At 71.1% G+C, this 53,792-nt stretch carries 63 protein-coding genes and 1 pseudogene (2 of these 64 cut by a window edge); 51 read left to right on the plus strand and 13 right to left on the minus strand.

The window, feature by feature from the left end; genetic code table 11:
• The 24 genes from rpsC to truA form a co-directional block, all read left to right on the plus strand.
• Nucleotides 1-478: the 3' portion of a 30S ribosomal protein S3 gene (gene rpsC / locus ACWCSV_RS02030; protein WP_327176188.1), read on the plus strand. 362 nt of this gene lie to the left of the window's left edge; the window shows 478 of its 840 coding nt (coding positions 363-840); its start codon lies beyond the left edge, outside the window; the stop codon is at nucleotides 476-478.
• A gap of 5 nt (nucleotides 479-483) precedes the next feature.
• On the plus strand, nucleotides 484-903 hold the full coding sequence (rplP, locus tag ACWCSV_RS02035; RefSeq protein WP_014047785.1) for a 50S ribosomal protein L16: 420 nt from the start codon (nucleotides 484-486) through the stop codon (nucleotides 901-903).
• On the plus strand, nucleotides 903-1,127 hold the full coding sequence (rpmC, locus tag ACWCSV_RS02040; protein ID WP_275493826.1) for a 50S ribosomal protein L29: 225 nt from the start codon (nucleotides 903-905) through the stop codon (nucleotides 1,125-1,127). Before rplP ends, rpmC begins: the two co-directional genes overlap by 1 nt.
• Nucleotides 1,127-1,411, plus strand: a complete 285-nt coding sequence (rpsQ, locus tag ACWCSV_RS02045; RefSeq protein ID WP_275493827.1) for a 30S ribosomal protein S17 — start codon at nucleotides 1,127-1,129, stop codon at nucleotides 1,409-1,411. The genes rpmC and rpsQ overlap by 1 nt, the downstream gene beginning before the upstream one ends.
• A 106-nt stretch (nucleotides 1,412-1,517) precedes the next feature.
• Nucleotides 1,518-1,886, plus strand: a complete 369-nt coding sequence (gene rplN, locus ACWCSV_RS02050) for a 50S ribosomal protein L14 (protein ID WP_003966950.1) — start codon at nucleotides 1,518-1,520, stop codon at nucleotides 1,884-1,886.
• 2 nt (nucleotides 1,887-1,888) lie between these two features.
• Nucleotides 1,889-2,212 (plus strand): 50S ribosomal protein L24, encoded by a 324-nt coding sequence (rplX, locus tag ACWCSV_RS02055; protein WP_003966949.1) that lies wholly within the window; start codon nucleotides 1,889-1,891, stop codon nucleotides 2,210-2,212.
• Complete coding sequence (gene rplE, locus ACWCSV_RS02060; protein WP_006126888.1) at nucleotides 2,212-2,769, plus strand: 50S ribosomal protein L5; 558 nt, start codon at nucleotides 2,212-2,214, stop codon at nucleotides 2,767-2,769. Before rplX ends, rplE begins: the two co-directional genes overlap by 1 nt.
• A gap of 2 nt (nucleotides 2,770-2,771) precedes the next feature.
• Nucleotides 2,772-2,957 (plus strand): type Z 30S ribosomal protein S14, encoded by a 186-nt coding sequence (locus ACWCSV_RS02065; protein ID WP_024491590.1) that lies wholly within the window; start codon nucleotides 2,772-2,774, stop codon nucleotides 2,955-2,957.
• 224 nt (nucleotides 2,958-3,181) lie between these two features.
• A complete protein-coding gene (gene rpsH, locus ACWCSV_RS02070; protein ID WP_266705211.1) occupies nucleotides 3,182-3,580 on the plus strand; it encodes a 30S ribosomal protein S8 in 399 nt (132 codons plus the stop codon).
• Nucleotides 3,581-3,602: 22 nt separating this feature from the next.
• Nucleotides 3,603-4,142, plus strand: a complete 540-nt coding sequence (gene rplF, locus ACWCSV_RS02075; RefSeq protein WP_327176185.1) for a 50S ribosomal protein L6 — start codon at nucleotides 3,603-3,605, stop codon at nucleotides 4,140-4,142.
• Nucleotides 4,143-4,144: 2 nt separating this feature from the next.
• Nucleotides 4,145-4,528 (plus strand): 50S ribosomal protein L18, encoded by a 384-nt coding sequence (gene rplR / locus ACWCSV_RS02080; protein ID WP_451137909.1) that lies wholly within the window; start codon nucleotides 4,145-4,147, stop codon nucleotides 4,526-4,528.
• 47 nt (nucleotides 4,529-4,575) lie between these two features.
• Nucleotides 4,576-5,181, plus strand: a complete 606-nt coding sequence (rpsE, locus tag ACWCSV_RS02085; RefSeq protein WP_386888018.1) for a 30S ribosomal protein S5 — start codon at nucleotides 4,576-4,578, stop codon at nucleotides 5,179-5,181.
• Nucleotides 5,181-5,363: a 50S ribosomal protein L30 gene (gene rpmD, locus ACWCSV_RS02090; RefSeq protein ID WP_219611742.1), complete on the plus strand. Its 183-nt coding sequence runs from the start codon at nucleotides 5,181-5,183 to the stop codon at nucleotides 5,361-5,363. Before rpsE ends, rpmD begins: the two co-directional genes overlap by 1 nt.
• A 1-nt stretch (nucleotide 5,364) precedes the next feature.
• Nucleotides 5,365-5,820: a 50S ribosomal protein L15 gene (rplO, locus tag ACWCSV_RS02095; RefSeq protein WP_266705201.1), complete on the plus strand. Its 456-nt coding sequence runs from the start codon at nucleotides 5,365-5,367 to the stop codon at nucleotides 5,818-5,820.
• A gap of 224 nt (nucleotides 5,821-6,044) precedes the next feature.
• Nucleotides 6,045-7,364, plus strand: a complete 1,320-nt coding sequence (secY, locus tag ACWCSV_RS02100; protein ID WP_327176184.1) for a preprotein translocase subunit SecY — start codon at nucleotides 6,045-6,047, stop codon at nucleotides 7,362-7,364.
• A complete protein-coding gene (locus ACWCSV_RS02105; RefSeq protein ID WP_450774608.1) occupies nucleotides 7,364-8,020 on the plus strand; it encodes an adenylate kinase in 657 nt (218 codons plus the stop codon). Before secY ends, ACWCSV_RS02105 begins: the two co-directional genes overlap by 1 nt.
• 149 nt (nucleotides 8,021-8,169) lie before the next feature.
• Nucleotides 8,170-9,006 (plus strand): type I methionyl aminopeptidase, encoded by an 837-nt coding sequence (gene map / locus ACWCSV_RS02110; protein WP_451137910.1) that lies wholly within the window; start codon nucleotides 8,170-8,172, stop codon nucleotides 9,004-9,006.
• Between the two features lie 198 nt (nucleotides 9,007-9,204).
• Nucleotides 9,205-9,426 carry a translation initiation factor IF-1 gene (gene infA / locus ACWCSV_RS02115; RefSeq protein WP_014047798.1) on the plus strand — a complete coding sequence of 74 codons (222 nt, stop codon included), beginning with the start codon at nucleotides 9,205-9,207 and terminating at the stop codon, nucleotides 9,424-9,426.
• 60 nt (nucleotides 9,427-9,486) lie between these two features.
• Nucleotides 9,487-9,600, plus strand: coding sequence for a 50S ribosomal protein L36 (gene rpmJ, locus ACWCSV_RS02120; protein ID WP_003956441.1), 114 nt, complete (start codon nucleotides 9,487-9,489; stop codon nucleotides 9,598-9,600).
• 194 nt (nucleotides 9,601-9,794) lie between these two features.
• On the plus strand, nucleotides 9,795-10,175 hold the full coding sequence (rpsM, locus tag ACWCSV_RS02125) for a 30S ribosomal protein S13 (RefSeq protein ID WP_266705192.1): 381 nt from the start codon (nucleotides 9,795-9,797) through the stop codon (nucleotides 10,173-10,175).
• 101 nt (nucleotides 10,176-10,276) lie between these two features.
• On the plus strand, nucleotides 10,277-10,681 hold the full coding sequence (gene rpsK, locus ACWCSV_RS02130; RefSeq protein WP_003956432.1) for a 30S ribosomal protein S11: 405 nt from the start codon (nucleotides 10,277-10,279) through the stop codon (nucleotides 10,679-10,681).
• 142 nt (nucleotides 10,682-10,823) lie between these two features.
• A complete protein-coding gene (locus ACWCSV_RS02135; protein ID WP_024755423.1) occupies nucleotides 10,824-11,846 on the plus strand; it encodes a DNA-directed RNA polymerase subunit alpha in 1,023 nt (340 codons plus the stop codon).
• Nucleotides 11,847-11,992: 146 nt separating this feature from the next.
• Nucleotides 11,993-12,481 carry a 50S ribosomal protein L17 gene (gene rplQ, locus ACWCSV_RS02140; protein ID WP_327176181.1) on the plus strand — a complete coding sequence of 163 codons (489 nt, stop codon included), beginning with the start codon at nucleotides 11,993-11,995 and terminating at the stop codon, nucleotides 12,479-12,481.
• 139 nt (nucleotides 12,482-12,620) lie between these two features.
• The gene (gene truA / locus ACWCSV_RS02145; protein WP_451137911.1) at nucleotides 12,621-13,496 is read left to right on the plus strand and encodes a tRNA pseudouridine(38-40) synthase TruA; all 876 of its coding nucleotides are present in this window, start codon (nucleotides 12,621-12,623) and stop codon (nucleotides 13,494-13,496) included.
• Between the two features lie 27 nt (nucleotides 13,497-13,523).
• On the opposite strand, the gene ACWCSV_RS02150 is transcribed toward truA, so the two are convergent.
• Complete coding sequence (locus ACWCSV_RS02150; RefSeq protein WP_451137912.1) at nucleotides 13,524-16,619, minus strand: glycosyltransferase family 2 protein; 3,096 nt, start codon at nucleotides 16,617-16,619, stop codon at nucleotides 13,524-13,526.
• 142 nt (nucleotides 16,620-16,761) lie between these two features.
• Nucleotides 16,762-17,619: a hypothetical protein gene (locus tag ACWCSV_RS02155; RefSeq protein ID WP_451137913.1), complete on the minus strand. Its 858-nt coding sequence runs from the start codon at nucleotides 17,617-17,619 to the stop codon at nucleotides 16,762-16,764.
• 102 nt (nucleotides 17,620-17,721) lie between these two features.
• Between ACWCSV_RS02155 and ACWCSV_RS02160 the strand changes: the two genes are divergently transcribed.
• The 4 genes from ACWCSV_RS02160 to glmM all read left to right on the plus strand — a co-directional run bounded on the left by ACWCSV_RS02160 (nucleotide 17,722) and on the right by glmM (nucleotide 22,283).
• Nucleotides 17,722-19,341 (plus strand): ABC-F family ATP-binding cassette domain-containing protein, encoded by a 1,620-nt coding sequence (locus ACWCSV_RS02160; RefSeq protein WP_451137914.1) that lies wholly within the window; start codon nucleotides 17,722-17,724, stop codon nucleotides 19,339-19,341.
• 348 nt (nucleotides 19,342-19,689) lie between these two features.
• A complete protein-coding gene (gene rplM / locus ACWCSV_RS02165) occupies nucleotides 19,690-20,133 on the plus strand; it encodes a 50S ribosomal protein L13 (RefSeq protein ID WP_266705180.1) in 444 nt (147 codons plus the stop codon).
• A 44-nt stretch (nucleotides 20,134-20,177) separates the two neighbouring features.
• Complete coding sequence (gene rpsI, locus ACWCSV_RS02170; RefSeq protein WP_266705178.1) at nucleotides 20,178-20,702, plus strand: 30S ribosomal protein S9; 525 nt, start codon at nucleotides 20,178-20,180, stop codon at nucleotides 20,700-20,702.
• 222 nt (nucleotides 20,703-20,924) lie between these two features.
• Entirely contained in the window at nucleotides 20,925-22,283 is a 1,359-nt protein-coding gene (gene glmM / locus ACWCSV_RS02175) for a phosphoglucosamine mutase (protein WP_451137915.1), read from the plus strand.
• Nucleotides 22,284-22,371: 88 nt separating this feature from the next.
• On the opposite strand, the gene coaA is transcribed toward glmM, so the two are convergent.
• Both coaA and ACWCSV_RS02185 read right to left on the minus strand, forming a co-directional pair.
• On the minus strand, nucleotides 22,372-23,367 hold the full coding sequence (coaA, locus tag ACWCSV_RS02180; RefSeq protein ID WP_451137916.1) for a type I pantothenate kinase: 996 nt from the start codon (nucleotides 23,365-23,367) through the stop codon (nucleotides 22,372-22,374).
• A 374-nt stretch (nucleotides 23,368-23,741) separates the two neighbouring features.
• Entirely contained in the window at nucleotides 23,742-24,113 is a 372-nt protein-coding gene (locus ACWCSV_RS02185; RefSeq protein WP_451137917.1) for a winged helix-turn-helix transcriptional regulator, read from the minus strand.
• Between the two features lie 116 nt (nucleotides 24,114-24,229).
• Between ACWCSV_RS02185 and ACWCSV_RS02190 the strand changes: the two genes are divergently transcribed.
• The 9 genes from ACWCSV_RS02190 to ACWCSV_RS02230 all read left to right on the plus strand — a co-directional run bounded on the left by ACWCSV_RS02190 (nucleotide 24,230) and on the right by ACWCSV_RS02230 (nucleotide 32,558).
• On the plus strand, nucleotides 24,230-24,592 hold the full coding sequence (locus ACWCSV_RS02190; RefSeq protein ID WP_451137918.1) for a DoxX family protein: 363 nt from the start codon (nucleotides 24,230-24,232) through the stop codon (nucleotides 24,590-24,592).
• An 81-nt stretch (nucleotides 24,593-24,673) separates the two neighbouring features.
• Nucleotides 24,674-26,521, plus strand: a complete 1,848-nt coding sequence (gene glmS, locus ACWCSV_RS02195) for a glutamine--fructose-6-phosphate transaminase (isomerizing) (protein ID WP_451137919.1) — start codon at nucleotides 24,674-24,676, stop codon at nucleotides 26,519-26,521.
• Nucleotides 26,522-26,549: 28 nt separating this feature from the next.
• Nucleotides 26,550-26,918 (plus strand): holo-ACP synthase, encoded by a 369-nt coding sequence (locus ACWCSV_RS02200; protein WP_451137920.1) that lies wholly within the window; start codon nucleotides 26,550-26,552, stop codon nucleotides 26,916-26,918.
• Between the two features lie 107 nt (nucleotides 26,919-27,025).
• A complete protein-coding gene (locus tag ACWCSV_RS02205; protein ID WP_451137921.1) occupies nucleotides 27,026-28,477 on the plus strand; it encodes an NAD(P)H-hydrate dehydratase in 1,452 nt (483 codons plus the stop codon).
• 68 nt (nucleotides 28,478-28,545) lie between these two features.
• The gene (locus ACWCSV_RS02210; RefSeq protein WP_451137981.1) at nucleotides 28,546-28,944 is read left to right on the plus strand and encodes a DUF488 domain-containing protein; all 399 of its coding nucleotides are present in this window, start codon (nucleotides 28,546-28,548) and stop codon (nucleotides 28,942-28,944) included.
• A 66-nt stretch (nucleotides 28,945-29,010) separates the two neighbouring features.
• Nucleotides 29,011-30,150: an alanine racemase gene (gene alr / locus ACWCSV_RS02215; RefSeq protein WP_451137922.1), complete on the plus strand. Its 1,140-nt coding sequence runs from the start codon at nucleotides 29,011-29,013 to the stop codon at nucleotides 30,148-30,150.
• Nucleotides 30,151-30,216: 66 nt separating this feature from the next.
• A complete protein-coding gene (locus ACWCSV_RS02220; RefSeq protein ID WP_451137923.1) occupies nucleotides 30,217-31,431 on the plus strand; it encodes an alpha/beta fold hydrolase in 1,215 nt (404 codons plus the stop codon).
• A gap of 1 nt (nucleotide 31,432) precedes the next feature.
• Nucleotides 31,433-31,975, plus strand: a complete 543-nt coding sequence (tsaE, locus tag ACWCSV_RS02225) for a tRNA (adenosine(37)-N6)-threonylcarbamoyltransferase complex ATPase subunit type 1 TsaE (RefSeq protein WP_451137924.1) — start codon at nucleotides 31,433-31,435, stop codon at nucleotides 31,973-31,975.
• 364 nt (nucleotides 31,976-32,339) lie between these two features.
• A complete protein-coding gene (locus ACWCSV_RS02230; protein WP_451137925.1) occupies nucleotides 32,340-32,558 on the plus strand; it encodes a hypothetical protein in 219 nt (72 codons plus the stop codon).
• 29 nt (nucleotides 32,559-32,587) lie between these two features.
• Here the strand turns inward: ACWCSV_RS02230 and ACWCSV_RS02235 are convergent, their stop codons facing one another.
• Complete coding sequence (locus tag ACWCSV_RS02235) at nucleotides 32,588-33,124, minus strand: hypothetical protein (protein ID WP_451137982.1); 537 nt, start codon at nucleotides 33,122-33,124, stop codon at nucleotides 32,588-32,590.
• A 206-nt stretch (nucleotides 33,125-33,330) separates the two neighbouring features.
• Between ACWCSV_RS02235 and tsaB the strand changes: the two genes are divergently transcribed.
• From tsaB to ACWCSV_RS02265, 6 genes are all read left to right on the plus strand, one after another.
• The gene (gene tsaB / locus ACWCSV_RS02240; RefSeq protein ID WP_451137983.1) at nucleotides 33,331-33,978 is read left to right on the plus strand and encodes a tRNA (adenosine(37)-N6)-threonylcarbamoyltransferase complex dimerization subunit type 1 TsaB; all 648 of its coding nucleotides are present in this window, start codon (nucleotides 33,331-33,333) and stop codon (nucleotides 33,976-33,978) included.
• On the plus strand, nucleotides 33,975-34,466 hold the full coding sequence (gene rimI / locus ACWCSV_RS02245; protein WP_327176165.1) for a ribosomal protein S18-alanine N-acetyltransferase: 492 nt from the start codon (nucleotides 33,975-33,977) through the stop codon (nucleotides 34,464-34,466). Before tsaB ends, rimI begins: the two co-directional genes overlap by 4 nt.
• Nucleotides 34,467-34,471: 5 nt before the next feature.
• Nucleotides 34,472-35,581: a tRNA (adenosine(37)-N6)-threonylcarbamoyltransferase complex transferase subunit TsaD gene (gene tsaD / locus ACWCSV_RS02250; protein ID WP_451137984.1), complete on the plus strand. Its 1,110-nt coding sequence runs from the start codon at nucleotides 34,472-34,474 to the stop codon at nucleotides 35,579-35,581.
• Nucleotides 35,578-35,847, plus strand: a complete 270-nt coding sequence (locus tag ACWCSV_RS02255) for a hypothetical protein (RefSeq protein WP_451137926.1) — start codon at nucleotides 35,578-35,580, stop codon at nucleotides 35,845-35,847. Before tsaD ends, ACWCSV_RS02255 begins: the two co-directional genes overlap by 4 nt.
• A 166-nt stretch (nucleotides 35,848-36,013) precedes the next feature.
• Nucleotides 36,014-36,478 carry a VOC family protein gene (locus ACWCSV_RS02260; RefSeq protein WP_451137927.1) on the plus strand — a complete coding sequence of 155 codons (465 nt, stop codon included), beginning with the start codon at nucleotides 36,014-36,016 and terminating at the stop codon, nucleotides 36,476-36,478.
• Nucleotides 36,479-36,611: 133 nt separating this feature from the next.
• Nucleotides 36,612-37,232 (plus strand): hypothetical protein, encoded by a 621-nt coding sequence (locus tag ACWCSV_RS02265; protein ID WP_451137928.1) that lies wholly within the window; start codon nucleotides 36,612-36,614, stop codon nucleotides 37,230-37,232.
• A 22-nt stretch (nucleotides 37,233-37,254) separates the two neighbouring features.
• Here the strand turns inward: ACWCSV_RS02265 and ACWCSV_RS02270 are convergent, their stop codons facing one another.
• Entirely contained in the window at nucleotides 37,255-38,490 is a 1,236-nt protein-coding gene (locus tag ACWCSV_RS02270; protein WP_451137929.1) for a THUMP-like domain-containing protein, read from the minus strand.
• A gap of 154 nt (nucleotides 38,491-38,644) precedes the next feature.
• Here ACWCSV_RS02270 and ACWCSV_RS02275 point away from each other — a divergent pair, with 154 nt between their 5' ends.
• The 3 genes from ACWCSV_RS02275 to groL all read left to right on the plus strand — a co-directional run bounded on the left by ACWCSV_RS02275 (nucleotide 38,645) and on the right by groL (nucleotide 41,943).
• Nucleotides 38,645-39,568, plus strand: coding sequence for a polysaccharide deacetylase family protein (locus ACWCSV_RS02275; RefSeq protein ID WP_451137930.1), 924 nt, complete (start codon nucleotides 38,645-38,647; stop codon nucleotides 39,566-39,568).
• A 345-nt stretch (nucleotides 39,569-39,913) separates the two neighbouring features.
• Entirely contained in the window at nucleotides 39,914-40,222 is a 309-nt protein-coding gene (gene groES, locus ACWCSV_RS02280; RefSeq protein WP_028439209.1) for a co-chaperone GroES, read from the plus strand.
• 98 nt (nucleotides 40,223-40,320) lie between these two features.
• Entirely contained in the window at nucleotides 40,321-41,943 is a 1,623-nt protein-coding gene (gene groL, locus ACWCSV_RS02285; protein WP_266705118.1) for a chaperonin GroEL, read from the plus strand.
• Nucleotides 41,944-42,070: 127 nt separating this feature from the next.
• Here groL and ACWCSV_RS02290 read toward each other — a convergent pair whose 3' ends face one another.
• Nucleotides 42,071-42,844, minus strand: a complete 774-nt coding sequence (locus ACWCSV_RS02290) for an SDR family NAD(P)-dependent oxidoreductase (RefSeq protein WP_451137931.1) — start codon at nucleotides 42,842-42,844, stop codon at nucleotides 42,071-42,073.
• Nucleotides 42,845-43,200: 356 nt separating this feature from the next.
• Here ACWCSV_RS02290 and ACWCSV_RS02295 point away from each other — a divergent pair, with 356 nt between their 5' ends.
• On the plus strand, nucleotides 43,201-44,064 hold the full coding sequence (locus ACWCSV_RS02295) for a Bax inhibitor-1/YccA family protein (RefSeq protein ID WP_451137932.1): 864 nt from the start codon (nucleotides 43,201-43,203) through the stop codon (nucleotides 44,062-44,064).
• 122 nt (nucleotides 44,065-44,186) lie between these two features.
• A complete protein-coding gene (locus tag ACWCSV_RS02300) occupies nucleotides 44,187-44,504 on the plus strand; it encodes a hypothetical protein (protein WP_451137933.1) in 318 nt (105 codons plus the stop codon).
• A 25-nt stretch (nucleotides 44,505-44,529) separates the two neighbouring features.
• On the opposite strand, the gene ACWCSV_RS02305 is transcribed toward ACWCSV_RS02300, so the two are convergent.
• The 3 genes and pseudogenes from ACWCSV_RS02305 to ACWCSV_RS02315 all read right to left on the minus strand — a co-directional run.
• Nucleotides 44,530-45,447, minus strand: coding sequence for a hypothetical protein (locus ACWCSV_RS02305; RefSeq protein ID WP_451137934.1), 918 nt, complete (start codon nucleotides 45,445-45,447; stop codon nucleotides 44,530-44,532).
• 335 nt (nucleotides 45,448-45,782) lie between these two features.
• Nucleotides 45,783-47,003 carry an acetyl-CoA C-acetyltransferase gene (locus ACWCSV_RS02310; protein ID WP_451137935.1) on the minus strand — a complete coding sequence of 407 codons (1,221 nt, stop codon included), beginning with the start codon at nucleotides 47,001-47,003 and terminating at the stop codon, nucleotides 45,783-45,785.
• A 560-nt stretch (nucleotides 47,004-47,563) separates the two neighbouring features.
• A pseudogene (locus ACWCSV_RS02315) lies at nucleotides 47,564-48,532 on the minus strand (SGNH/GDSL hydrolase family protein); the annotation flags it as partial.
• 156 nt (nucleotides 48,533-48,688) lie between these two features.
• On the opposite strand from ACWCSV_RS02315, the gene ACWCSV_RS02320 reads away from it, so the two are divergent.
• The 3 genes from ACWCSV_RS02320 to ACWCSV_RS02330 all read left to right on the plus strand — a co-directional run bounded on the left by ACWCSV_RS02320 (nucleotide 48,689) and on the right by ACWCSV_RS02330 (nucleotide 52,352).
• Nucleotides 48,689-50,092, plus strand: a complete 1,404-nt coding sequence (locus ACWCSV_RS02320; RefSeq protein WP_451137936.1) for a cystathionine beta-synthase — start codon at nucleotides 48,689-48,691, stop codon at nucleotides 50,090-50,092.
• 624 nt (nucleotides 50,093-50,716) lie between these two features.
• Nucleotides 50,717-51,565, plus strand: a complete 849-nt coding sequence (locus ACWCSV_RS02325) for a MurR/RpiR family transcriptional regulator (RefSeq protein WP_451137937.1) — start codon at nucleotides 50,717-50,719, stop codon at nucleotides 51,563-51,565.
• Between the two features lie 217 nt (nucleotides 51,566-51,782).
• A complete protein-coding gene (locus ACWCSV_RS02330) occupies nucleotides 51,783-52,352 on the plus strand; it encodes a hypothetical protein (RefSeq protein WP_451137938.1) in 570 nt (189 codons plus the stop codon).
• Nucleotides 52,353-52,437: 85 nt separating this feature from the next.
• On the opposite strand, the gene ACWCSV_RS02335 is transcribed toward ACWCSV_RS02330, so the two are convergent.
• The 3 genes from ACWCSV_RS02335 to ACWCSV_RS02345 form a co-directional block, all read right to left on the minus strand.
• On the minus strand, nucleotides 52,438-52,812 hold the full coding sequence (locus tag ACWCSV_RS02335; RefSeq protein ID WP_390966129.1) for a roadblock/LC7 domain-containing protein: 375 nt from the start codon (nucleotides 52,810-52,812) through the stop codon (nucleotides 52,438-52,440).
• A 109-nt stretch (nucleotides 52,813-52,921) separates the two neighbouring features.
• On the minus strand, nucleotides 52,922-53,380 hold the full coding sequence (locus ACWCSV_RS02340; RefSeq protein WP_451137939.1) for a roadblock/LC7 domain-containing protein: 459 nt from the start codon (nucleotides 53,378-53,380) through the stop codon (nucleotides 52,922-52,924).
• A 38-nt stretch (nucleotides 53,381-53,418) separates the two neighbouring features.
• Nucleotides 53,419-53,792, minus strand: the final stretch of a protein-coding gene (locus ACWCSV_RS02345; protein ID WP_451137940.1) for a transcriptional regulator. 424 nt of this gene lie beyond the right edge of the window; the window shows 374 of its 798 coding nt (coding positions 425-798); its start codon lies off the right edge, out of view; the stop codon is at nucleotides 53,419-53,421.

Raw genomic sequence — 53,792 nt, forward strand, 5'->3', positions numbered from 1 at the left:
GCAGCTCTCCTCCCGCGTCTCCTTCCGTCGCGCCATGCGTAAGAGCATGCAGAGCTCGATGAAGGCCGGCGCCAAGGGCATCAAGATCCAGTGCGGTGGCCGCCTCGGCGGCGCCGAGATGTCCCGCTCGGAGTTCTACCGCGAGGGCCGCGTGCCCCTGCACACGCTCCGCGCGAACGTCGACTACGGCTTCTTCGAGGCCAAGACGACCTTCGGCCGCATCGGCGTGAAGGTCTGGATCTACAAGGGCGACGTCAAGAACATCGCCGAGGTCCGCGCCGAGAACGCTGCTGCCCGCGCCGGCAACCGCCCGGCCCGTGGCGGCGCTGACCGCCCGGCCGGCCGTGGTGGCCGCGGTGGCGAGCGTGGCGGTCGTGGACGCAAGCCGCAGCAGACCGGCTCGGCAGCGGAGGCCCCCAAGGCCGACGCTCCCGCCGCCGCTGCTCCGGCTGCTGAGAGCACCGGAACGGAGGCCTGACCGAAATGCTGATCCCCCGTAGGGTCAAGCACCGCAAGCAGCACCACCCGAAGCGCAGCGGCATGTCCAAGGGTGGCACGCAGGTTGCGTTCGGCGAGTACGGCATCCAGGCGCTGACCCCGGCGTACGTGACGAACCGCCAGATCGAGGCAGCTCGTATCGCGATGACCCGCCACATCAAGCGTGGCGGCAAGGTCTGGATCAACATCTACCCGGACCGTCCCCTGACGAAGAAGCCTGCCGAGACCCGCATGGGTTCCGGTAAGGGTTCTCCCGAGTGGTGGATCGCGAACGTCAAGCCCGGACGGGTGATGTTCGAGCTGTCCTACCCGAACGAGAAGATTGCTCGTGAGGCGCTTACCCGCGCTGCTCACAAGCTTCCGATGAAGTGCCGGATTGTTCGGCGCGAGGCAGGTGAGTCGTGATGTCGGTCGGTACCAAGGCGTCCGAGCTGCGCGAACTGGGCGACGAGGAGCTCCTCAACAAGCTCCGCGAGGCCAAGGAAGAGCTGTTCAACCTCCGCTTCCAGGCGGCAACTGGTCAGCTCGAGAACCACGGTCGGCTCAAGTCCGTCCGTAAGGACATCGCGCGGATCTACACCCTGATGCGTGAGCGCGAGCTGGGCATCGAAACGGTGGAGAGCGCCTGATGAGCGAGAAGACTGTGACTGAGACGAACACCGACCGCGGTTTCCGCAAGACCCGTGAGGGTCTGGTCGTCAGCGACAAGATGGACAAGACCGTCGTCGTCGCTGTCGAGGACCGCGTGAAGCACGCTCTGTACGGCAAGGTCATCCGCCGTACGAACAAGCTCAAGGCTCACGACGAGCAGAACACTGCCGGCGTCGGCGACCGCGTCATCATCATGGAGACGCGTCCGCTGTCCGCCTCGAAGCGGTGGCGCATCGTCGAGATCCTCGAGAAGGCCAAGTAATTCCTGAGGGGGATTCCCCTCAGGCAGGTTCCGCCAGGCTCGGTGGGGTCCGTTCCGGAGACGGAGCGGCCCCCGCCGGGAACCGGCAGACGATCAGGAGATAGACGTGATCCAGCAGGAGTCGCGACTTCGCGTCGCCGACAACACGGGTGCGAAGGAAATCCTCACCATCCGTGTTCTCGGTGGTTCGGGTCGCCGCTACGCGGGCATCGGTGACGTCATCGTCGCCACCGTCAAGGACGCGATCCCCGGTGGCAACGTGAAGAAGGGTGACGTCGTCAAGGCCGTCATCGTTCGCACCGTCAAGGAGCGTCGTCGTCAGGATGGCTCGTACATCCGCTTCGACGAGAACGCCGCCGTCATTCTGAAGAACGACGGCGACCCCCGCGGCACCCGCATCTTCGGCCCGGTGGGCCGGGAGCTGCGCGAGAAGAAGTTCATGAAGATCATCTCGCTCGCGCCGGAGGTGCTGTAAGCATGAAGATCAAGAAGGGCGACCTGGTTCAGGTCATCACCGGTAAGGACAAGGGCAAGCAGGGCAAGGTCATCGTGGCCTACCCCGCTCAGGACCGCGTCCTCGTCGAGGGTGTCAACCGGGTCAAGAAGCACACCAAGGCCGGTCAGACGGCTCGCGGTTCGCAGACCGGCGGCATCGTCACCACCGAGGCCCCGATTCACGTCAGCAACGTTCAGCTGGTTGTGGAGAAGGACGGCAACAAGGTCGTCACCCGCGTCGGCTACCGCTTTGACGACGAGGGCAACAAGATCCGCGTTGCCAAGCGGACTGGTGAGGACATCTGATGACTGCCACCACTGCGCCGCGTCTCAAGACGCGCTACCGCGAGGAAATCGCCGGCAAGCTGCGTGAGGAGTTCTCGTACGAGAACGTCATGCAGGTTCCCGGCCTGGTCAAGATCGTGGTCAACATGGGTGTGGGCGACGCCGCCCGCGACTCCAAGCTGATCGACGGCGCCGTGCGCGACCTCACCACGATCACCGGCCAGAAGCCTGCCGTTACCAAGGCCCGCAAGTCCATCGCGCAGTTCAAGCTGCGCGAGGGCCAGCCGATCGGCTGCCACGTCACCCTCCGTGGTGACCGGATGTGGGAGTTCCTGGACCGTACGCTGTCGCTCGCGCTGCCGCGTATCCGTGACTTCCGTGGCCTGTCGCCGAAGCAGTTCGACGGCCGTGGTAACTACACCTTCGGTCTCACGGAGCAGGTCATGTTCCACGAGATCGACCAGGACAAGATCGACCGGGTCCGGGGCATGGACATCACCGTGGTCACCACGGCGACCAACGACGACGAGGGTCGTGCCCTCCTTCGTCACCTCGGCTTCCCGTTCAAGGAGAACTGACCGTGGCGAAGAAGTCCCTGATCGCTAAGGCCGCCCGTAAGCCGAAGTTCGGCGTCCGCGGGTACACCCGCTGCCAGCGCTGCGGCCGGCCCCACTCCGTCTACCGCAAGTTCGGCCTGTGCCGCGTGTGCCTTCGTGAGATGGCTCACCGTGGCGAGCTGCCGGGCGTGACCAAGAGCTCCTGGTAACTTCCCCTCGCCCTCCGGGCGTTGGGAACACCTTGAGACTCTCGGTAAGCATCTGGTCGGCAGGAGCCCCTCCTTTCATGCCGTAGGCTTGAAGGGTTGGGCGCCTGCCGCCCAAGACCGACTTACTACGCCGTAGGTCCCCGCACCGCACCCGTCCCGCCACTGAGTGGGGAGAGGGATGGCGCATACAGGAAACCCCGGCGAGAGAGGCCGAAGGCCAACTCATGACCATGACTGATCCGATCGCAGACATGCTCACGCGTCTGCGTAACGCGAACTCGGCGTACCACGACTCCGTCGTGATGCCGCACAGCAAGATCAAGTCGCACATCGCGGAGATCCTCCAGCAGGAGGGCTTCATCACCGGCTGGAAGGTCGAGGACGCCGAGGTTGGCAAGAACCTCGTTCTCGACCTGAAGTTCGGTCCGAACCGCGAGCGCTCGATCGCCGGCATCAAGCGAATCTCGAAGCCGGGTCTGCGTGTATACGCAAAGTCCACCAACCTGCCGAAGGTCCTCGGCGGCCTGGGCGTGGCGATCATCTCCACGTCCCACGGTCTCCTGACCGGCCAGCAGGCCAGCAAGAAGGGCGTAGGTGGGGAAGTCCTCGCCTACGTCTGGTAGTCGGGAATCGGAGGAATAGCTCATGTCGCGAATCGGCAAGCTCCCCATCCAGGTTCCCGCCGGTGTGGACGTCACCATCGATGGCCGCACGGTCGCGGTGAAGGGCCCCAAGGGTTCCCTCACGCACACCGTTGCCGCGCCGATCGAGGTCACCAAGGGTGAGGACGGCGTTCTGAACGTCGTCCGCCCGAACGACGAGCGTCAGAACAAGGCCCTTCACGGCCTGTCCCGCACGCTGGTGGCGAACATGATCACCGGCGTGACCCAGGGATACAGCAAGGCGCTCGAAATCAGCGGTGTCGGTTACCGCGTCCAGGCGAAGGGCTCCAACCTGGAGTTCGCCCTGGGCTACAGCCACCCGATCCTCATCGAGGCTCCGGAAGGCATCACCTTCAAGGTCGAGTCGCCCACGAAGCTCAGCGTCGAGGGCATCGACAAGCAGAAGGTCGGCGAGGTAGCCGCCAACATCCGCAAGCTGCGGAAGCCCGACCCGTACAAGGCCAAGGGCGTCAAGTACGCGGGCGAGGTCATCCGCCGCAAGGTCGGAAAGGCTGGTAAGTAGCCATGGCATACGGCGTGAAGATCGCCAAGGGCGACGCGTACAAGCGCGCTGCCCGCAAGCGGCGCCACATCCGCGTCCGCAAGCACGTCTCCGGTTCGCCGGAGCGTCCCCGCCTCGTCGTGACGCGTTCCAACCGTCACATCGTGGCCCAGGTCATCGACGACATCGCGGGCCACACGCTCGCGTCGGCGTCGACCCTGGACGTCTCCATCCGTGGTGGCGAGGCTGACAAGAGCGCTCAGGCCCAGCAGGTCGGCGCCCTGGTCGCCGAGCGCGCCAAGGCCGCAGGCGTCGAGGCCGTCGTGTTTGACCGCGGTGGTAACCAGTACGCCGGGCGGATTGCCGCTCTGGCTGACGCCGCCCGTGAAGCCGGGCTGAAGTTCTAAGCCCCGGTTCCTACGCACAGCGGACGTAACAGAGAGAGGTAATTCCAATGGCTGGACCCCAGCGCCGCGGAAGCGGTGCCGGTGGCGGCGAGCGGCGGGACCGGAAGGGCCGTGACGGTGGCCCCAGCGCCGCCGAGAAGACCGCGTACGTTGAGCGCGTTGTCGCGATCAACCGCGTCGCCAAGGTTGTGAAGGGTGGTCGTCGCTTCAGCTTCACCGCGCTGGTCGTGGTGGGCGATGGTGACGGCACCGTCGGTGTCGGTTACGGCAAGGCCAAGGAAGTTCCCGCGGCCATCGCCAAGGGCGTTGAAGAGGCCAAGAAGAGCTTCTTCAAGGTTCCGCGTATCCAGGGCACCATCCCTCACCCGATCACGGGTGAGCGTGCCGCGGGCGTCGTGCTGCTGAAGCCGGCTTCCCCCGGTACCGGCGTTATCGCCGGTGGCCCGGTGCGCGCCGTGCTCGAGTGCGCCGGCGTCCACGACATCCTGTCGAAGTCGCTCGGTTCTTCGAACGCGATCAACATCGTGCACGCGACCGTGGCGGCCCTCAAGGGCCTGCAGCGTCCCGAGGAGATCGCGGCCCGCCGCGGTCTGCCCCTCGAGGACGTCGCTCCTGCGGCTCTGCTTCGTGCGCGTGCCGGGGCTGGTGCGTAATGGCCAGCCTCAAGATCACGCAGACGAAGTCGTACATCGGCAGCAAGCAGAACCACCGCGACACCCTGCGTTCGCTCGGGCTCAAGCGCCTGCACGACGTGGTTGTCAAGGAGGACCGCCCCGAGTTCCGCGGAATGGTTCACACCGTCCGCCACCTCGTGACGGTTGAGGAGGTTGACTGACATGGCGGAGAACAGCCCGCTGAAGGCCCACAACCTCCGGCCTGCCCCGGGCGCCAAGACCGCCAAGACCCGTGTGGGTCGTGGTGAGGCGTCCAAGGGTAAGACCGCAGGTCGTGGTACCAAGGGAACGAAGGCTCGTTACCAGGTTCCGCAGCGTTTCGAGGGTGGCCAGATGCCCCTCCACATGCGCCTGCCGAAGCTCAAGGGCTTCAAGAACCCGTTCCGCACGGAGTACCAGGTCGTGAACCTGGACAAGCTCGCGACGCTCTACCCCGAGGGTGGAGAGGTCACGGTGGCCGACCTGGTCGCCAAGGGTGCCGTGCGCAACAACCACCTCGTCAAGGTCCTCGGACAGGGCGAGATCTCCGTGGCGCTGCAGGTTTCGGTTGACGCCGTCTCCGGCTCCGCCAAGGAGAAGATTGCCGCCGCCGGCGGCACCGTCACCGAGCTCGTCTGAGACAACTCGGACAACTCGATGTACTGAACACCCGACCGGGGATGCCTCTTCAAGAGGCATCCCCGTTCGGTCGTTCCTAGGGGGGCATGGTCGCCGGTAAGGTGGCGTGCGTTGTTGTGTGCTAACCCCTCGGGCGCCCGCCCTGGGACACTTTGACTTCTTGTATCCGTAGATCCCTCAAGACCGTCACCTCTACGCATAGCGCGGGGGTCGCAGGAGGCACCGTGCTCACCGCGTTCGCCCGGGCGTTCAAGACGCCCGACCTGCGCAAGAAGCTGCTCTTCACGCTCGGCATCATCGTTCTCTATCGGCTCGGGGCACACATTCCCGTACCGGGAGTGAGTTACGAGAACGTCCAGACCTGTATCGACCAGGCCAGCAAGGGCAACAACAGCCTCTTCGGTCTGGTCAACATGTTCAGCGGTGGTGCACTGCTGCAGATCACGATCTTCGCGCTCGGCATCATGCCGTACATCACGGCCAGCATCATTCTTCAGCTGCTGACCGTGGTCATCCCCCGACTGGAGGCCCTCAAGAAGGAGGGACAGTCCGGGCAGACCAAGATCACCCAGTACACGCGCTACCTCACGGTCGCGCTGGCCATCCTCCAGGGCACCGGCCTGGTGGCCACCGCCCGCAGCGGCGCGCTCTTCAGCAGCTGCTCGGTGGGCGACCAGATCGTCCCCAACCAGTCGATCTTCACCACGATCGTCATGGTCGTCACGATGACCGCCGGCACCGCCTGCGTCATGTGGCTCGGTGAGCTCATCACCGACCGCGGCATCGGCAACGGCATGTCGATCCTGATGTTCATCTCGATCGCCGCCAGCTTCCCGAGTGCCCTGTGGGCCATCAAGGAGAGCGGCAAGCTCGCCGACGGCTGGATCGAGTTCGGCACGGTCATCCTCATCGGCATGGTGATGGTCGGCCTCGTCGTCTTCGTCGAGCAGGCCCAGCGCCGTATCCCGGTGCAGTACGCGAAGCGCATGATCGGGCGCCGTTCCTACGGCGGTACGTCCACGTACATCCCGCTCAAGGTGAACCAGGCGGGTGTCATCCCCGTCATCTTCGCCTCGTCGCTGCTCTACATCCCGGCCCTGATCGTCCAGTTCTCCAACTCCAACGCGGGCTGGGCGAACTGGATCAAGGACCACTTCGTCAAGGGCGACCACCCGTACTACATCGCGTCCTACTTCCTCCTGATCGTCTTCTTCGCGTTCTTCTACGTGGCGATCTCGTTCAACCCCGAAGAAGTAGCCGACAACATGAAGAAGTATGGTGGGTTCATCCCGGGTATCCGGGCAGGTCGACCTACAGCCGAGTACCTGAGCTACGTGCTCAACAGGATCACTTGGCCGGGCTCGCTGTACCTGGGCCTGATCGCTCTGGTGCCGACGATGGCGTTGGCAGGCTTCGGTGGTGCGAACCAGAACTTCCCGTTCGGCGGGACGAGCATCCTCATCATCGTGGGTGTGGGTCTGGAAACCGTGAAGCAGATCGAGAGTCAGCTCCAGCAGCGCAATTACGAAGGGTTCCTCCGCTGATGCGAATCGTCCTCGTCGGGCCTCCTGGTGCCGGCAAGGGAACGCAGGCCGCGTACCTTGCCAAGAACCTGTCGATTCCGCACATCTCCACGGGCGACCTCTTCCGCGCCAACATCAGCCAGGGCACCGACCTTGGCAAGCAGGCCCGGTCCTACATGGACAAGGGCCAGCTGGTGCCGGACGAGGTGACCATCGCGATGGCCAAGGACCGCATGTCCCAGCCGGACGCGGTGGGCGGCTTCCTCCTCGATGGCTTCCCGCGCAACGTCGGCCAGGCCGAGGCGCTGGACGAGATGCTCAAGAGCGAGGGTCTCTCCCTCGACGCGGTACTCGATCTCGAGGTCCCCGAGGACGAGGTCGTGAAGCGGATCGCGGGTCGCCGCATCTGCCGCAACGACAGCTCGCACGTCTTCCACGTCGTGTACAACCAGCCGAAGACCGAGGGCGTCTGCGACGCCTGCGGCGGCGAGCTGTACCAGCGGGACGACGACACCGAGGAGACGGTCCGCACGCGTCTCGAGGTCTACCACTCGCAGACCGAGCCGATCATCGACTACTACCGCGAGCAGGGACTGGTCGTGACCGTCCCCGCGCTCGGCAAGGTCGCAGAGGTGACCGAGCGGGCCATGGCGGCGCTCAAGTCCGACGAGGGCTGAGCACCACCCACGCAGTAACTTCCACAGCCGGCCGCGGTGCCCCAGGGCGCCGCGGCCGGCTGTTTGTCGCCGTATCGTGGATGACGGTTCAGCCCCGTCCCGCGGGACGGCCCCGTCCCCCAGACGCAGATGCAGAGAGGCGCCCAGCAATGGTGCAGATCAAGACCCCGGAGCAGATCGCCAAGATGCGTGAGGCGGGCCTCGTGGTCGCCGCCATTCACGCCGCCACCCGAGAGGCCGCAGTGCCCGGCGCCTCCACCCACGACCTGGACCAGGTCGCACGGAAGGTGATCGCCGACCACGGGGCGAAGTCGAACTTCCTGGGGTACGGCGGGTTCCCCGCGACCATCTGCACCTCGGTCAACGACGTCGTCGTCCACGGCATCCCGGACGAGAAGACCGTCCTCAAGGACGGCGACATCATCTCCATCGACTGCGGCGCGATCGTGGACGGCTGGCACGGCGACGCCGCTTACACCGCCTTCGTGGGTACCGGACACGCTCCGGAGCTGATCGAGCTCTCCCGGGTCACCGAGGAGTCGATGTGGGCCGGGATCGCCGCGATGAAGGTGAACAACCGGCTCATCGACATCTCCAAGGCCATCGAGGGCTACATCCGCCGCCAGCCCCGCCCGGCCACCGGCAAGTACGGGATCATCGAGGACTACGGCGGCCACGGCATCGGCACCGAGATGCACATGGACCCGCACCTGCTGAACTACGTCTCCCGCAAGCGGGGCAAGGGCATCAAGCTGGTCCCCGGCGTCTGCCTGGCGATCGAGCCGATGGTCTCGCTCGGCACGGCCGAGACGAAGGTGCTCAGCGACGACTGGACCGTGCTCACCACCGACGGCAGCTGGTCCTCCCACTGGGAGCACTCCATCGCGCTGACCGAGCAGGGCCCGCTGGTGCTGACGGCCCCGGACGGCGGCCGGGAGAAGCTCGCCCAGTACGGCGTCGAGGCCGCGCCCGACCCGCTGGCCTGAGCGCGTACGACGGTGCCGGCCGATCCCCTCGCCCGTTCTGGCATAAGGATCACGGCCGGTGGGCAAACTTGACGGATTCGTCTTTTGGGGTCCGCTGACGTAGACTGACTCGTCGGCTCTCGTGCATCCGTGTGTCCACTTGGTGGTCGCAGGGACAGAGCGGGAGTCGATCAAGGTAGCCGATTCGAAAGGCGAAGCGTGGCCAAGAAGCAAGGTGCCATCGAAATCGAGGGCACCGTGATCGAGTCCCTCCCGAACGCTATGTTCCGGGTGGAGCTCCAGAACGGTCACAAGGTCCTCGCGCACATCAGCGGCAAGATGCGGATGCACTACATCCGTATCCTCCCCGATGACCGGGTCGTGGTGGAGCTCTCTCCGTACGACCTGACGCGTGGCCGGATCGTCTACCGGTACAAGTAGATCTTGCCCCCGCCCCGCTTCGGCGTGGTGATGGCACTGACCCGGAGAACCTGACATCCCATGAAGGTCAAGCCGAGCGTCAAGAAGATCTGCGACAAGTGCAAGGTGATCCGCCGTCACGGTCGGGTCATGGTCATCTGCGACAACCTGCGCCACAAGCAGCGCCAGGGCTGACGCACGACCCCCTGCATCTCGCAGTTCTTCGCGCGACGCACGTAATTCGTACATACGCAGTGCCCGTCCAAGCCACGGCTGACGACACCTCCGGCGGGGGCCGGGGACCCGGGCGTACCACCGTCTCTTTCGGGCGGTCGGCGGTCGGGAGCGGCACTGTGGAAGACCCCCGATATGACAACTGGAGCCATTGAATGGCACGCGTTTCAGGTGTTGACATCCCGCGCGAAAAGCGCGTGGAGGTTGCCCTCACCTACGTCTTCGGCATCGGGCGCACCCGGTCCAAGGAGATCCTCGCCGCGACCGGCGTGAACCCGAACACCCGCGTTCGTGACCTGGCCGAAGAGGACCTCGTCAAGATCCGCGAGTTCGTCGACGCCAACCTGCGCACCGAGGGTGACCTCCGCCGCGAGATCCAGGGCGACATCCGCCGCAAGATCGAGATCGGCTGCTACCAGGGCATTCGCCACCGTCGTGGCCTGCCGGTGCACGGTCAGCGCACCAGCACGAACGCGCGTACCCGCAAGGGCCCGCGTCGCGCCATCGCCGGTAAGAAGAAGCCGGGCAAGAAGTAGTCCTCAGCGGACGCACTGCGCGGTCCGGACATCCGGCCGAGCAGCAACCAGCGGTCTTCGCTGTAGGACCGATCACCTCCCCTCTCCATCTGGAGTAAGACATGCCCCCCAAGGGTCGTCAGGGCGCAGCCAAGAAGGTGCGTCGCAAGGAAAAGAAGAACGTCGCTCACGGCCACGCGCACATCAAGAGCACGTTCAACAACACCATCGTCTCGATCACGGACCCCTCGGGCAACGTGATCTCCTGGGCCTCCGCCGGCCACGTCGGCTTCAAGGGCTCGCGCAAGTCCACCCCCTTCGCCGCGCAGATGGCCGCCGAGTCGGCCGCCCGCCGCGCGCAGGAGCACGGCATGCGCAAGGTCGACGTCTTCGTCAAGGGTCCGGGCTCCGGCCGCGAGACCGCGATCCGCTCCCTCCAGGCCACGGGCCTCGAGGTCGGTTCGATCCAGGACGTCACCCCGACGCCGCACAACGGCTGCCGTCCGCCGAAGCGTCGCCGCGTCTGACGCATGACGGCCGGTGACGGCCGTCTGTGTTCACGCACACCTGTGGGACCGGGCGGTACCTCCCTTCGGGGGTGTACCGCCCGTACCCTTGTTGTATCTGTCGGGCATCAAATAGTGGGTGCCCACGACTGAAGGAATCAGCATGCTGATCGCTCAGCGTCCGTCGTTGACCGAAGAGGTCGTCGACGAGTTCCGCTCCCGGTTCGTCATCGAGCCGCTCGAGCCCGGTTTCGGTTACACCCTCGGCAACTCCCTGCGCCGTACCCTCCTCTCCTCGATCCCCGGTGCCGCTGTCACCAGCATCCGGATCGACGGTGTCCTGCACGAGTTCACCACCGTGCCGGGCGTCAAGGAGGACGTGACCGACCTCATCCTCAACATCAAGCAGCTGGTCGTCTCCTCGGAGCACGACGAGCCGGTCGTGATGTACCTGCGCAAGCAGGGTCCCGGCCTGGTCACCGCTGCCGACATCGCGCCGCCGGCCGGCGTCGAGGTCCACAACCCGGACCTCGTCCTCGCCACGCTGAACGGCAAGGGCAAGCTGGAGATGGAGCTGACCGTCGAGCGCGGTCGCGGCTACGTCTCCGCCGTCCAGAACAAGCAGGCGGGCCAGGAGATCGGCCGTATCCCGGTCGACTCCATCTACTCGCCGGTGCTCAAGGTCACGTACAAGGTCGAGGCGACCCGTGTCGAGCAGCGCACCGACTTCGACAAGCTGATCGTCGACGTCGAGACCAAGCAGGCCATGCGTCCCCGTGACGCCATGGCGTCGGCCGGTAAGACCCTGGTCGAGCTGTTCGGTCTGGCGCGCGAGCTCAACATCGACGCCGAGGGCATCGACATGGGCCCGTCGCCCACGGACGCCGCGCTCGCCGCCGATCTGGCGCTGCCGATCGAGGAGCTCGAGCTCACGGTCCGCTCGTACAACTGCCTCAAGCGCGAGGGCATCCACTCCGTGGGTGAGCTCGTGGCGCGTTCCGAGGCCGACCTGCTCGACATCCGCAACTTCGGTGCGAAGTCGATCGACGAGGTCAAGGCGAAGCTGGCCGGCATGGGCCTGGCCCTCAAGGACAGCCCGCCCGGATTCGACCCGACCGCCGCCGCCGACGCCTTCGGCGCCGACGACGACGCGGACGCCGGTTTCGTCGAGACCGAGCAGTACTAGAACACCCCCGGACGGGCCGGCGCGTCAGTGTCGGCCCGTCCGTGAGGACCCCGGTCCTCGATCCATGGACTTCCGCGGAGCGACCGCTTCACGGGAACTGACACCGGTACCTGATACGGCCGGTGCAGCACACAAGGAGAAACACCATGCCGCGTCCCGCCAAGGGTGCACGTCTGGGCGGCAGCGCCGCGCACGAGCGTCTGCTGCTCGCGAACCTCGCGAAGTCGCTGTTCGAGCACGGCCGCATCACGACGACCGAGGCCAAGGCCCGTCGTCTGCGCCCCGTCGCCGAGCGTCTCGTCACGAAGGCGAAGAAGGGCGACATCCACAACCGTCGCCTGGTGCTCCAGACGATCACGGACAAGAGCATCGTCCACACGCTCTTCACCGAGATCGCTCCCCGGTACGAGAACCGCCCCGGTGGTTACACCCGTATCACCAAGATCGGCAACCGTCGTGGCGACAACGCCCCGATGGCCGTCATCGAGCTCGTCGAGGCCCTGACCGTGGCCCAGCAGGCCACCGGTGAGGCCGAGGCCGCCACCAAGCGTGCGGTCAAGGAGGACGCGGCCAAGGCCGAGTCCACCGAGGACGCCAAGCCGGCCGAGGCCGACGCGGAGTCCAAGGACGCCTGAGCGTTCTGACACCACTGTCCGGGCCCGCATCACCCTTCGGGGCGGTGCGGGCCCGTTCCGTTTCTGCGGCCCCGCGGTTTTCCGCGGGCGCCGCGATTTCTGGGACTTCCCGGATTTCTGGGATTGAGAGGATGCGCGGGTGAGCGACGAGCCAGAGCCCGGTTCGGTACGCGTACGGCTGGACCTGTCCTACGACGGCAAGGACTTCTCCGGCTGGGCGAAGCAGACGTCCCGGCGGACGGTGCAGGGGGAGATCGAGGACGCCCTGCGCACGGTGACCCGCTCCTCGCGCACGTACGACCTGACGGTGGCGGGACGTACGGACGCCGGGGTGCACGCCCGGGGGCAGGTCGCGCACGTCGACCTGCCGGCCGAGGTGTGGGAGGAGCACCGGGAGAAGCTGCTGCGCCGCATGGCGGGGCGGCTGCCGCTGGACGTACGGATCTGGCGGGCGGCGGAGGCCCCGGCGGGGTTCAACGCCCGCTTCTCCGCGATGCACCGGCGGTACGCCTACCGGGTGGCCGACCGCCCAGGCGGGGTCGACCCGCTGACGCGCGGTCATGTGCTGTGGCACGACCGGCCGTTGGACATCGACGTGATGAACGAGGCTGCCGCGCCGATGGTCGGCGAGCACGACTTCGCGGCGTACTGCAAGAAGCGTGAGGGGGCGACGACCATCCGCACGCTGCAGAAGCTGAGTTGGGTGCGGGACGAGGAGTCCGGCGTCCTCACCGCGACCGTGCAGGCCGACGCCTTCTGCCACAACATGGTGCGCGCGCTGATCGGCGCCGCCCTGTTCGTGGGCGACGGGCGGCGCCCCGCGCCCTGGCCCGCCGAGGTGCTGGCGGCCAGGGTGCGGGACCCCGGCGTCCACGTGGTGAAGCCGCACGGCCTCACCCTGGAGGAAGTGGCCTACCCGGCCGACGAGTTGCTGGCCGCCCGGGCCCAGGAGGCCCGTAACGTACGGTCGTTGCCCGACGGCAGCGTGGACCCGGACGGCTTCGGCTGCTGCTGATGCGGCCCGACGCCCGGGTCCCGGGGGCTACTTGCCCTTGAGGGCCTTGGCGACCCGGCGCAGCAGCCCCTGCTTGGGCGGGGCCGGCGCGGGCTCCGGTGTCTCCACCCGGAGCGAGAGGTCGCGGTGCGGCCTGGTCCAGTACGGGGTGATGGTCCGGGCCGGGTCGGCCGGGTGCGGGGCCGCGGTGAGCTCCTCGGAGACCTCGGCGGTCCGGTCCCGGCCGAGCCGGGCCGTCTTCGTCCAGCCGAGCGCGGTGAGCCGGACGTAGAGGTCCCAGGGGCCGTCGTCGAGCGCGGAGCCGCCGGCCGCGGAGGACGGGTCCAGCTCCGCCGTCCCGGCGACCGTCAGGCCGCCGTCCAGGGTGCGTCGCACCTCGGACGTGGTGTCCAGGCGGTACTCGGCACCGGTCTCGCGCTCCCGCAGCACCAGCACGGCGGTGGCCTTGTCCGGCACCGCGCCGCCCGTCAGCGACTCCCCGGCGAACCGGTCCAGCACGGTCTGCGGCAGTCCGGCCGGGGCCAGGGTGTGGCGCCCCTCTTCGTCGGTGACCACGCCCACCGGGCCCTCGGCCGCACGCGGGGTGCCGGTGAACGACAGCCGGAAGACCCCGTCCTCCCGCCGCTCGAAACCGGTCAGCGAGGGCTCGCAGGCGAGGGAGCGGTCCCAGCGGGCGAGCCGGACCACGTCCTCGGGCCGGTCGTCCTCGATCAGGCCGACGGTGACCCGCCGGGCCAGGGGGAGCCCGGCGACGGCGCCGGCCGACGCGACTCCCGCGAGGGCGGCCCGGACGTCGCGCACCAGGGAGATCCGGTCCTCCTCCTCCATCTCCAGGAACGCCTTGCCGCTGATCCGGTCCAGCACCTCGACGCGCAGCCAGCGCCGGTGCAGCCGGTCGCGGGCCGGGCCCGGCTCGGAGACGCTGTCGGTGGTCTTCATCAGCCGGGCGACCGCCGCGTAGAAGTCGGCGGGCGACGGCGCCGGGGTGTTCCGCTTCGGGCCGTAGTGGTAGCAGACGTAGGAGCCCAGCACCGAGGCGTGCACGGCCCGCAGATACGCCTCCGCTGCGAAGGCCTGGTCCGCCAGTGGCAGGTCCTCGGCGGAGAACCGCAGGGCGTGCCGGAGCAGGAACGCGCGGTCGTACAGCTTGTTGACCGTGAGGCTGTCGGCCAGCGGGTCCTTGGCGAGACTGGCGCGCGGCCGGTCGCGGACGAACAGCTCCTTGGGCAGGGAGCGGTCCTTGCCCGCGAGCTTCCCGACCACGATGTCGGTGTCGTTGGCCATGCCGTATGCGTACATCCGCTCCAGCGCCTCCGGGGCGAGGCGGTCGCCCGGCTCCACGAAGAGGATGTAGTCGCCGCGCGCGGCGTCGATCCCGGCGTTGCGGGGCTCGGTACCGGCCTCCGGGCGTACCTCGCCCTCGCCGTCCCCGACGCGGACGGTCTCGAACTCCTCCTGCGGGAGGCTCTGCGCGTCCAGCGAGGCGAGCGTCTCGCGCAGCGCCTCCGCGGTGGCCCCGGCGGTCGGCACGACGACGCTGACCTTCGGCCCGCGGGGGCGCGGGGCATCCGCGGTGGGGACGACCGTGAGAGCGAGCCCGGTACCGGTGCCCATGGCGTCGGCGACGACCGCGGGCCCGGTGCGGTGCCCGGCCAGGACCTCCCCGGCGGGCAGCGCGGACGCCTCGGCACCGGCGTTGCCGAGCGGCACCGTACGGTCGAACCCGGCTCCCATCACCCGGATCCGCACGTCCCACGTCCCGGCGGCCAGCGGGCTGCCGCCCGCACCGCGCACCGGGTCGAGCGAGGCGGTCCCCGTCAGCACCGGCCGTACCAGCACGGTGCCGTCCGCATCCGTCTCCTCCTCCAGGGTGAGCCGGACGGTGGCGAGGGCGGGCCACAGGTGCGCGGTCTCCGAGTGCCGGAGCAGGACGTCCACCCGGAACGACTTCAGCTCGTCGGTCACGTCGACCGGCTTGTCGAGGACGCCGTCGGTGAGCGCCGGAGCGAGGACGTACCGGTCGCCCCGGCGGGCCAGCAGCAGCCCCGGGCCGTCCTCCCGCTCGGCGAAGCGGGCGGTGAAGGAGACCTTCAGCCGGTCGCGGTCCCAGCGCGCCTCCCCGACCGTGGTGAGCGCGGTCAGATCGGTCTGCCGGCGGGTGTACTCGGTCAGCTCGGCGGGCCTGTTCGCCCGCAGCAGGTCCGAACGCACCCGCTGGTTCGCGGCGAGCGAGGCGTGCACCCCGTCGGTGACGAAGGTGTCGGCCAGCTCCCGTACCGCCTCGAAGGGGTCGGCGTCGAAGTGCGGGTCGATGACCGCTCCGCGCGCCGGAACGCCCAGCCGGCCGAGCATCTCGCCCCGGTAGAAGCGCCGCAGCAGCCGGTCGCGGTCCGGGCCGGGCTCGGTGCCGTCGGCCACCGTGGCCATGATCTCGCGGAGGTTGGCGTAGTACCGGCGCGGGTCCATCGCCCGGGTACCGGCGTTCGCCGCGTCGTCGCGCGCCCAGTACGTGTAGCAGACGTAGTCGCCCAGCACCGAGACGACCTCGGCCTTGAGGTACGAACGGACCAGGAAGAGCTGGTCCTCCAGGATCCACGGGCCCTCGGGGTGCACGATGCCGTGCTCGCGCAGGAACGCGGTGCGGAACATCTTGTGCGGGGTGAGGCTGTCGATCAGCGAGGCCGTGCGCACGGTGCACTTCTCGCGGGTGGTGCTCATCAGGCCGTACGGCACGCCCCGGCTGGTGAAGTTGCTGGCCACCTTGCCGATGACGATGTCCGAGCCGTTGCGGACCGCCATCGCGTGCAGACGCTCCAGCGCCTCGGGGGCCATCAGGTCGTCGTGGTCCACGAACTGGACGTACTCACCGCGCGCCTGCTCGACCCCGATGTTCCGCGGCCTGCCCGGCCACCCCGAGTTGGGGATGGAGGTGGTACGGAAATGGGCGTGCTCGGCGGCGAGTTCCGCCAGCCGGGCCGGGGTGTCGTCGGTCGAGCCGTCGTCGACGAACAGCACCTCGAACTCGCCGGCCGACAGCGTCTGGTCCAGCATCGACCGGACCAGCGGCTCGATGTGGCTTCCCGAGTTGTACGTCGGGACAACCACCGTCACCTTGACTGCCACAGCCCACTCCAGAATCGTCGCCGCCCCGGGTCCCGGGCGGATGAACCGAACCTTATACAGCCGTGACTTGGAGGTGTCCTCGGTACGGCTCAACCGCGTGGGGCGGGAGCCGGCGAACCGCCGGGCCGACGGTCCGGGCGGATCAGACGGTGGGTGCCGCGGACGCGGAGGCCGCCGCCGACGCCTGGACCTCGCCCCGGTGCCGGATCTGGTGGAAGGTGAAGTTGGTCAGGTCGTCGCCCGCGGTGAACACGGCGTTGTCGTCCTTGGTGACGTTCGTGCCATTGGTGAAGCCGCCCACCGAGAAGTACGCGTACCGGCCGTAGGAGTTGGCCGTACGGCGGCAGATCACACCGGCCCGGCAGAAGACCGGCACCCCGCCGCCGCTGAGCGAGGCGACCCCGCCGGCGGACTCCTCGACGGCCTTCTTCGCCTGCGCCTCCGTACCGAACACCGCGACACCGACCGTGACCGCGACGCCGTCCCTGGTGTAGGTGGCGCGGATCAGCTGGTCGCAGCCGTTCCTGGTGAGCACCGCGCCCAGCGCGCCCTGGGTGCCCGCGGCGCACTTCGTGGTGCGGGCCGTCGGGCCCTTGAGGTGGACGCGGTCGCCGGAGGTGAGCTTCTTGCCGGGGAAGAAGCCGTCCACCGTGATCGGCTGCTTGTCCTTCTTCTCGTCCGTGATGAAGTCCATCGGGTCCGGCGGGGGAGCCGGGGCCACCGAGGAGAAGGACGGAGCGGGCTCCGCGGACTCCGGCGGCAGATCGGCCGGACCCGGCAGCGGACTCGCGCTCGCACCCGCCTCCGGATCACCCTTGCCGGCCGACACCACCGCGGTCGCCACGATCGCCGCGACGGCCGCCGTCGCCAGCACCCCGCCCCCGATCAGCAGCCACTTCCGGCGCCTGCTCTTCGCCGCGGACTCCTCGGCCAGCGCCGCCCAGTCCGGAGTCCGACTGCCCCCGGGCCCCCAGGAGGGCCCCCCATGCCCAAAGCTCATGGGGCGCATCCTAGAGGTTCTCGGACAGTGAGCGTCGGTCGTCGCACGAGCGCTCCGGGAATCCGTTTGGGTCGCAGCGCCCGTGCACCCGACAATGCGGGTATGGGACATCTCGAAGCGGGCCACCTGGAGTACTACCTACCGGACGGGCGGGTGCTGCTCGGCGACGCTTCCTTCCGGGTCGCCGACGGTGCCGTGGTGGCCCTCGTCGGCGCCAACGGCGCGGGCAAGACGACACTGCTGCGCCTCCTCTCCGGCGAGCTCCAGCCGCACGGCGGCACGGTCTCGGTGAGCGGCGGGCTCGGCGTGATGGGCCAGTTCGTCGGCTCCGTACGCGACGGACAGACCGTCCGCGACCTGCTGGTCTCCGTGGCACAGCCGCAGATCAAGGTCGCCGCCCAGGCCGTGGACGCGGCCGAGGAGCTGATCCTCACCGTCGACGACGAGGCCGCGCAGATGAAGTACGCGCAGGCCCTCAGCGACTGGGCGGAGGTGCGCGGCTACGAGGCGGAGACCCTCTGGGACATGTGCACCATGGCCGCGCTCGGCGTCCCGTACGAGAAGGCGCAGTACCGCGAGGCGCGCACCCTCAGCGGCGGCGAGCAGAAGCGCCTGGTCCTCGAAGCGCTGCTGCGCGGACCCGACGAGGTGCTGCTCCTCGACGAGCCGGACAACTACCTCGACGTCCCCGGCAAGCGCTGGCTGGAGGAGAAGCTCAAGGAGACCCGTAAGACGGTCCTCTTCGTCTCCCACGACCGCGAGCTGCTCTCCCGGGCCGCCGAGAAGATCGTCAGCGTCGAGCCCGGCGCGAGCGGCAGCGACGTCTGGGTGCACGGCGGCGGCTTCGACACCTACCACCAGGCCCGCAAGGACCGGTTCGCCCGCTTCGAGGAGCTGCTGCGCCGCTGGCAGGAGGAGCACGCCCGGCTGCGCGCCCTCACCCTGCGGCTGCGGCAGCAGGCGGCCATCAGCCCCGACATGGCCAACCGCTACCACGCCATGCAGACCCGCTTCAAGAAGTTCGAGGACGCCGGACCGCCCCCCGAGCCGCCCCGCGAGCAGGACATCCGGATGCGGCTGCGCGGCGGACGCACCGGAGTGCGCGCGGTGACCTGCACCGGGCTGGAGCTCACCGGCCTGATGAAGCCGTTCGACCTGGAGATCTTCTACGGCGAGCGGGTCGCCGTCCTCGGCTCCAACGGCTCAGGTAAGTCCCACTTCCTGCGGCTGCTCGCCGGGGAGCCGGTCGCGCACACCGGAGAGTTCAAGCTCGGCGCACGGGTCGTCGCCGGCCACTTCGCGCAGACCCATGCCCACCCGGAACTGCTCGGCAAGACGCTGGTGGAGATCCTCTGGAGCGAGCAGGCCAAGGACCGGGGCGCCGCCATGGGCGTACTGCGCCGGTACGAGCTGGAGCGCCAGGGCGACCAGCCCTTCGAGAAGCTCTCCGGCGGACAGCAGGCCCGCTTCCAGATCCTGCTGCTCGAACTCTCCGGCACCACCGCCCTGCTGCTGGACGAGCCCACGGACAACCTGGACCTGGAGTCGGCGGAGGCCCTCCAGGACGGTCTGGAGGCGTACGACGGGACCGTGATGGCCGTCACGCACGACCGCTGGTTCGCGAAGTCCTTCGACCGCTACCTCGTCTTCGGTTCGGACGGCGTGGTGCGCGAGACGACCGAACCGGTGTGGGACGAGCGACGGGTCGAGCGGGCGCGGTAGGCGGTCCGGGCTCCCGGGGGCCGCCGCCGGGCCCGGTCCCGGCCGCGTCGATCTTCGTCCGGCCCACTGCCGATCTTCCGCCGGAGCCCCGTCCGCCCCGTAATCAGGGGGTTCGACGGGGCCGGTCGGGGGCCATTTTGACCCGTGCGGGGGCCCCCGGGTATTCTTCTGGTTTGTTATGCGTATTGGCTTGGTCGTTCTCACGCGAGGGGCCCTTACGCCGGTCCACCGGGCCGATGACCAGCGGCAGGCACTCGGGTTGCGTCCCCGCAGCGCCGCCAAGGCTGGTGGAATCGTCCGGGTGGCCTTGTCAGGACTCCACTCACTGAAGAAGCGAAGGCTACGACCGTGCGTACGTACAGCCCCAAGCCCGGAGATGTGACGCGCCAGTGGCACGTCATCGACGCTCAGGACATCGTCCTGGGTCGTCTGGCCACCACGGCCGCGAACCTCCTCCGAGGCAAGCACAAGGCGATCTATGCCCCCCACATGGACATGGGCGACTTCGTCATCATCATCAACGCCGACAAGGTTCACCTGTCCGGCAACAAGAAGACCCAGAAGATGGCGTACCGCCACTCCGGCTTCCCGGGTGGTCTCCGCTCGGTCCGCTACGACGAGCTGCTCTCCAAGAACCCGGAGAAGGCCGTCGAGAAGGCCATCAAGGGCATGATCCCCAAGAACACCCTGGGTCGGCAGATGCTGTCGAAGCTCAAGGTCTACGCGGGCGACCAGCACCCGCACGCTGCGCAGCAGCCGGTCCCGTTCGAGATCACCCAGGTCGCGCAGTAGTTCCGGCCTCCCCCTAAGACCATAAGAAAGATCTGAGGAGAATCGTGGCCGAGACCACTGTTGAGACCGTCGAGGGCACCGAGGGCGAGGAGACCTTCGCCGAGGTGACCACCTTCGAGTCCGAGGTCCCCGTCGAGGGTGAGTACACCTCCGAGTCGCTCGCCGGCCGCTTCGGCGACCCGCAGCCCGCCGCCGGCCTTGGCCGTCGCAAGAACGCCATCGCCCGCGTCCGGATCGTTCCGGGCACCGGCAAGTGGAAGATCAACGGTCGCACCCTTGAGGACTACTTCCCCAACAAGGTGCACCAGCAGGAAGTCAACGAGCCCTTCAAGGTGCTCGAGCTCGACAACCGCTACGACGTCATCGCCCGCATCTCGGGTGGCGGCGTCTCGGGTCAGGCCGGCGCCCTGCGCCTCGGCGTCGCCCGTGCGCTGAACGAGGCTGACGTGGACAACAACCGCGCCACGCTGAAGAAGGCCGGCTTCCTCTCCCGCGACGACCGTGCGGTCGAGCGCAAGAAGGCCGGTCTCAAGAAGGCCCGCAAGGCCCCCCAGTACAGCAAGCGCTAAATCCCGCCTGCTCGTCTGCTTCACACGTTCGCCCCGGCGGCACACACCGTGCTGTCGGGGCGTTCGTTTATCGCCTCTCACGGGCGTATAACGGCATAAGACGTTCATCGGCACATCCGGGGCCATCGCACCCTCAGGGCGCGAAGTGTGACGGTTGGCGCTCTTCTGTCTGCTGTTAATTGTTGTGCTTTTGCGGTTGTCGGAGCATTTCGGAGGACACCAGTGGGACGACTCTTCGGTACGGACGGCGTGCGCGGGGTCGCCAACGCGGATCTCACGGCCGAGCTGGCGCTCGGTCTGTCGGTCGCGGCGGCGCACGTACTCGCCGAAGCGGGCACCTTCGAGGGGCACCGTCCCACGGCCGTGGTCGGCCGCGACCCCCGGGCCTCCGGAGAGTTCCTCGAAGCCGCCGTGGTGGCGGGGCTCGCCAGCGCGGGCGTCGACGTCCTGCGGGTCGGTGTGCTGCCCACGCCTGCCGTGGCGTACCTCACCGGCGTGCTCGGCGCCGACATCGGCGTGATGCTCTCCGCCAGCCACAACGCCATGCCCGACAACGGCATCAAGTTCTTCGCGCGCGGCGGCCACAAGCTCGCCGACGAGCTGGAGGACCGCATCGAGACCGTCTACGACCAGCACCGCACCGGCGCGCCCTGGGCCCGCCCCACCGGCGCCGGCGTGGGCCGCGTCACCGACTACACCGAGGGCTTCGAGCGGTACGTCGCCCACCTCATCGGCGTCCTGCCGAACCGGCTCGACGGCCTCAAGGTGGTGCTCGACGAGGCGCACGGCGCCGCCGCCTACGTCTCCCCGGAGGCGTTCGCCCGGGCCGGTGCGGAGGTCGTCACCATCGGCGCCGACCCCGACGGCCTCAACATCAACGACGGCTGCGGCTCCACCCACCTCTCCCTCCTCCAGGCCGCCGTCGTCGAGAACGGCGCCGACTTCGGCATCGCGCACGACGGCGACGCCGACCGCTGCCTCGCCGTCGACGCCCAGGGCAACGAGATCGACGGCGACCAGATCCTCGCCGTCCTCGCCCTCGCGATGCGCGACGCCGGACAGCTGCGCGGCAACACCGTCGTCGGCACCGTCATGTCGAACCTCGGCTTCAAGATGGCCATGGAGCGCGAGGGCATCGAGCTCGTCCAGACCGCGGTCGGCGACCGGTACGTCCTGGAGTCCATGAAGGCCGAGGGGTACGCGCTCGGCGGCGAGCAGTCCGGCCACGTCATCGTGCTGGACCACGCCACGACCGGCGACGGCACCCTGACCGGCCTGATGCTGGCGGCCCGCGTCGCCGCCACCGGCCGTACCCTCGCCGAGCTGGCGGGCGTCATGCAGCGCCTGCCGCAGGTCCTCGTCAACGTCCCCGACGTCGACAAGTCCCGCGTCTCGACCTCCGCCGAACTGGCCTCCGCCGTCGCCGAGGCCGAGCGCGAACTCGGCGCCACGGGACGGGTGCTGCTCCGCAAGTCCGGCACCGAGCCGCTGGTGCGCGTCATGGTGGAGGCCGCCGACTTCGGCCAGGCCCAGGCCATCGCGGGGCGGCTGGCCGACGTGGTGAAGTCGGCGCTGGGCTGAGGCTCCTGACGGCGGGTCACGACGTCCGGCGTCACGGCGGGGCGGTTCCTTGCGGAGCCGCCCCGCCGTCGTTCTGCCGCGGTGCTCGCTACAGCTTCCGCAGGGAGAGCCGCTGCACCTTGTGGTCCGGGCCCTTGCGCAGCACCAGGGTGGCGCGGCTGCGGGTGGGCGCCACGTTCTCCAGCAGGTTCGGCTTGTTGATGGTCCGCCAGGTGGTGCGGGCGTACTCCATGGCCTCCTCCTCGGAGACCTGGGTGTACTTCGTGAAGTACGAGGACGGGTCCTGGAACGCCGTCTCGCGGAGCTTGCGGAACCGGTTGAGGTACCAGCTCTCGATGTCCTCCGCGCGCGCGTCCACGTACACGCTGAAGTCGAAGTAGTCCGCGAGCCCCACCCTGGTCCGGCCGTCGCTGCCGGGCAGTGCCGGCTGGAGGACGTTCAGCCCCTCCACGATCAGGATGTCCGGGCGGCGCACCGTGAGCCGCTCGCCCGGCACGATGTCGTAGATCAGGTGCGAGTAGACGGGGGCGGTGACCTCCTCCTTCCCCGACTTGATGTCCGCGACGAACCGGGTCAGCGCCCGCCGGTCGTACGACTCCGGGAACCCCTTCCGCGAGGTCAGCCCGCGCGCCCGCAGCTCCTTCATCGGCAGCAGGAACCCGTCCGTCGTCACCAGCTCCACCCGGGGGTGCTCCGGCCACCGCGCCAGCAGCGCCTGGAGCAGCCGGGCGCTGGTCGACTTGCCGACCGCCACGCTCCCCGCGACCCCTATGACGAACGGGGTACCGCGCTGCGCCCCGTGGCCGTTGCCCGCGTCGCCCAGGAAGGTGTTCAGGGCGCCGCGCAGGCCCGAGGTGGCCTGGACGTACAGGTTGAGCAGCCGGGAGAGCGGGAGGTAGACCTCGCGCACCTCGTCGAGGTCGATGACGTCACCGAGCCCGCGCAGCCGCTCCACCTCCTCGGCGGTCAGCGGCAGCGGGGTCTTGTCCCGGAGGGCACTCCACTCGGCGCGCGAGAGGTCGACGTAGGGCGTCGGCCCGTGCTCGGTGCGACGCTGGCTGCCACGGGGCGGCGTTGTGATCACGTATTCATTGTTACGGGAGTTTGAACGGAGCGGGGGGTGGGGTCCCTCACGCGGGCGTGGGGGTTGCGCGGGGCGCGGTTCGGGAATCGACCGCGGGCCCGCACCCGGGGTGGCGTACGGGCCCGCAGGGCGGGCCGACGGCGGCCGGCCCGCGGGTCGGGGCAGCGCCACTGCCTGTGTCCCGACGACCGCGGGCGGTACGGCGAGGCTCCCCGGGGGCCTCCGTCCCCACGGCGGCCGTGATGGCGAAGAGGGCGATGGTGGTGCCCGGCGCGTGACGGCGAACTCCTCGGGCGTGTCCGTACCGCCCGCGTCGCCGACGCGCTGCGTGATGCTTGAAGCCCATCGCCCGGTCGGCGCCCTGCCGCGCGAGCTCACGCGCCGTCGTACTCCGCCCGACTCGCCTCCACCGCAGCCCCGTGGTCCACCGCCCACTCCGCCAGCACCACCGCCGGCCCGATCAGGGTCCGCCCCCGCGCCGTGAGCTCGTACTCGACCCGGGGCGGCACCTCCGGGTAGGACGTCCGGCGCACCAGGCCGTCCCGCTCCAGGTTCCGCAGGGTGCGGGTGAGCATGCGCTGGGAGATGCCGGGGACGCGGTGCTGGAGTTCGCCGAAGCGCAGGCGCTCGCCGTCGAGGGTGGCCACGACCAGCAGGGACCAGCGGTCGCCGATGCGGTCCAGGAGGCCCCGGATCGTCCGGCCGCCGTCGCCCCGGATGAGGCAGGAACCGCGGTTCTTCGACATGGACAGCCGTCCCCTTCTCCGCTCACGCACACCGGTGTGCCTTTTGTGGGCGCTTCCGTCCGCGCCCATCATGTGGGTCCGCACCGGTCTGCTCACCATCATGACGGAGGACGAGGATGGACATCGCGTACTGGATCGTCGCAGGGCTGCTGGCGTTCTTCTACCTCTACGCCGGAGGCAAGAAGGCCGCGCAGAGCAAGGAGCAACTCGCGCCCATGATGGGCTGGGTGGACACCGTGCCGATGTGGGCGGTCCGGGGGATCGGGGCCGTCGAGATACTCGGCGCCGCCGGGCTGATCCTGCCGCCGCTCACCGGGATCGCCCCCGCCCTCGCGCTGGTCGCCGCGCTCGGCCTCGTCGTGCTCCAACTCCTCGCGGGCGGGCTGCACCTGTCCCGGGGCGAGGTCAAGGAGACAGGACTCAACGCCGCGCTGATCGTGCTCGCCGCCGTGGCCGCCTGGCTCGCCGCCACCCGCTGAGGCCGGTGTGGCCGGACCGGCCCACGCCCACCCCTTCCGTAACCCCCGCCCTGACCGCCTCTCTCGCCTTATCGTGCCGATATGTGTGGAATCGTGGGTTACGTCGGGGCGCAGTCGGCGCAGGAAGTCGTGGTCGCGGGGCTGAAGCGGCTGGAGTACCGGGGGTACGACTCCGCCGGGGTCGCCGTATTGGCGGACCAGGGGCTCGCCAGCGCCCGTAAGGCGGGCAAGCTCGTCAACCTGGAGAAGGAGCTCAAGGACCACCCGCTGCCCGCCGGTCTCACCGGTATCGGGCACACCCGGTGGGCGACGCACGGGGCGCCGACGGACGCCAACGCGCATCCGCACCTGGACAACGCGGGCAAGGTCGCCGTCGTGCACAACGGGATCATCGAGAACTTCGCCACGCTGCGCACCGAGCTGACCCGGCGCGGGCACGACCTCACCTCGGACACCGACACCGAGGTGGTGGCGCACCTGCTGGCCGAGGAGTTCGAGGCGGGCAGCGGGCTCGCCGAGTCGATGCGGCGGGTCTGCCGACGGCTGGAGGGGGCCTTCACCCTGGTCGCCGTACACGCGGACGAGCCGGACACCGTCGTCGGCGCGCGGCGCAACTCGCCGCTGGTGGTGGGGGTCGGGGACGGTGAGGCGTTCCTCGCCTCGGACGTCTCCGCGTTCATCGCGCACACCCGGGACGCCGTCGAGCTGGGCCAGGACCAGGTGGTGGAGGTGCGCCGGGACCGGGTCACCGTCACCGGGTTCGACGGTACGCCCGCCGAGGTGCGCGGGTACCACGTCGACTGGGACGCCTCCGCCGCCGAGAAGGGCGGGTACGACTCCTTCATGCTCAAGGAGATCGCCGAGCAGCCCCGGGCCATCGCCGACACCCTCCTCGGGCGGATCGACGGCGAGGGCGCGCTGACCCTGGACGAGCTACGGCTGCCGCCGAGCGTGCTGCGGGAGATCGACAAGGTGGTCGTGGTGGCCTGCGGTACGGCGTACCACGCGGGTCTGATCGCCAAGTACGCCATCGAGCACTGGACCCGGCTGCCCTGCGAGACCGAGCTGGCCAGCGAGTTCCGCTACCGCGACCCGATCCTCTCGCCGAACACCCTGGTCGTCGCGATCTCGCAGTCCGGCGAGACCATGGACACCCTCATGGCGCTCCGGCACGCCCGGGAGCAGGGCGCGCACGTCCTGGCCATCTGCAACACCAACGGCTCGACCATCCCGCGCGAGTCCGACGCCGTCCTCTACACGCACGCCGGACCCGAGGTGGCGGTCGCCTCCACCAAGGCGTTCCTCACCCAGCTCGTCGCCTGCTACCTGGTCGCGCTCTACCTCGGGCAGGTGCGCGGGACGAAGTTCGGCGACGAGATCCGTACGGTCGTCCGCCAGCTCTCCGAAATCCCCGACGCCGTCGAACGCGTCCTCGCCACCATGGAGCCCGTCCGCGAGCTGGCCCGCTCCCTCGCGCACAAGGACACTGTGCTCTTCCTCGGCCGGCACGTCGGCCACCCGGTGGCGCTGGAAGGGGCGTTGAAGCTGAAGGAACTCGCGTACATGCACGCCGAGGGGTTCGCCGCGGGGGAGTTGAAGCACGGGCCGATCGCGCTCATCGAGGAGGACCTGCCGGTCGTCGTCGTCGCCCCGTCCCCGCGCGGGCGGTCCGTCCTGCACGACAAGATCGTCTCCAACATCCAGGAGATCCGTGCCCGGGGCGCCCGCACCATCGTCGTCGCGGAGGAGGGCGACGAGACCGTCGCCCCCTACGCCGACCACCTCATTACGATTCCTCCGACGCCTACGCTGCTCCAGCCCCTGGTCGCCACGGTCCCGTTGCAGGTCTTCGCCTGCGAACTCGCGACGGCCCGGGGCAACGAGGTGGACCAGCCGCGCAACCTGGCGAAGTCCGTGACCGTGGAATAGGCACCGAGAACAGAACGAGGGTGGGCCCGTGATCATCGGGGTCGGGATCGATGTGGCCGAGATCGCGCGGTTCGACGCCGCGCTGGAACGTACGCCCCAGATGGCCGAGCGGCTCTTCCTCGACCGGGAACTGCTGCTGCCCGGCGGCGAGCGGCGCGGCATCGCCTCGCTCGCCGCCCGGTTCGCCGCCAAGGAGGCCGTCGCCAAGGCCCTCGGGGCGCCCGGCGGCCTCCTCTGGACCGACTGCGAGGTCTGGGTCGAGGAGAGCGGGCAGCCACGCCTCCGGGTCACCGGCACGGTCGCCGCCCGCGCCGAGGCCCTCGGCGTCCGCAACTGGCACCTCTCCCTCAGCCACGACGCGGGGGTGGCGTCGGCCATGGTGGTCGCGGAAGGTTGAGAGGGTGGGCCGGGGCTTGTGCGGGCGGGCGTACGGGTACGTGTGAGCCGACCCGCCGGATGATCATCACCGGACCTGTTGCTCCCCGAAGCGTGAAGGGCTGACCGATGCGTACCGCTTACAGCGTGGAGACCGTACGGGCCGCCGAGCGGGCCCTGATGGCGCGGCTGCCCGAGGGCGCCCTGATGCAGCGCGCCGCCGCCGGGCTCGCCGTCGCCTGCGGGGACCTGCTCCGGCGCAACGGCCGGGTGTACGGGTCCCGGGTGCTGCTCCTCGTCGGCAGCGGCGCCAACGGGGGCGACGCCCTGTACGCGGGCGCCCGCCTCGCCCGGCGCGGGGCGGGTGTCAGCGTCCTGCTCACCGCCCCCGAAAAGGCCCACGCGGGCGGGCTCGCCGCGCTGCGGGCGGCCGGCGGACGGGTGCTGGACCGGCCCGAGGAGGCCGGGATCGTGGACCTCGTGGTGGACGGGATCACCGGCATCGGCGGCCGGGGCGGGCTGCGCCCGGAGGCCGCCGCGCTGGTGAAGGCGGTCACCGAGGGGCACGGGGCGCCGGTCCTCGCGGTGGACCTGCCCAGCGGGGTGGAGGCGGACAGCGGGGAGGTGCACGGCGAGGCGGTACGCGCCGACGCCACCGTCACCTTCGGCACGTACAAGCCCGGCCTGCTCGTCGACCCCGGCGCCGAACGGGCGGGCGGGCTGCGGCTGGTCGACATCGGCCTCGGCCCGGAGCTGCCGGAGACCCCGGACCTGGAGGCGCTCCAGTTCGCGGACGTGGCGGCGCTGCTGCCGCTGCCGGGCGCGGAGAGCGACAAGTACGGCCGGGGCGTCGTCGGCGTGGTCGCCGGCTCGGAGCGGTACCCGGGCGCGGCGGTCCTCGCCGTCGCCGGGGCGCTGCGCGGCGGCGCCGGTGCGGTGCGGTACGCGGGTCCGGGCGGGGAGACGGTGATCGCCCGGTTCCCCGAGACCCTGGTCCACGAGGGGCGGCCCTCGCAGGCGGGCCGGGTGCAGTCCTGGGTGGTCGGGCCCGGTCTCGGCGACGGGCGGGCGGCCACCGCCGCCGTCGAGGACGTACTCGCCACCGACGTACCCGTACTGATCGACGCGGACGGACTCCGGCTGATGGACGGCGACGCGGTGCGTGCCCGCACGGCCGCCACCGTCCTCACCCCGCACGCCGGGGAGGCCGCCGCCCTGCTCGGCGTGGAGCGCGCGGAGGTGGAGGCGGGGCGGCTCACCGCCGTACGCGAACTCGCCGCCCGCTACCGCGCCACGGTCCTCCTCAAGGGGTCCACCACGTTGATCGCGGAGGCCCCGGGCACTCCCGTACGGGTGAATCCGACCGGGACCGCGTGGCTCGCCACGGCGGGCAGCGGGGACGTGCTCTCCGGGCTGATCGGCTCACTGCTCGCGGCCGGCCTCGCCCCGCGCGACGCGGCCTCGGTCGGTGCCCACCTGCACGGCCTCGCCGGACGGCACGGCGCGGACGGGGCGCCCGTCTCCGCGCAGGACATCGCCGAGGGCATCCCGGCCGCCTGGCGCGACGTACGCAGGGGCTGAGCGTGCGGGGCCCGCCCGCCGGGACCACCCTGGAAGCGGCGACGGACACCGACCGGGAGGTGGCAGCCATGGGGAAGAGCGGCATCCGGGTCCGCAGGGTCTACGACCCGCCCGAACCGCGCGCGGACGGCGTCCGGGTGCTGGTCGACCGGCTCTGGCCGCGCGGGGTGTCGAAGGAGCGGGCCGCCGTCGACCGGTGGCTGAAGGACATCACCCCCTCGAACGAGCTGCGCGGCTGGTACCACGAGGACCGCTCCGGCGCCCGGCACGACGCGTTCGTCGACCGCTACCGCGCCGAACTCGACGACCCCGCGCACACCGAGGCCGTCACCACCCTGCTGCGCCTGCTGGACGGGGACACCCCCGTGACCCTGGTGACCTCCGTCAAGGACATCGACGCCAGCCATGTGCCGGTGCTGGCCGAGTACCTGGAGCACGCGCGGGCCCACCGGCCGGACGACGCCTGAGCACACGGCGGGGGAAGGCCCCCGCGCGCCGGGTTCCCGGCCGGCGACCTGAGACACTGGGCCGCGATGAACGAGAAAGCGTCCTTGAGAGCCCGGGCCGAGATCGACCTCGCCGCACTCCGCGCCAACGTGCGCGAGCTGCGCGCGCGGGCGGGCGGGGCCCAACTCATGGCCGTGGTGAAGTCCGACGCCTACGGCCACGGCGCCGTGCCCTGCGCGCGCGCCGCACTCGAAGCCGGCGCGACCTGGCTCGGCACCGCCACCCCGCAGGAGGCCCTGGCGCTGCGCGCGGCCGGTCTCGACTCCCGGATCATGTGCTGGCTGTGGACGCCCGGCGGCCCCTGGCGCGAGGCGATCGAGGCCGACATCGACGTCTCCGTCAGCGGCCTCTGGGCGCTCCGCGAGGTCGTCGCCGCAGCCGGGGAGGCGGGCAGGACGGCCCGTATCCACCTCAAGGCCGACACCGGGCTCGGCCGCAACGGCTGCCAGCCCGCCGACTGGCCCGAGCTCGTCGCCGAGGCGCGTACCGCCGAGGCGGGCGGGGCCGTCCGCGTCACCGGCCTGTGGTCCCACTTCGCCTGCGCCGACGAGCCCGGCCACCCCTCGATCGCCGCCCAGCTCACGGTCTTCCGCGACATGGTGGCGTACGCGGAGAAGGCCGGCGTGGAGCCCGAGGTCCGGCACATCGCCAACTCCCCGGCCACCCTGACCGTGCCGGAGTCCCACTTCGACCTGGTGCGCACCGGGATCGCGATGTACGGCATCTCGCCCAGCCCCGAGCTGGGCACCCCCGCCGACTTCGGGCTTCGCCCGGTGATGACGCTCGCCGCCTCCGTCGCCCTGGTCAAGCAGGTCCCCGCCGGACACGGCATCAGCTACGGCCACCACTACACGACCCCCGCCGAGACCACCCTCGCCCTGGTGCCGCTCGGGTACGCCGACGGCATCCCGCGCCATGCCTCCGGGCGAGGCCCCGTGCTGGTCGCGGGCCGGGTGCGGACGGTCGCCGGACGGGTCGCGATGGACCAGTTCGTCGTGGACCTGGAGGGCGACCGCACCGAACCGGGCGCCGAGGCGGTGCTCTTCGGGCCGGGCGACCGGGGCGAGCCGACCGCCGAGGACTGGGCGGTGGCGGCGGACACCATCGCGTACGAGATCGTCACCAGGATCGGTACGCGGGTCCCCCGGGTACACGTCGGCGAGTAGCGGCGGCCTCGCCGTACGGCACCACCGACGAGCACGGACCACGACCACGGACGAGGAGCGGGCACGGTGAGCGAGAGCAGCGCGGGAGCCGCGGGGGACGTGGTGGCGGCGGCCGCCGCGGCCACGGCGGGCGGATGGCGCCGGGCCGGGTTCGCCGGGGCCGCCATAGGGGTGCTCGCGGCCGGAGCGGCGGCCGGGGTCGCCGTGGAGCGCCTCACGGTCGGCCGGGGCATGCGGAAGAAGGCGCGCCTCGCGCTGGACGCCTCCGGGCCGTACGGCGCGCTGCGCGGCACCCCGGGCCAGGCGGTCGCCGACGACGGCACCGCGCTCTACTACGAGATCGACGAGGCCGAACCGGCGGCCGGATCGAACACCGGCTCCACCGGTCCGCGCAAGCGCCGCCTCTTCGGCCGCAAGTCCCCCGGACCCGTCACCGTCGTCTTCAGCCACGGCTACTGCCTCGCGCAGGACTCCTGGCACTTCCAGCGGGCGGCGCTGCGCGGGCTGGTCCGTACCGTCCACTGGGACCAGCGCAGCCACGGCCGGTCCGCGCGCGGCAGGTCCCAGGCCGACGGGGTGCCGGTCACCATCGACCAGCTGGGCCGGGACCTGAAGGCGGTCATCGACGCGGCGGCCCCCGAGGGACGCCTCGTGCTGGTCGGGCACTCGATGGGCGGCATGACGATGATGGCGCTCGCCGACCAGTACCCGGCACTCGTCCGCGACCGGGTCGCCGCCGCCGCGTTCGTCGGCACCTCCAGTGGCCGGCTCGGCGAGGTCAGCTTCGGCCTGCCGGTCGCGGGCGTCAACGCGGTGCGCCGGGTGCTCCCCGGGGTGCTGAAGGCGCTCGGTACGCAGACGGAGCTGGTGGAGCGGGGCCGCCGGGCCACCGCCGACCTCTTCGCGAGCCTGATCAAGCGGTACTCGTTCGGCTCCCGGGACGTGGACCCGGCGGTCGCCCGGTTCGCCGAGCGGCTCATCGAGGCGACCCCCATCGACGTCGTCGCGGAGTTCTACCCGGCGTTCACCGAGCACGACAAGAGTGCCGCGCTGCCCGTCTTCCGGGACATGCCGGTACTGATCCTGGCGGGCGACAAGGACCTGGTCACGCCCAGTTCGCACAGCGAGGCCATCGCCGACGTGCTGCCCGACGCGGAGCTGGTCATCGTGCCGGACGCGGGCCATCTGGTGATGCTGGAACACCCCGAGACGGTGACCGACCGGCTCGCGGACCTGCTGGTGCGGATCGGAGCCGTACCCGCTCCGGCTAACGTGGTCTGACATGGAAGCACCGCACAACGGCCCGGCCGCCGAGACCGCGGCGGCCCCGGACGCCGTCACCGTACGCATCGCCGTCGAGTCACCCGAGCAGATGACCGAGCTCGGCCGGGAGCTGGCCGGGCTGCTGGCCCCCGGCGACCTGGTGATGCTCACCGGCGAGCTCGGCGCCGGAAAGACGACCCTGACCCGGGGCCTCGGCGAAGGGCTCGGGGTGCGGGGCGCCGTCACGTCCCCCACCTTCGTGATCGCCCGGGTCCACCCCCCGCTGGGCGACGGCCCCGCCCTGGTCCACGTCGACGCCTACCGTCTGGGCGGCGGGCTCGACGAGATGGAGGACCTGGACCTCGACGTGTCGCTGCCGGACTCGGTGGTGGTCGTGGAGTGGGGCGACGGCAAGGTCGAGGAGCTCTCCGACGACCGGCTCCACGTGGTCATCGACCGCGCCACCGGCGACACCGACGACGACCGGCGCGAGGTGACCCTCGCGGGGGTCGGGGCGCGCTGGGCGGACCTGCGGACCCGGATCGGCGGGGACCCGGCCTGAGGATTCCAGCCGGGCCGGCTCTCCTGGCCCGGCTCCTTCCTGCCTGATTCCGCCCGGCCTGATTCCGTCCCGGGCCTGATTCCGTCCCGGGCCCGATTCGTCCCGGGCCCGATTCCTCCCGGGCCCGATTCCTCCCGGGCCCGATTCCTCCCTGGCCTGATTCGGCACACCCCTTGCGGGGCGTCTTCCTTACGGGGAGGGCGCCCCGCAGGCGTGTCCGGGGGTGCAGGGGACGGGTTCCCGGGGTGGTTTCCGACAAGCTGTCGGTAAAATGTTGCGCAGACGACCCCGCCCGTGGTGGTATGGGGTGGCGAAATGGTTAGGTTTACCTAACTACTCCTCCAGCGGAGCCCAGGAGGCATCCATGCCGACGCCCGAGCGAGAAGTCCGGTACCCGTCCCCCTCCGGGGTGCCGATGAAGGATCTGCTCGCTTCGTGTGCGGCGGCCAGCGCCGTGTCGACCCCGCCCGAGGCGCCTGCGGCGCGCGCGGCGGACGACGGCGAGGCCGTGGCCGAGGAGGACACCGAGCTCTCGGCCACGGTGCACGGAATCAGGCCGCCCGCGCGGCGCGAAGCGGCCTGAGTCCCGCGAACCCGGTGGAGGAAGCCCCTCTACGGGACGACGACGACCTTCACGGCGACCGTGGCGAACGACCACATCGCGTCGGCGTCCGCCCGCTTCATCCGCACCCCGCCGGTCTTCAGCGTCGGGTCCGGGGTCGGCAGCGAACCGTCCTGCGCCGCGCTGAAGCCGATCACCGTGTCGTCCACCTCGGCGAACCGCACCACGTGCTCGATCGGCACGCCGTCCGAGCCCGTCACCGTGCCGGTGCGGGAGAAGACCGCGTACGAACCCGGCTCGGGGCTGACGCTGCTCGCCACCACCTTGAACGTCCGCGACGCCTTGCCGTCCTCGCCGACCAGCCACACCCGCCGCTCCCTGAGCGCGTACACCACCCGGAGGCCGCTCCCGGAGCCGTCCGGCACCGCGAGCGGATCGACCTCGGGGGAGGGCTTCGCGGACGGCTTCGCGGACGCGGAGGCGGAGACGCTCGTCGAGGGGGCGGCCACCGAATCCGGGGCGTTCGCCGACGCCTGGTAAGCGAGGAATGCGACCGCCGCGACGGCCGCCGCAGTGAGCCCGGCCACGATTCCCGAGCTGCCCCTTGCCACCTGAGCTCCCCTTTCGCATGCGGTCCGCCGCATGCCGCCTGTCGCATGTCGTACAAGGTTTACGTCGTACTCGCGTATCCCGGGTGACGGTAGCAGCAGCCGCGGGACGGACCGGGACGACGTACGGGCGCGATGACCCGGTCGCCGGAGAGCCGTAGGCTGTTTGCGTGCTCTTGCTCGCCATGGATACCGCCACCCCCGCCGTCACCGCCGCCCTCCACGACGGCACCTCCGTCGTCGCGGAGTCCGGCCAGGTGGACGCCCGACGCCACGGGGAGCTGCTGCTCCCCACCGTCGACCGCGTCCTCGCCGAGGCCGGGACCACCCTCGACGCCGTGTCCGGCATCGTCGTCGGCGTCGGCCCCGGCCCGTACACCGGGCTGCGCGTCGGCCTCGTGACCGCCGCGACCTTCGCCTCCGCGCTCTCCGTCCCCGTGTACGGGCTGTGCACCCTGGACGGACTCGCGTACGCCGCCGGCGAGGCCGGGATCACCGGGCCCTTCGCCGTCGCCACGGACGCCCGCCGCAAGGAGGTCTACTGGGCGCGGTACACGGACCCCCGCACCCGTACCGGCGGCCCGTCCGTCGACCGGCCCGCCGACATCGCCGAGGAGCTGGCCGGCCTGCCCGTCGTCGGCGCCGGAGCGGTGCTCTACCCCGACTCCTTCCCGGACGCGCGCGGACCCGAGCACGTCGCGGCCGGGGCGCTCGCCGCGCTCGCCGCCGAACGCCTCGCCGCCGGTGAGAAGCTGCTCGACCCGCAGCCGCTCTACCTCCGCAGGCCCGACGCGCAGGTCCCGAAGAACTACAAGGTGGTCACCCCGAAGTGACCGTCCCGACCGCTGAACTGCGCGAGATGCGCTGGTGGGACATCGAACCGGTGCTGGAGCTCGAACACGAGCTCTTCCCCGACGACGCCTGGTCGGCCGGGATGTTCTGGTCCGAACTCGCCCACGCCCGGGGCCCGCACGCCACCCGGCGGTACGTCGTCGCCGAGGAACCGGCCACCGGGCGGATCGTCGGCTACGCCGGACTCGCCGCCGCCGGCGACCTCGCCGACGTGCAGACCATCGGCGTCACCCGCGACCACTGGGGCGGCGGCCTCGGCTCGGAACTCCTCACCGACCTGCTGAAGCACGCCACCGCCTTCGAATGCGCCACCGTGCTGCTCGAAGTCCGGGTCGACAACACCCGCGCCCAGAAGCTCTACGAACGCTTCGGCTTCGAGCCGATCGGCTTCCGGCGCGGCTACTACCAGCCGGGCAACATCGACGCACTCGTCATGCGCCTCCACGTACAAGGAACAGAGAATGGCTGATGGCAATGGCTGACGAACCGCTCGTACTCGGCATCGAGACCTCCTGCGACGAGACCGGCGTCGGCATCGTGCGCGGCACCACCCTCCTCGCCGACGCCGTCGCGTCCAGCGTGGACACCCACGCCCGCTTCGGCGGAGTCGTCCCGGAGATCGCCTCCCGCGCCCACCTGGAGGCGATGGTCCCCACCATCGAGCGCGCCCTCAGGGACGCCGGGGTCAGCGCCCGGGACCTGGACGGCATCGCCGTCACCGCCGGTCCGGGCCTCGCCGGAGCACTCCTCGTCGGCGTCTCGGCCGCCAAGGCGTACGCGTACGCGCTGAACAAGCCGCTCTACGGCGTGAACCACCTGGCCTCGCACATCTGCGTCGACCAGCTGGAGCACGGCCCGCTCCCCGAGCCGACGATGGCCCTGCTGGTCAGCGGCGGCCACTCCTCGCTGCTGCTCGCCCCGGACATCACCAGCGACGTACGGCCGCTGGGCGCCACCATCGACGACGCGGCGGGCGAGGCCTTCGACAAGATCGCCCGCGTGCTGGACCTCGGCTTCCCCGGCGGTCCGGTCATCGACCGGCTGGCCAGGGAGGGCGACCCCAAGGCCATCGCGTTCCCGCGCGGCCTGACCGGCTCCCGCGACCCCGCGTACGACTTCTCCTTCTCCGGGCTCAAGACCTCGGTCGCCCGATGGATCGAGGCGAAGCGCGCGGCAGGCGAGGAGGTGCCGGTACGCGACGTGGCGGCGTCCTTCCAGGAGGCGGTGGTCGACGTCCTGACCCGCAAGGCCGTCCGCGCCTGCAAGGACGAGGGCGTCGACCACCTGATGATCGGCGGCGGCGTCGCGGCCAACTCCCGGCTCCGCGCCCTCGCCCAGGAACGCTGCGAGCGCGCCGGGATCCGCCTCCGGGTCCCCCGCCCCGGACTCTGCACCGACAACGGCGCGATGGTCGCCGCCCTCGGCGCCGAGATGGTCGCGCGCAACCGGCCCGCCTCCGACTGGGAGCTCTCCGCCGACTCCTCGCTGCCGGTGACCGACCCGCACGTACCGGGCGCGCAGCACAGCCACACCCACGATCACGACCACGTGCACGAGATCAGCAAGGACAACCTGTACTCATGACCGTCGCGCTGATGTGGGAGGCCCGCGCCACCGACGGGCGGGGTACCGAACTGCTGGAGTGGGCCCGCGCCCGGGCCGGCGAACTCGCCCGTACCCCGCTCCGCACCGAGCTGCTGCGCGCCCCGGGGGACCGGGTGCTGGTGATCACCTGGTGGCCGGGGGAGTACGGCGACCAGCTGCCGGAACTCCCCGAGCCGGACGAACGGCTGATCACCCGCGCGGTGCACCGCTGGCGCTTCGAGTCACTGGGGCCGGTCGACTCCTGAAGGGCGTGCCCGACGGACGGATCTCCTCCGGGGCCGCGCGCCGCCGTACGGGCGGCGGCCCCGCGTGTCCGATGAGTTCCGGGCCGCCGCCGGGTCTACCTTCCAGAGCCCCGGGACCGGCGACGGGCCCGGACACCACCCGGTGGGACCCCTGGAGGAGAAGACCATGCAGAAGATCACTCCCTGTCTCTGGTTCGACGGCCGGGCCGCCGAGGCCGCCGACTTCTACGTCTCCGTGTTCGGCGGCGACTCGCGCGTCCTGGAGACCAGCCACTACCCCGAGGGCTCCCCGGGCGAGGCCGGTGCCGTGATGACCGTGCGCTTCCTGCTCGCGGACCAGGAGTACCTCGGCCTCAACGGCGGACCCGCCTTCCACTTCACCGAGGCCCTCTCGCTCTCCGTGGACTGCGCGGACCAGGCCGAGGTGGACCGGCTGTGGGCGGCGCTCACCGAGGGCGGCGAGGAGAGCCGGTGCGGCTGGCTCAAGGACAGGTTCGGGCTGTCCTGGCAGATCGTGCCGCGCGCCCTCCCCGACATCATCGGTGGCCCCGACCGGGACCGTGCCGACCGCGCCATGAAGGCGATGATGGGCATGGGCAAGCTCGACGTGGAGGCGCTGCTCAACGCCTGACGGCGGACCCGGCGCCGGGCGACAGGCGGTCGGCGGCCGGCAACCGGTCGCCGTGCGCCGGGCTTTCTGGTCCGGAGGCGGCAACCGCCCACGGGCGTAGGGCCGTTGCCGACCGGTCGGTAGGGTCGGGGTCATGCCTTCCAGAGCCCCGCTGCCGCCGCCTCCGCCGCCCGTGGAGATCCGGTCCTGGCCGGACCGCGCCTCGCTGCTCGCCGACCGGGCCGAGGTCCTCGGCGCGCTGGTGAGGCTGCACGTCGGCGGCGGACGACTCGCCCTCCTCCTGACCTGGGGCGGACTCACCGCCCTCGGCTGGGCGCTCATCGGTTCGGCGATGGCCTTCATCGAGGAGTCCCCGGACCCGGTCAGCGAACTGATCGCGGGCGTCACCCTCCTCGCCGGCATCGCCGTACTCGTACCGGCGGCCGTCTTCCTCGGCCTCGACATCGCGCGGGCCCGCAAGGTCCGCGCGCTGCTGGCCGGCTGGGGCGCGCTCGACCGCGATCCCGACCGGGACGGGGCGCTGCGGAGGCCCGGGCTCGGGCTCGCCTGGCTGCTGGTGTCCTACGCCCTGTGCGCCGCCGGCCTCTTCGTCTGCTTCGCCGTCCCGGCGGCTGCCACGCCGGGCGAGGACCGGTACGGCCCGGTGGTCCTCGCCATGGGGGCCGGCCTCTGCGCATGGATCACCGGACTGACCGGCGCGGTCACCGCCGCCTCGTACCGCCGCTGGGTGGTGCGGGTGCTGGGCCGTGGCTGACCGTTCCCGCCGGGCGGGCTGATCAGCCGGCCGGCCGGAAAGGGCGGCCGATCAGCATGGTCGGGGCGCCGACGACCCGGGTCAGCAGGACCGTCGCGGAGTTCGGCCCCGCGAGCTTCATCCGGCGGCGCACCTCCTCCGGCTCCACCGCCGAACCGCGCTTCTTCACCGTCAGCACCCCCACCTCCCGCTCCCGCAGGAGCGCCTTCAGCCGCTTCATGTTGAACGGGAGCTGGTCGGTGATCTCGTACCCGGAGGTGTACGGGGAGGAGTACGGCTCGTCGCTGGTGACGTAGGCGATCGTCTCGTCGATCAGCCGCCCGTCGCACCGGGCCACGATGTCGGCGACCAGGCTGGCGCGGATCACCGCGCCGTCCGGCTCGTACAGATAGCGGCCGACCGGGCCCACCGGCGGGGCAGGCAGCGGGGAGCGGGTGGCAAGGGTGGCGCCGGACGGCAGCAGGGTCGCCCGGTAGGAACCGGCCTCGAAGCCCTCGCCGTACCAGAGCACCGCCTCCTTCACGTCCCCGCCGTCCGAGATCCACTCGGCCTCGGCCTCCGGGCCGATCGCCTCGTGCGGGATGCCCGGCGCGATCTTCAGGGCCGCGCGCGGGGCCTTGAGCGCGGCGGCGGTCGCCCAGGAGAGCGGCGGCGAGTACGCCTCCGGGTCGAAGATCCGCCCCCGCCCGCCGCGCCGGGCCGGGTCCACGAAGACGGCGTCGTACCCGGCGGTGTCGATGCCGGTCACGTCGGCGCACCGGACCTCGATCAGCCCGCCGAGGCCGAGCGCCCCGGCATTGGCGCGGGCCACCTCGGCGGTGAGCGGGTCGCGGTCGACGGCCAGCACCGCGATGCCCGCCCGGGCCAGCGCGATCGCGTCGCCGCCGATGCCGCAGCACAGGTCCGCCACCCGCCGCACCCCGCCCAGCGCCGCGAACCGTCCGGCGCGGTACGTGGCGACGGAGGTACGGGTCGCCTGCTCGACGCCGTTGGGCGTGAAGAACATCCGGTACGCGTCCTCGGCGCCGAACTTCGTCACCGCCCGCTGCCGCAGCCTGGCCTGCCCCAGGGCGGCCGAGACCAGGTCCGGGGCGTGGTCTCGGCGCAGCCGGGTGGCGGTGGCCAGTTCGCGCGCCGGATCGTGGTCCCGCAACTCGTCCAGGAGGGCGGTGCCCTCGGGCGTACGCAGGGCGGCGAAGGAGGCGAGCGGGCCGGTGGGGCCGTCACCGGCGGGGAGAGGTGCGTTCACCCGTCCCATTGTGGGCCAGCGGACGGCGGGGGCCGCCCCCGCCCGGGCTGTCCGCCAGGCGGGGGACCCGGCCCGACGGGCGGCGGTGTCGGGACGGGGAGCCGGGGACCGGCTGGCAGGATGCGGCGCCATGCAATCAGTACGACAAAAGGAAAAAATGACTATGAAGCGGCGCAGATCCGGCACGGTCGTCCTGGCGGCCCTGCTGGGCGCCGCCCTCGCCGCCGGATGCGGCCAGAGCCCCTCCGGTGGCGACCACTCCACCCGCCAGGGCGCGGCGGGCGCGGGCGGCAGGGCGGCGGCCGGAAAGGCCCCGCAGGCCGGCCCGGCCGGCGCCCTCGTCTCGTACGCCGAACGGCTGAAGCGGCGCCAGGCGCAGCGGGTCGCCGTCGCGAAGAAGTGGGGGCTGGCCGAGGTCCCGCTGGTCGCTCCCGCGCCGCCCGCCGAGAAGCCGGAGATCACCAGCCGCGAGGGGTTCGAGGTCGACGACGGCGAGGACCTGCCGCAGGTCTTCACGACCGTCCCCACCGACCAGCGGATCGTCTTCCTCACCATCGACGACGGGGCCGACAAGGATCCCGAGCTGATCCGGATGATGGACGAGCTGAAGATCCCGTACACCGCCTTCCTCAGCGACTACCTCGCGAGCGAGGACTACGGGTACTTCGCCGGGATGCAGAAGAAGGGCGTCACCCTCAACAACCACACCCTCACCCACCCCTACCTCCCCGGGCTCTCCTACGCCCAGCAGAAGAAGGAGATCTGCGACCAGCAGGACCGGATCGAGAAGCACTTCGGCAAGCGGCCGGTGCTCTTCCGGCCGCCGTACGGCAACTACAACCGCGACACCCTCGTCGTCGCCAAGTCCTGCGGGATCAAGGCCGTGCCGCTGTGGGCGGAGGAGGCGTTCCCCGACCACATGGACTGGCGGGAGTGGGACCGGGACCTGCACCCGGGCGACATCGTCCTCACCCACTTCCAGGGGCCCGAGCAGTGGAAGGGGACCATGGCCGACATGATCCGCAACGTCATGAAGGTCATCACGGAGAAGGGGTACGCGGTCGCCCGGCTGGACGACTACGTCTGACCCCCGGGGGGGCGCCCGGAACGCCGCGAACCGCCCCGGCGTTGTCCCCGTGGGCTCCCGGCGGAGACCGGGCCGGTACGGCGGAGGCGCGGCCCCGGCCCCGGGCGCGCCGCCGCCCGGACGGACCGCCCCGGCGCGCGGGCGGCGCCACGCACGGGTACTGAATTGGCACTCCGCTTGACCGAGTGCTAATCGCGGTCATAGTCTCGGTGCTGGCACTCCCCACTGGAGAGTGCCAGCAGTACCGCGCGACAGGGCAGGTCCGGCACCCGCGACGACGGATCCGGCCCGGCGCGACCCCAGACTGTTAAACCCCGTGAGATCTCCGAAGGGGGAGACCGGATCGTGTCGACCACCAGCTCCAAGGTTGCGATCAAGCCGCTCGAGGACCGCATTGTGGTCCAGCCGCTCGACGCCGAGCAGACCACGGCTTCCGGCCTGGTCATTCCGGACACCGCCAAGGAGAAGCCCCAGGAGGGCGTCGTCCTGGCCGTGGGCCCGGGCCGCTTCGAGAACGGCGAGCGCCTTCCGCTCGACGTCAAGACCGGCGATGTCGTCCTGTACAGCAAGTACGGCGGCACCGAGGTGAAGTACAACGGCGAGGAGTACCTCGTCCTCTCGGCCCGCGACGTCCTCGCGATCATCGAGAAGTAATTCACCCACATTTGCTGTGTGTTCTGCGCCCCTGGCCCCCTGCGAAATAACAAGCCGGGTGGCGAGGGGCGCAGTTCGTTCGAGAGGGAAAACAGCCCATGGCGAAGATTCTGAAGTTCGACGAGGACGCCCGTCGCGCCCTTGAGCGCGGCGTCAACAAGCTTGCCGACACGGTCAAGGTGACGATCGGCCCCAAGGGCCGCAACGTCGTCATCGACAAGAAGTTCGGCGCGCCCACCATCACCAACGACGGTGTCACCATCGCGCGCGAGGTCGAGCTCGACGACCCGTTCGAGAACCTCGGTGCCCAGCTGGTGAAGGAGGTCGCCACCAAGACCAACGACGTCGCCGGTGACGGCACCACCACCGCCACCGTCCTCGCCCAGGCGCTCGTCCGCGAGGGCCTGCGCAACGTCGCCGCGGGTGCCTCCCCGGCCGCCCTGAAGAAGGGCATCGACGCCGCGGTCAAGGCCGTGTCCGAGGAGCTCCTCGCGACCGCCCGCCCGATCGAGGACAAGTCCGACATCGCCGCCGTGGCCGCGCTCTCCGCGCAGGACCCGCAGGTCGGCGAGCTCATCGCGGACGCGATGGACAAGGTCGGCAAGGACGGCGTCATCACCGTCGAGGAGTCCAACACCTTCGGCCTGGACCTCGAGTTCACCGAGGGCATGGCCTTCGACAAGGGCTACCTGTCCCCGTACATGGTGACCGACCAGGAGCGTATGGAGGCCGTCCTCGACGACCCGTACATCCTGATCCACCAGGGCAAGATCGGCTCGATCCAGGAGCTGCTCCCGCTGCTGGAGAAGGTCATCCAGGCCGGCGGCTCGAAGCCCCTCCTGATCATCGCCGAGGACGTCGAGGGCGAGGCGCTCTCCACCCTCGTCGTCAACAAGATCCGCGGCACCTTCAACGCCGTCGCGGTGAAGGCCCCGGGCTTCGGCGACCGCCGCAAGGCCATGCTCGGCGACATCGCCACCCTCACCGGTGCGACCGTCATCGCCGAGGAGGTCGGCCTCAAGCTCGACCAGGCCGGTCTGGACGTGCTGGGCACCGCCCGCCGCGTGACCGTCTCCAAGGACGACACGACCATCGTCGACGGCGGCGGCGACGCCGGTGACGTCAAGGGCCGCGTCAACCAGATCAAGGCCGAGATCGAGAACACGGACTCCGACTGGGACCGCGAGAAGCTCCAGGAGCGCCTCGCGAAGCTGGCCGGCGGCGTGTGCGTGATCCGCGTCGGTGCTGCCACCGAGGTCGAGCTCAAGGAGAAGAAGCACCGTCTGGAGGACGCCATCTCCGCGACCCGCGCCGCGGTCGAGGAGGGCATCGTCTCCGGTGGTGGCTCTTCCCTCGTCCACGCCGTCAAGGTCCTGGAGGGCAACCTCGGCAAGACCGGCGACGAGGCCACCGGTGTCGCGGTCGTGCGCCGCGCCGCCGTCGAGCCGCTGCGCTGGATCGCCGAGAACGCCGGCCTCGAGGGTTACGTCATCACCTCGAAGGTCTCGGACCTCGACAAGGGCCAGGGCTTCAACGCCGCCACCGGTGAGTACGGCGACCTGATCAAGGCCGGCGTCATCGACCCGGTCAAGGTCACCCGCTCCGCCCTGGAGAACGCCGCGTCCATCGCGTCGCTGCTGCTCACGACCGAGACCCTGGTCGTCGAGAAGCCGGCCGAGGAAGAGGCCGAGGCCGGTCACGGCCACGGTCACTCCCACTAGTACGGTCGCCCGCCGGCTTCCGGGCCGGTGAGCGGTGCGAGGTCCGGTGCCCCCGTCGCGGGGGCACCGGACCTCGCCGTTTTCCGGGCGGGCGCCGCCGTTCGCCGGGCGGATCCTGCCGGTCGCCTCACTTCGGGCCGTACTTGCGTCCCGTCCGCGAGGTCATGTCGCCCAGCAGGCCGCGGGGGGTCACCTTCACCAGTCCCATCAGCGCCTTGTACCGCGCGTCCGGCACCGACACCGTCCGGCCGCGTGCCAGGTCGGCGAGGGCGGCGGTCACCAGCTTGTCGACGTCCAGCCACATCCAGCCCGGGATGTTCCCGGTGCCCATCCCGGCCCGCTGGTGGAACTCCGTCCGCACGAAGCCGGGGCAGAGCGCCATCAGCCGCACCCCGGACCCGGCCAGGTCCTTCGCGGCGCCCTGGGTGAACTGGACGACCCACGCCTTCGACGCCCCGTACGTACCGCGGGGGACGAACGCCGCGACCGAGGCGACGTTGACGATCCCGCCCCGGCCGCGCTCGCGCATCCCGGCCGCCGCGGCCGAGGTCAGCCGCAGCACGGCCTCGCAGTGCACCTTCAGCATCGCCAGCTCGTCGTCGAGCGGCACCTCCAGGTAACGCCCCTTGTTGCCGAACCCCGCGTTGTTGACGAGGAGTTCGACCGGATGGTCGCGGTCGCGGAGACGTTCCTCGACGGCCGCGATCCCGGCGTCCGCGGACAGGTCCGCGGTGAGCACCGTGGCCTCGATGCCGTGCCGGTCGTGCAGTTCGGTGGCCTGGTCCCGCAGCCGCTCGGTGTCCCGGGCGACCAGCACGAGGTTGTGCCCCTGTCCCGCGAGCCGCCGCGCGAACGCGGCGCCGATGCCCGCCGTCGCGCCGGTAATCAGTGCAGTCGTCATGCGCGGCACGTTAACGGTCCCGCCCCGGTCCCCGCGCACCCGTCCCACCCCCGCCGGTGCGCGGGGCGCTTCCGCCGGTTGACGTACGGCACCCGGGTTGGGTCCGGCTCCGGGGTCCCGCGTCAACACCGCGTGCCGCTCCGACCTCCCCGGAACGGGTTGTCCCGGCGCTTTCCGGGCAGGGGACCGGGAAACGGGAAGGGACGGAGAGGTGCGGGGGCGAAGGCCGCGGAGCCTGGACGAGGGTGATCCGGCGTTCCGAACCCGTAAAGATCCTCCCTCGGCACGAGGGTGCATCCTTTGCCTACCCATTACTCTGGTCGCAAGGCCACGCTGTGTGGCCATGGAGGAGTGAGATGAGGAGCAGCAACCCGGTCTTCTCGCGACGTGGGTTCAGCCGCGACAGCGGTACCGCGGGGTACGCGGCGCCGCAGGCCGGGGCCACCGTCACGGGTGAGAACCCCTACGCGCAGGGCACCGCCCATCCGTACGCCACCAACCCCTACGCACAGCAGACGCCGCCCGGGGTCCGTTCCGGTGCGATGACCATCGACGACGTCGTCAGCCGCACCGCGATGACGCTCGGCACGGTCGTCGTCGGCGCCGTGCTCGCCTGGTGGCTCCTGCCGATCGACACCGAGAACCTCGGCAAGTCCTACGGCATCGCCGTCGGCGCCGCGGTCATCGGCTTCGTCCTGTCGATGGTCAACTCGTTCAAGCGCAAGCCGTCTCCGCCGCTGATCCTGGCCTACGCCGCGTTCGAGGGCATCTTCCTCGGCGTCGTCAGCAACGTCGTCGACGCCTACGTCAGCCCCGGCGCCGCCATGCAGGCCGTGCTCGGCACCATGGCCGTCTTCGGCGGCGTCCTGCTCGCCTACCGGACCGGTCTCATCCGGGTGACCCGCCGCTTCTACGGCTTCGTCATGGCCGCCCTGATCGGCTTCGTGCTGCTCATGGTCGTGAACGCCCTCTTCGCCGTGTTCGGCGGCGGCGACGGCCTCGGCTTCCGCAGCGGTGCGCTCGGTGTCGTCTTCGGCATCGTCGCCATCGTGATCGGCGCCTGCATCCTCGCCCTGGACTTCAAGGTGGTCGAGGACGGCATCGCCTACGGCGCTCCGCGCGAGGAGGCGTGGACAGCCGCCTTCGGCCTCACCGTGACCCTGGTCTGGATCTACCTGGAGATGCTGCGACTCGTCGCGATCCTCAGCGGCGACGACTGATCCCGTACCGCTGACTCCGTAGCGCCGACTCCGTCGCGCCGGTCCACGGACGGCCCGCAGGCACTGTGTCTGCGGGCCGTCCGCGTGTGCCGGGGCGGGTGCGGGGCGCGTAGGGTCGCGGAGTGCTTGATACAACCCCCTTGATCACCGCCGTGGACCGTTTCGCCGACCGGCTGCGGGCCGCCCCGCAGAGCCGCCTCCAGCAGGGCACCGCCGCACGGGCGCTGGAGGCCGCGCGGGAGCTGAGCGCCCGCGCGCAGCGCGTGGAGCGGCCGGGGCAGGAGCCGTACGTCATGCCGGACGGCGGGATGTTCGGCGTCGGGGACCAGGTGGCCGTCGCCGGCCACGATCTGGCCGTGGCACTGGAAACGGCCCCGCCCGAGGAGCTGGACGAGGCCGTGCGGTACGTGACGGAGGCGGCGGCGGAGGCCTTCGCGTAGAGGCCTTCGTCCGGAGCGGGCCGGGTCAGAACGAGGCGATGACCCGGTCCGCGAGGATGTAGACGTTGTCCGCGCCGCAGGAGAAGGTCAGGGCGTAGGCACCGGAGACGCCCGAACCGCCCAGCAGGACGGGCTGCTCGCCCGCGCGCAGCGAGTCCGCGAGCCGCTCGGCCGTCTCCCGGTGGCCCGGGGTCATACAGAGCGTGGTGCCGTCGGCGAAGACGTACACGTCCAGGGTGCCGAGCGGACCGGGGCGTACGTCCGCCAGCGCGGTGCCCGTGTCGGCGAGCTCCTCCAGGCGGTTCACCGTGCGCTCGTGGTCGGTGATCACCGGCGTCCGGACCGGGACGAAGTCCGGGTGGGACGGGTGACGGCGACGGGCGGCGGCCAGCTCCGGCGAGTCGTCGGCGAACTCCGCCGCCCCCGGCTCCTCCGCCAGCTCGGCGAACTCCTGCATCGCGTCGGTCACGGCCGCGTCGTCGGGGTGGGCGGGACGGTCCGCGAAGGCGGTGAACGCCGTCTCGCCGGTCTCGTCGGTCTCGTCCGCCTCCTCGGCGTACGGGAAGGTCAGCGCCTCCAGGCCGGCGAAGTCCGCCTGCCGGGGCAGGAAGTACGCGGCGTCCTCGCCCAGCCCGGCCAGTCCGCCCAGCAGCGACGGGGCGTCGGCCGCGTCACGGGCTTCCTGCGCCGCCCAGAAGGCGCGCGCCTCGGCCAGTTCCCGCTCCCGTTCCTCGGCGAGGGCCTCGGACACGGCCGCGCGTATCTCGTCGGCGGGCGCGGCGCCGGTACGGCTCTGCGCAGGCACCGTACGGGCGCGGTCCCTGTCCCGGGCGAGCTCGTCGCGCAGCCCGGCGATCTGCCGGTGCAGCCCGCGAGCGGAGTACACGGCAGCGGCGCCCACGGCCGTGGCGGCGGCGGTGGTCAGCAACAGGGCAAACGACATGGCGCTCACTGACATACTCCCGGTCTCTATCGATACCCCCGACTTCCTACATCAGCTTGTCCCGTCCCTCTGCTCGTCGTCAGTGCAAAACGTCATGAACTGGACGGGGCTTTGGTCCCGGCGCATCCGGCCGGTCCGCTCTGACCTGCGGAAACGATGACGTCGGGGGACGCACATCACATCCTGGGACAGATTCGGTCACGGTGCGGGCTCGGCGGGGTTCGCCCGCGAGCCACGGCGGCGCACGCGAAGGGGCCGGGCGGAGGGAATCCCTCCGCCCGGCCCCGGCCGGGCCACTGCCGTGAGCCGGGCCGGGGCCGGCCCGGACCGGCGGATCAGCTGAGGCGCTCGATGACCATGGCCATGCCCTGGCCACCGCCGACGCACATGGTCTCCAGGCCGAACTGCTTGTCGTGGAACTGGAGGCTGTTGATCAGGGTGCCGGTGATGCGGGCGCCCGTCATGCCGAAGGGGTGGCCGACCGCGATGGCGCCGCCGTTGACGTTGACCTTCTCCAGCGGCAGGCCGAGGTCCCGGTAGGAGGGGATGACCTGGGCGGCGAAGGCCTCGTTGAGCTCGGCGAGGTCGATGTCGTCGATGGTCAGCCCGGCCCGCTTCAGCGCCTGCTTGCTGGCCTCGACCGGCCCGTATCCCATGATCTCGGGGGAGAGGCCGGAGACGCCGGTGGAGACGATCCGGGCGAGCGGGGTCAGACCCAGCTCGCGCGCCTTGGTGTCGGACATGATCACGAGGGCGGCGGCGCCGTCGTTGAGCGGGCAGCAGTTGCCCGCGGTGACGAGGCCGTCGGGGCGGAAGACGGGCTTCAGCCCGGAGACGCCCTCCAGCGTGACGCCCGCGCGCGGGCCGTCGTCCTTGGCGACGACCGTGCCGTCCGGCGTCGTGACCGGGGTGATCTCACGCTCCCAGAAACCGTTCTTCAGGGCTTCCTCGGCGAGGTTCTGGGACCGTACGCCGAACTCGTCCATCTCCGCGCGGCTGATGCCCCTGAGCCGGGCGAGGTTCTCCGCGGTCTGCCCCATCGAGATGTACGCGTCCGGGATCAGCCCGTCCTCGCGCGGGTCGTGCCAGTCCGTGCCGGTCGCCTCGGCGCGGGCCGCGGTACGCGCCTCGGCCTCGGCGAAGAGCGGGTTGCGGGTGTCCGGCAGGCTGTCGGAGTTCCCCTTGGCGAAGCGGGAGACCATCTCGACACCGGCGGAGATGAAGACGTCGCCCTCGCCGGCCTTGATGGCGTGCAGCGCCATGCGGCTGGTCTGGAGCGAGGAGGAGCAGTAGCGGGTGACCGTACAGCCCGGCAGGTGGTCCATCCCCATCTGGACGGCGACGATGCGCCCCAGGTTGTTGCCCTGCTCGCCGCCGGGGAGGCCGCAGCCGAGCATCAGGTCGTCGATGTCCCTCGGGTCCAGCTCGGGGACCTTCGCCAGAGCGGTCTGGATGATGGTGGCGGTCAGGTCGTCGGCCCGGAGGTCCTTGAGCGACCCCTTGAAGGCACGGCCGATGGGCGAACGGGCGGCAGAGACGATCACGGCTTCGGGCATCACGCGGCTCCATGGGGAGGGGAAGGCTCAACGACGGTACGGCCGTGGCCGGGCGGGACGCGACCGGACGGCCGGTCGGGCGGCCGGCGGGACCGCCGCAGACGGCGGCCCCCCGCCGGACCGTTCCGGCATCACTGTCTGGGAAGTTACCCGGCGGCCAGGCCGGGGTCACCGGCCTGGCCGTGTGATGCGGGCCTCTTTTCTAAGCGCTTGCTCAGCCTGCTCGGAGCGGGTCGGGCCGTGCACGCGCCGTTCGGCCTCCCGGTCCGACGCCCCGCCCGCCACGCCCCGTCCGCCACGCCCACTCACGGGCGCCGCCGGGCCGCCCGTGCCCGCGCGTCGGCGTTCGCCCCGGGGACGGCGGGACCGGAACCGGAGCCGTGTGCCTGGTCCGCCCCCGGGCCCTGCGGCGTACCGGTCTCCCCGGGCCGCTGCCCGTCCGGCGCGCGCTCGGGCCGGTGCCCGGGCCGGTCCTCCGGCTGGTGCTCCGCCGTACGCTCCGGTGGGTGTTCCGCTTCGTCCGGGTGCTCCGTCGCCCGGCCCGTCGTCCGGTCCGCCGGGTGCGGGTGGGGCTCCGTGTGCGCGGGGAGGCGCCGCCGCCTGCGGTGCTTGAGCAGGGCCCAGGGAGCACGTGCCCCCGTGACCTCCGTACCGGCCTCCCGGGCCGCCTGCGACGCGGCCTTCGCCACCGGCAGCATGTCCTCGCGCCGCGAGCCGTCGAGGTGGTCCGTCTCGGGCCAGAGCCCGAGCGCCGCGCAGAGCGTCGGAAGCACCGCCATGGCGGCCGTGGCGTACCCCTCGGCGGAGGGGTGGTAGTTGTCCGGGCCGAAGAGCTCGCGCGGGTTCGCCTCGAACTCCGGCCCCAGCAGGTCGCCCAGCGAGACCGTGCGGCCGCCCTGCTCCACCGCGCCGATCGTCTGGGCCGCCGCCAGCTGCCGGCTGACCCGGCGGGCCAGGTACCGCAGCGGCTGGTAGACCGGCTCGATCGTGCCGAGGTCCGGGCAGGTCGCCACGACCACCTCCGCGCCCGCCGTCCGCAGCCTCCGCACGGCGGTGTTCAGACAGCGCACCGACTGCGTGGCGGGCATCCGGTGGGTGACGTCGTTCGCGCCGATCATGATCACGCACACGTCCGGATGACCCGACGGATCGGCCAGCAGCAGAGCCACCTGCCGCTCCAGATCGTCCGACCTGGCCCCCGGCAGGGCCACGTTGCGCATGTCCACCGGCCGCTCGGCGACCGCCGCGAGCCCCGAGGCGAGCAGCGCCCCCGGTGTCTGCCCGGCCCGCCGCACCCCCTGACCGGCCGCCGTGGAGTCACCGAGGAGAGCCAGCCGGAGCGGGTCGGCGGGCCCGGCGAAGGCGACGCCGTACCGCCCGTCCGCACTCGGAGGAACCGGGGCGATACCGCCGCCCACCTGCCGCTTCGCGAGCTGCACCTCGGCCAGGACGAGGCCGACCGTCGCCGCCCCGATGAGCCCGATGCTGCCGCCGCCGAACGCGGCGCCCGCCGCGATCCGCCGTGCCACTCTTGCCGTCGACACCGTGCGGTCCACCTCCTTCTCGCCACTCAGCCGTACACGTACGTACCTGCCCCGCAGGGGGCCGCGTCCAATCGCTTCGCCCAATGTGGTGCCCGTACGCATACTCTGGGCCGGACCATCTCGGAGATCCCGGAGTACACGGTGAAATTCCACGATTCGATGATCAGTCTTGTCGGCAACACCCCGCTGGTCAGGCTGCGGAACGTCTCGGCCGGCATCCAGGCGACCGTCCTGGCCAAGGTCGAGTACTTCAACCCCGGCGGCTCGGTGAAGGACCGCATCGCGCTGCGCATGATCGAGGCGGCGGAGAAGAGCGGCGAACTGCGGCCCGGCGGCACGATCGTCGAGCCGACGAGCGGCAACACGGGCGTCGGCCTCGCCATCGTCGCGCAGCAGAAGGGGTACAAGTGCATCTTCGTCTGCCCCGACAAGGTCTCCATGGACAAGATCAACGTGATGCGCGCGTACGGCGCCGAGGTCGTCGTCTGCCCGACGGCCGTCGATCCCTCGCACCCCGACTCGTACTACAACGTCTCCGACCGGCTGGTCCGTGAGACCCCCGGAGCCTGGAAGCCCGACCAGTACTCCAACCCCAACAACCCGCGCTCCCACTACGAGACCACCGGTCCCGAGCTGTGGGAGCAGACGGAGGGGCGGATCACGCACTTCGTCGCGGGCGTCGGCACCGGCGGCACGATCACCGGAACCGGCCGCTATCTCAAGGAGATCAGCGACGGCGGGGTCACCGTGGTCGGCGCCGACCCGGAAGGCTCGGTCTACTCCGGCGGCTCCGGGCGCCCTTACCTCGTGGAGGGTGTCGGCGAGGACTTCTGGCCGTCCGCCTACGACCGGACCGTCACGGACGAGATCGTCGCCGTCTCGGACAAGGACTCCTTCCAGATGACCCGCCGCCTCGCCAAGGAGGAGGGGCTCCTCGTCGGCGGCTCCTGCGGCATGGCGGTCGTCGCGGCACTGGAGGTCGCCCGGCGGCTCGGCCCCGACGACGTGGTGGTCGTCCTGCTGCCGGACAGCGGACGCGGCTACCTCAGCAAGATCTTCAACGACGAGTGGATGGCCGACTACGGCTTCCTGGAGGACACCGGCCCCTCCGCCCGCGTCGACTCGGTGCTCGCCCACAAGGAGGGCCCGATGCCCTCGCTCGTCCACATGCACCCGGACGAGACGGTCGGCCAGGCCATCGAGGTCCTGCGCGAGTACGGCGTCTCCCAGATGCCGATCGTGAAGCCGGGCGCCGGGCACCCCGACGTGATGGCCGCCGAGATCGTCGGCTCGGTGGTGGAGCGCGAACTCCTGGACGCCCTGTTCACCAGGCGGGCCCAGCTCACCGACCCGCTGGAGAAGCACATGTCGGCGCCGCTGCCGCAGGTCGGATCCGGCGAACCGGTCGAGGACCTGATGGCCGTGCTCAGCGGCTCCGGCGGGTCCGACGCCGCGATCGTGCTGGTCGAGGGGAAGCCCAAGGGGGTCGTGAGCAGGCAGGATCTCCTCTCCTTCCTGGCGAAGGAGAGCGGCGTCACCGTCTGATCCCCCCGGGGCACCGTCCGGCGCCGTCGGGTCCCGTCGCAGAACTGGTACGAGCACGTCACGTCCACGCAGCACCCGCTTAACACGCGTCCGGCACATTGGTGGGTGTCGGCAGGGAAACCCGCCGGCACCACATACGGCGACATGGACTACGGAGCGGCTCCCGGACCTCCAAAGTCGCCAGGACGCGAGTGCCCGGCCCTGACCCGGACCGCGTCCCTCGCGGGGACCGCCGTCGTCCCGCCCCCCGGGCGACCGGGGGTGCGGCGGTCCCCGCGACATACTTCCGGCGACGGCCGGCCGGATTCACCGGCCGGCCGTCGGCGCGTTCGGCGGCAGGGTCCGACTGTCGCCCCGGCTCTGCCGCCTCTGGCCGGCCGCCTTGGCCCTGGCACTCCGGCCCTGGCACTCCGGCCCTTGCGCTCCGGCCCTGGCGCCTTTGCGCCACTTCCCTCCGCGTACCCGGCGCACCTGGCGTTTCCGCGCCGGACCCCGCCGCGTTCCCCGCTGCCCGCCGCTCCTCTGTATATGGACATGCACACCGCTTGCTGGCTGAATGGACGCGACGGCGGCGGATCGCGTCATGCCCGCGCCGCGACGGGGACGGACGTACGGAGGCAGAGCATGGGCGGGAGCGGACCCGCGGCACGGTTGCAGCGGCTCTTCGAGGGGCGGCGGCTCACACCGACCCAGCGCCGGATCGCCCACTCCCTGGTACGCCGGGCCGCCGACGCCCCCTTCCTGTCCAGCGTCGAACTCGCCGAACTGGCCGGAGTCAGCCAGCCCTCCGTGACCCGGTTCGCCGTGGCGCTCGGCTTCGACGGGTACCCGTCGCTCCGCCGGCACCTGCGGGAGACCGGGCCCGCCGACACCGACGGGGAGACCGGCGCCGAGGACCCGTACAACGCCTACCAGCAGGCCGTCCACGCCGAGATCGAGAACCTGCGCCACCTCTCCGAACTCCTCGCCGACCCGGAGCCGGTGGAGCGGGCCGGACGGCTGCTCGCCGCGTCGAGCCCGCTCCCGGTGCTCGGGCTGCGCGCAGCCTCCTCGCAGGCCCGGGGGTTCGGCTACTTCGCCGCCAAGGTGCACCCCGACGTCCGGGTGCTCGACGAGGGCGGTTCGATGCTGCACGACCGCATCGACACCGCCCGCAGGGCCGGCGCCGAGGTGCTCCTCTGCTTCGCGCTGCCCCGCCACCCGAGGGAGACCCTGGACGCGCTCGGCCACGCCCGCGAACAGGGGCTCACCACGGTGACCGTCGCCGACTCGGCCTTCGCCCCGGTCGCCGCACTCAGCGACCTGCTCATCCCGGCCCCGGTCGGCACCGGCCTCGCCTTCGACACCGCCTGCGCCCCGATGCTGCTCGGCCGGGTCCTGCTCGAGGCGATGTGCGACGGACTGCCGGACGCGCAGGCCCGGCTGGAGTCCTTCGACGCGCGGGCGGCGGCGCGGGGGCTGTTCGTGGAGTAGGGGGCCGTCCCTTCACCGGCGGCCGTCCCTTCACCTGCGGCTGCGCTTCCAGCTGCGCCTCCACCTGCGGCCGTCCGCTCCCAGCCGCACCCGCGTACCTGTGTGATGTCCCGTTTCTCAGACGGGACTCAGATAAACCCACTAATCTCCGCGCCCAGAGGAACCGGCCCGGGGACAGCCCTGAGGCGCCGGTGGGTACGCGGAGAGGGGTACGGACATGGGGCGCGGGGCGCAGTCGTTGGCGAGGGTGGCCGTGATCGTGCGGGCCGGGGCCGCACCCCTGTGGTGGCCGGGGCTCCTGGTCGTCGTCGTGGGGGCGCTCGTCCCCGCCGGGACGGGCCGCCGGATCGGACTGCTCACGGGCGCGGCCCTCTTCGTCGTCACGCTCGCCCTGGTGGCGACGGTCGGGGTCAAGCGGTACGCGGAGCTGGCGAAGGGGTCCGCCCGGGCGGGGCGCACCGACGTGCTCCAGGACCGGGCCGTGACCGTACGGAACTGGCGGCGAGCCCACCGCTGGTGGCTGCTCGGCGCCTTCCTGGTCGCCCTCGGCCTCGGCTTCCTGCTGCCGGGGGCCGGCGGGATGGTGCTGGCCGGGGCGGGTGCGGGGCTGCTGCTGCGGGCCGTACGCGTCGGACGGCTGGAGCAGCGCGAGGACGTCCTCTACTGGGTGCGTACGGACTGGGTGAAGCACGGCCGGCCCGCCGGCAAGCAGGTGAAGGCGTACCGGACGACCGGGCCGGCGGCGGGCGACGCACGGGCCGGCGGTGCGCGCCGGGTCGCCGTGTGACCCGGCCCGAACACGTCGATGCCGCCGTCCCCTTCGTACGGAAGGGGCGGCGGCATCCGCGCGTCCGGGCCGGGTCCGGTGGTCCTCAGACCTCCAGTTCGGCCTCGATCCGCTTCAGCTGGTGGCGGGCCATCGCGAGGTTGGCGCGGTTGGAGTCCAGGACCAGGTAGAGGAAGAGTCCGTTGCTGCCGCGGGTCTTGAGCAGCCGGATCAGGTGGTACTGACCGCTGAGCGTGATCAGGATGTCCTCGATCTCCTCCTTGAGGCCGAGGTGGTCCATGGTGCGCAGCTTGGCGCGGACGACGTCGGTGTTCCCGGCGGCCGCGACTTCGAGGTTGAAGTCCTTGCCGCCGCCGAGGGTGCCCAGAGCCATGCCGCTGGTGTAGTCGACGAGAGCGACACCGAGGGATCCCTCGATGGACGACATCGCTTCCTTGAGCGCGGTTTCGGTGTTGGCCATGAGTGCTCGTTTCCTTTCCCTGACCGGTCGGGGTGACCGGATCTTCTTCTGTGTGATGGTTCAGTCCTGGCTGTGGAGTGTGGGGGCGCCCCGGTTCGGTCCCGCCGCCCTACACGGGGCGTTGCGGCAGCGCACGGGTCTGCGCGGGGCGGGCCGGAGGCGGGGGCGGGGTCCGCTCGACGCGGTCCAGGGCGGCGTCGACGAGTTCCCCGACCCGGGCGCTCGCCCGGCGGCCCTCCAGGTGGAGGCGGCCGACGTTGATGCGGTCCTCGGCGAGCAGGGTCAGTACGGCGGACGAGCCCGCGGCGTACGTCGCGATGTAGCCGGACTCCCCGCGGACCAGGAGCTCCCGGAATCCGGCGCGGCCGGTCGCCTCCGTCATCCTGATCGCGACGCCGAGCGCGGCGGCGGTCAGGGCGGCGACGCCCTCGGCCTCCACACCGGGGGTGTCGTGGGCCAGCACCAGACCATCGGTGCTGGCGGCCAGCGCACCGCCGATGAGGGGCACCCGGGCCCGCAACCGCTGGAGTTCGTCGAGGACGTCCTGCAGTTCAGCCTCGGGCACCATCAGCTGTCTCCTCCCGGCACGCTGTCTGAGCGCGCGTATCACAAGCCCTCCAATGCATCTCGGAGCCGGCGCAGCAGGGCGACGTCCGGGTCGGACGTGACATCGGGAAGCACGACCCGGCCGGGCGACGCCGCCCCCGGCAGCACCGCTTTGCGGACGGGCTCGACGAGCCCGGCGGCGGCGAGCCTCCGCAGGTCGACCAGGGTGTGGAAGGCCGAACGCCCCAGGACCTGGGCGATGTCGGAGGCCGTCCGTACGCCGTCGACCAGCTCCAGGACATGCCGCTGGCGCGACGGCACCGGGCTGTCCACCGGGTGCGCGGCGCGGACGAGCGGGGAGCTGTCGGTCAGCGCGTCCGGCCAGATCCGGTCCAGCAGCTCACGGCGCCGGAGCGTCTCGCGCTCGACGGCAC

The sequence above is a fragment of the Streptomyces sp. NPDC001770 genome (genome assembly GCF_053596135.1).

Bases quoted from the DNA above. Each gene is read 5' to 3' on its own strand.
- rplP (WP_014047785.1), top strand. From the start codon at position 484: ATGCTGATCCCCCGTAGGGTCAAGCACCGCAAGCAGCACCACCCGAAG.
- rpmC (WP_275493826.1), top strand. From the start codon at position 903: ATGTCGGTCGGTACCAAGGCGTCCGAGCTGCGCGAACTGGGCGACGAG.
- rpsQ (WP_275493827.1), top strand. From the start codon at position 1,127: ATGAGCGAGAAGACTGTGACTGAGACGAACACCGACCGCGGTTTCCGC.
- rplX (WP_003966949.1), top strand. From the start codon at position 1,889: ATGAAGATCAAGAAGGGCGACCTGGTTCAGGTCATCACCGGTAAGGAC.
- rplE (WP_006126888.1), top strand. From the start codon at position 2,212: ATGACTGCCACCACTGCGCCGCGTCTCAAGACGCGCTACCGCGAGGAA.
- rpsH (WP_266705211.1), top strand. From the start codon at position 3,182: ATGACCATGACTGATCCGATCGCAGACATGCTCACGCGTCTGCGTAAC.
- rplF (WP_327176185.1), top strand. From the start codon at position 3,603: ATGTCGCGAATCGGCAAGCTCCCCATCCAGGTTCCCGCCGGTGTGGAC.
- rplR (WP_451137909.1), top strand. From the start codon at position 4,145: ATGGCATACGGCGTGAAGATCGCCAAGGGCGACGCGTACAAGCGCGCT.
- rpsE (WP_386888018.1), top strand. From the start codon at position 4,576: ATGGCTGGACCCCAGCGCCGCGGAAGCGGTGCCGGTGGCGGCGAGCGG.
- rpmD (WP_219611742.1), top strand. From the start codon at position 5,181: ATGGCCAGCCTCAAGATCACGCAGACGAAGTCGTACATCGGCAGCAAG.
- rplO (WP_266705201.1), top strand. From the start codon at position 5,365: ATGGCGGAGAACAGCCCGCTGAAGGCCCACAACCTCCGGCCTGCCCCG.
- ACWCSV_RS02105 (WP_450774608.1), top strand. From the start codon at position 7,364: ATGCGAATCGTCCTCGTCGGGCCTCCTGGTGCCGGCAAGGGAACGCAG.
- map (WP_451137910.1), top strand. From the start codon at position 8,170: ATGGTGCAGATCAAGACCCCGGAGCAGATCGCCAAGATGCGTGAGGCG.
- rpmJ (WP_003956441.1), top strand. From the start codon at position 9,487: ATGAAGGTCAAGCCGAGCGTCAAGAAGATCTGCGACAAGTGCAAGGTG.
- rpsM (WP_266705192.1), top strand. From the start codon at position 9,795: ATGGCACGCGTTTCAGGTGTTGACATCCCGCGCGAAAAGCGCGTGGAG.
- rpsK (WP_003956432.1), top strand. From the start codon at position 10,277: ATGCCCCCCAAGGGTCGTCAGGGCGCAGCCAAGAAGGTGCGTCGCAAG.
- ACWCSV_RS02135 (WP_024755423.1), top strand. From the start codon at position 10,824: ATGCTGATCGCTCAGCGTCCGTCGTTGACCGAAGAGGTCGTCGACGAG.
- rplQ (WP_327176181.1), top strand. From the start codon at position 11,993: ATGCCGCGTCCCGCCAAGGGTGCACGTCTGGGCGGCAGCGCCGCGCAC.
- ACWCSV_RS02155 (WP_451137913.1), bottom strand. From the start codon at position 17,619: ATGAGCTTTGGGCATGGGGGGCCCTCCTGGGGGCCCGGGGGCAGTCGG.
- ACWCSV_RS02160 (WP_451137914.1), top strand. From the start codon at position 17,722: ATGGGACATCTCGAAGCGGGCCACCTGGAGTACTACCTACCGGACGGG.
- ACWCSV_RS02185 (WP_451137917.1), bottom strand. From the start codon at position 24,113: ATGTCGAAGAACCGCGGTTCCTGCCTCATCCGGGGCGACGGCGGCCGG.
- ACWCSV_RS02190 (WP_451137918.1), top strand. From the start codon at position 24,230: ATGGACATCGCGTACTGGATCGTCGCAGGGCTGCTGGCGTTCTTCTAC.
- glmS (WP_451137919.1), top strand. From the start codon at position 24,674: ATGTGTGGAATCGTGGGTTACGTCGGGGCGCAGTCGGCGCAGGAAGTC.
- ACWCSV_RS02205 (WP_451137921.1), top strand. From the start codon at position 27,026: ATGCGTACCGCTTACAGCGTGGAGACCGTACGGGCCGCCGAGCGGGCC.
- ACWCSV_RS02210 (WP_451137981.1), top strand. From the start codon at position 28,546: ATGGGGAAGAGCGGCATCCGGGTCCGCAGGGTCTACGACCCGCCCGAA.
- alr (WP_451137922.1), top strand. From the start codon at position 29,011: ATGAACGAGAAAGCGTCCTTGAGAGCCCGGGCCGAGATCGACCTCGCC.
- tsaE (WP_451137924.1), top strand. From the start codon at position 31,433: ATGGAAGCACCGCACAACGGCCCGGCCGCCGAGACCGCGGCGGCCCCG.
- ACWCSV_RS02230 (WP_451137925.1), top strand. From the start codon at position 32,340: ATGCCGACGCCCGAGCGAGAAGTCCGGTACCCGTCCCCCTCCGGGGTG.
- tsaB (WP_451137983.1), top strand. From the start codon at position 33,331: ATGGATACCGCCACCCCCGCCGTCACCGCCGCCCTCCACGACGGCACC.
- tsaD (WP_451137984.1), top strand. From the start codon at position 34,472: ATGGCTGACGAACCGCTCGTACTCGGCATCGAGACCTCCTGCGACGAG.
- ACWCSV_RS02255 (WP_451137926.1), top strand. From the start codon at position 35,578: ATGACCGTCGCGCTGATGTGGGAGGCCCGCGCCACCGACGGGCGGGGT.
- ACWCSV_RS02260 (WP_451137927.1), top strand. From the start codon at position 36,014: ATGCAGAAGATCACTCCCTGTCTCTGGTTCGACGGCCGGGCCGCCGAG.
- ACWCSV_RS02265 (WP_451137928.1), top strand. From the start codon at position 36,612: ATGCCTTCCAGAGCCCCGCTGCCGCCGCCTCCGCCGCCCGTGGAGATC.
- ACWCSV_RS02270 (WP_451137929.1), bottom strand. From the start codon at position 38,490: ATGGGACGGGTGAACGCACCTCTCCCCGCCGGTGACGGCCCCACCGGC.
- ACWCSV_RS02275 (WP_451137930.1), top strand. From the start codon at position 38,645: ATGAAGCGGCGCAGATCCGGCACGGTCGTCCTGGCGGCCCTGCTGGGC.
- groL (WP_266705118.1), top strand. From the start codon at position 40,321: ATGGCGAAGATTCTGAAGTTCGACGAGGACGCCCGTCGCGCCCTTGAG.
- ACWCSV_RS02290 (WP_451137931.1), bottom strand. From the start codon at position 42,844: ATGACGACTGCACTGATTACCGGCGCGACGGCGGGCATCGGCGCCGCG.
- ACWCSV_RS02295 (WP_451137932.1), top strand. From the start codon at position 43,201: ATGAGGAGCAGCAACCCGGTCTTCTCGCGACGTGGGTTCAGCCGCGAC.
- ACWCSV_RS02305 (WP_451137934.1), bottom strand. From the start codon at position 45,447: ATGTCGTTTGCCCTGTTGCTGACCACCGCCGCCGCCACGGCCGTGGGC.
- ACWCSV_RS02310 (WP_451137935.1), bottom strand. From the start codon at position 47,003: ATGCCCGAAGCCGTGATCGTCTCTGCCGCCCGTTCGCCCATCGGCCGT.
- ACWCSV_RS02325 (WP_451137937.1), top strand. From the start codon at position 50,717: ATGGGCGGGAGCGGACCCGCGGCACGGTTGCAGCGGCTCTTCGAGGGG.
- ACWCSV_RS02330 (WP_451137938.1), top strand. From the start codon at position 51,783: ATGGGGCGCGGGGCGCAGTCGTTGGCGAGGGTGGCCGTGATCGTGCGG.
- ACWCSV_RS02335 (WP_390966129.1), bottom strand. From the start codon at position 52,812: ATGGCCAACACCGAAACCGCGCTCAAGGAAGCGATGTCGTCCATCGAG.
- ACWCSV_RS02340 (WP_451137939.1), bottom strand. From the start codon at position 53,380: ATGGTGCCCGAGGCTGAACTGCAGGACGTCCTCGACGAACTCCAGCGG.